Raw genomic sequence first — 54,039 nt, forward strand, 5'->3', positions numbered from 1 at the left:
GCGCGCCATTGACCTGATGCTTTGGACACCTCCGGAGATGGAAGACAAAGAAGCGCGCTACTATAGTTTTCACCGTCTTGGGCCATGGGTTGCGAGTTTTTCGCACGGTCTATGGGCCGTTATTTTTGCACTGAACGGTGTCGCCGTGATGGCGTATTACAACATCGCCGTGACGCTGTTATTCGCCGCGTACGGATACCTCTGGCCGCGCCGCCAAGGGCCTATGTGGTACATACACCTCCTGTATTTTGCTGAAATTCCCCTGCATGCGTTGCTTGGTACGCTGCACGCCGGGCTAGAAGCGATGTTTTGGCTTTTCCCGCTTGTGTCCGCCATTGTGTGCCTTGTTACACCGCAGTTCTCATGGGTGCGCAAAACGCTGATTTGCTCGGCACTCCTTGCTTGTGCCATTTCGATTGGTGTGCTCGCAATATTATCGCAGCCATGGGTGGTGATGTCCGACGCATCGGTTATTTTCCTCTTTGTCCTAAATACGATCAGCGTAAGTTCGGCATTGGTCTTTTATCTGGGTCTGAACCAGCATTTGGTTGAAACCGCAGAGGCGGGCATGAAACGCGAATACGAACGTGCGGAGAATTTGCTGCATAATATTTTGCCCTCTCCGATTGCGCTTCGTCTGAAAAACGGTGAACGCGTTATTGCCAATGATTATCGTGAGGTCTCGGTCATTTTTGCCGATATCGCGGATTTCACGGCTGCCAGCGCAAAACTTTCGCCCGGAGAACTGGTGCAGTCACTGAACCTGATTTTCACAGAATTTGACAGTTTGGCAGACAGCTATGGCGCCGAAAAAATCAAAACGATTGGTGATGCCTACATGGTTGTCGTGGGCGTTCCGGAAGACAAACGGAACCATGCAGAGATCGCCATAGAGCTTGCAACAGAAATGCTCACCGCCGCAGCGGCCATCAGTTCTCGCACGCATTTCGACGTCAACTTGAGAATTGGGGTCAACTCGGGGCCGGTTGTGGCCGGGGTGATCGGGAAACGTAAGTTCGCTTATGACCTTTGGGGCGATGCGGTGAACATGGCGTCGCGCATGGAAAGCCAAGGCGCGCCCGGTCAGATCATTGTCACAGAGAATACCGCAAAGCTTTTGACTGACCGTTTCACAGTGACCCCTGAAGGACTCCGCGACATCAAGGGCAAAGGTGAAATCCCGATCTTCAGTGTGCAGACCAACCCTTAGAAGGGCCACGGCTTTTGCGTTTCAGGGTTTGGATCGGCGTCAGCTTTCGCCTGTTGCAAGGTCGTACAATCAAAACATCCGGTCAGCTCGTGGCGCGGACATAGCCTCATGTATCGCGTACGCGCTCCCGCGCGGAGCCTCCGCAAGGTCAAATAATCGAAGACTTTGCCCAAATGGGCGATTTGCCCAAGCCGCCGCGGTTTTTTCAGCACCGTGTCTGAAGAGACGCCTTTAGTCCTGAACGCTTTTTCTGGCCCGCAAAGCGAGCCTTTCGCGGTTCAGGGTATAGAGGCCGGTTGCCACGATGATTACAGCGCCCAGCCATGTCCACCCGTCCGGCAACTGCCCGAACACGAAAAATCCGTAAAGAGTGCCCCAGAGCAGTAGGCTATATTGAACCGGGGCAACGACGACTGCCTGAGCGGCGTCCAACGCCATTATGACAAGTATCTCTGCAATTGCTGCGAAAACCGCCATTGCGGTCAACAGGACGAACTCCAACGGGCTTGAAGGCGTTTGCCAGATGAACAGCAAGGGCAGCGACAGAAGGCTCCACGACACGATCGCAGTATACGCCACTGTCGTTCGTGTTCTGTCCTCGCCCGCCAGTATGCGAGACAGCACTTGCCGTAGCGCAAAAGCGGTTGCCGCGACGATCAGCAACAGCGCCGCGGGATGGATGACCCCCAAACCCGGCCGGATCACGATCAAAGTTCCGATAAATCCGATGATGACCGCCGACCATCTACGGACACCCACCGGCTCTCGCAGGATTAGCGCACCCATGACAGTTACCATGAAAGGAGCAACAAACGTGATCGCAACAGCATCGGCAAGCGGGACATAGGCAACACCAAAAATGAAGAGCGTTGCCGAACAGGCCGCGAGAACACCGCGTCCGATCTGCAGTTTGGGGTTGGTAGAAGACAAAACTGACCTGCCCTGAATACCAATCAGGACGAGCACGCCCAAGAACAATCCAGTCTGGCGAAACCAAACGATCTGGATGGGATGCACAGTGTCGGTCAGGAACTTGCCCATCGTATCGACGCCAGAGAACAAAAACATGCCTAACGTCATTAACGCGATCCCGCGCAGACTATCAGTCCGCCGAGGCGATGACGGCTGTTCGCTCTGAGTGATCGGGGTAATAGCCATGTCTGTCCTGATTAGAACAGCCTTTGTTTCGGGGCTACTGAAATCTGGCCCTGCGCGGTACGGCGGCAGTGGATTCGGCTTTCACGCGCAATCGCGTCGAATTCGGGCACAAATGGCGTGCAGGCGACTGTATGGTGCTTGCGCTTTATGCTTAGCGCTTCATGCGCCTGAACGCCGCGCCGCTCGCAGCAATCAACGCGCCGCACAGGACAATCTTGGTGGTTGTTTCCATGGTCCCCTCAATCAACACGGTGTGGAGAACAGTTGCCACAACCGTGATCGCCGCCAGCGTGGCGTGGGTGTACCGCCATCGTCGCGGCGACCATCTTAGGCGGCGACGCCCCGCCGCGACGAGTGCCGCGCCCAGAACCGCCCATAGGGCCAGTGCGCCCCAAACCCCGAAAGGCGTAGGTGACCGAAAGAGCAGCACGTCGATCACATCCGGCGGGCTGGTAATCCAGAGCCCTGCAACATGCAAAAGTACCGCCGCGACAACCGTCACACCAATGGCCCTGTGCAGCAAACGCGCACGCGCACGCTCAAGACCAAGCGTGTCATACGCACCAACCATCACGGGCTGCAGAAACATCAACGCCAGCGCGATGACACCAGCCAGACCTGCCGCGATGTAGACAGGGTCGCGCCATGCCAGCAAAGGGCTGAAAGTCGCTGCAAGCACCGGCATCGTGACGATCAGTGCGACGGCCAGCCAGAAGAATCCCCGCCCGCGCGTCATGCGCCTATGCTGGGACGAGAACGAAATCGACGTGCAGGCTAGTGTCTCGCGCACTTTTCATGATCGGCCTCAGAAAGACCGTCTCGAACGCACCGCTGTCATAGGCAAGATGGCCATGCGGCTGACCGAAAGCGGGGACGATCTGCGGCATGTCCATGCGAAACACACCCTTGGCATCCGTCAGCGTTGCGCCGTGACTCTCGGGGTCGCGTTCATGCCCTTCAGTTGTGTGTGCCCAGATCTGGATACGCTGACCGGGCAGCGGGGCACCATCGCCTGCGCGTCGTACCGTTCCGGTCATGGTGAAACCGCCGCCGCCGATCCGCTCCACAATGGGCGCTCCGGGTCGGTAGTTGTTTGACCCGCCCCGCATGGTAGGCGTCGGGGCCAGACCCTGCGCGCGTGCGGGCACCGTCCAAGCGGTTGTGGCGGCTCCGGCGACCAGCGCCGATCCGGTGACCACCAGGGTCCGGCGGGTCATCAGCTTTGATTGGGTCATGATTTCTCTCCCGGTGGATCAAAAACAAAGGGGTACGCCAACCTGCGCCCCGTGCAATGAAAGGTATGGCCTTGCCGCAGCATACCAAGGGGATGGCTGCTGCGTCAGCGTTTTTCCGCGGTCACGACTTCGTGAGAGGCGCGAAAGCCAGCCCTTTATGCAAGATACAGATTATTTGCAGACCTGCGCAGATGCTCTCTGAGGTGGTCGATCATGACGCGCACCTTGCGTGGCAGGTACTGGCGGGTTGGGTAGAGCGCCCACGCCCCGGTCTCGAAAGTCATGGCGGTGCAGTCATGGTCTGGGAAAACATCGACTAGCCGCCCTGCCGCCAAATCCCCTGCGATCAGCCAGTCGGCCAACAGCGCCGGCCCAAGGCCGGCCACGGCGGCTTGGCGCATGGCCAGTGCATTGTCGATGATAAGGGTGCCATCTATCGTGACAGAAAATGCATCTGCCTGCTTTTGTCGAAACTGCCAGCGACTGCGGTACCCCGGCAGGGCAAACCGCAGACAGTCGTGTTCAGTCAAATCTGATGGTGCCGCGATCGGCTCATGACGATCAAGATAGGCGGGCGACGCGCAAACGCGGTAGCGGGTGTGCAGCAGGCGCGAAGCAACCAGATCGCCTTCAGGCGCCGGAGCAAATCGAATGGCAAGGTCAATGCCCTGAGCCGCCAGATCCAGCGTGGCATCCGTTGGCAGCAACTCGACCGAGACTTCAGGGTACTTCGCGCGAAACGCCGCAAGCGCAGGCATGATACACTCGTGACAAAAAGCAACAGAAGCGGTCATGCGTAATTTGCCGCGCGGTGACTGGTGCAGGGCGGTGGCCGTGTCATGCGCCTGCTCCAGACCCTCCAGAAGCGGGACAATGCTTTTGAGATACACATCGCCTTCTTCGGTCATGCGTAAAACGCGGGTGCTGCGCTGAAACAACCGCAGGCCCAAGCTGTTCTCGACGCCGGAAACGGTGCGGGAAACCGACGAAGGATCGACGTTGAGCACGCGGGCTGCGGCGGCAAAGCTGCCGTGCTGGGCCACCAGAACCACTGTTTGCAATGCCGCTATGTCCATTCGTGCAATTATTGCATGAATGGTGTGTATATCAACATCTTATTTGCAAATAATGCATGTGGCATCCCGGTCGGGTGATCAATTCGAAAAGGAACGGACATGACCGATCTGACAAACAAGACCATCATCGTCACCGGCGCAAGTCAGGGCATTGGTGCCGCCGCAGCCCGGCATCTCGCCGCCCGAGGAGCATCGGTTTTTCTTGCCGCACGCAATTCGGGAAAGTTACTTGCGCTGGGGCGGGACATTGCCGAACGGGGTGGCACGGCCCATCCCGTCACATGTGATGTCAGTCGTGCCTCCGAAGTGTCTGCATTGGTGGCAGAGGCTGTATCGATGACCGGTCGTCTGGATGCGTTCATCAATAATGCGGGTATCATCGCGCCCATCGCGCGACTGGAAGATACGCATGCCGAAACCTGGGGCCGTGCTGTCGACGTCAATCTCAAGGGTGTGTACCACGGCATCCGCTATGCCGCCCCGCCGATGATCGCGCAAGGCCAAGGGACGATCATCAATATCAGTTCGGGTGCGGCGACGAGCGCGCTCGAAGGGTGGAGCCACTACTGCGCAACCAAAGCTGCCGTGCTGTCGCTGACACGCGTGGCAGACAAAGAGTTGCGCGCCAAGGGCGTCCGCGTGATCGGGCTGAGCCCCGGCACCGTTGCAACAAATATGCAGCTTGAGATCAAAGCCTCGGGCATCAACCCGGTCAGCCAACTCGACCCGTCAGTGCATTTGCCGCCACACGACGTGGCCCGCGCCATCGCATGGTTGCTCGGGCCTGAGGCGGATGCGCATCTTGGGACGGACTTCTCTCTTAAAACGGCAGAGGGGCGCGCCGCGGTGGGGCTGGAGCCGGCGCGCTAGCCGGTCTCATCTTCGCCCGTCGAATTGCGCGACCGTGATGTCTGCCGCTTCAAGGGCACTGCGCACCGACTGCGCGATCTGAACGGCGGTTGGTGTGTCACCATGCAGGCAGATCGTATCTATGTCCGTCTCGATCCGTTTGCCGGAGGCCGTAATAATGGCCCCCGCCCGAACCATTTCCACCATACGTTTTCCGGCCAGATCAGGGTCATGGATCACCGCACCGTCGATGCTGCGATCCACCAGAGTTGCATCTTCGTTATACGCCCGGTCCGCGAAAATCTCGCCGGCATAAGCACAGCCCAAGCCGCGCACGGCCGTCTCCTGGGCCGTGGCGCAGAGAACCATCACAATGAGATCGGGGTCAACCGACAGCGCGGCTTCATAGCAATCGGCCGCAAGCGCTTCGTCTTCAGAGCACATATTGGCCAAGGCGCCGTGCAGTTTCAGGTGACGCACTTTCGCCCCGATAGAGCGGGCGACGCCGACCGAGGCGGCAACCTGATAGCGGATGGAGTTCTGTAACTGTCCACGCGGCACGGACATGCGCCGCCGCCCAAAACCCTGCAGGTCTGCAAAGCCGGGATGCGATCCGATGCCTACGCCATTTTCCAGCGCGATGCGCATGGTCTCGATCATCACGTCAGGGTCGCCCGCATGGGCACCACAGGCGATATTGGCGGAACTGACGGTTTTCAGCAGGCTCGCATCATCGCCCATCTTCCACGGGCCAAAGCTTTCGCCCATATCGGCATTCAGGTCTACGCGGGTCATGTCGGGTCTCCTTGCGGTCTATCAGGCAGCGAATGGATCAGCCGTGGCAGAAACAACACCGCCCACAAGCTGATAGCTCAAAAGGTCAGCGATATCGTGCGGATCGCGGACCAGCGGCTGAACACGCCCGCGCAGGCTCTTGATATCGGCGCGGGCGCGCAACTCGATTGCACGCGCCTCGTCCAGCGTGACAAAACAGAAAGTCAGCGGCGCGCCAACCGACGCCTGTGCGACGCGCGGCAGATCACTCGGGATCACTGTGCCGATCCGTGGGTACCCGCCGGTCGTCTGGCATTCGCACATCAGAACATAAGGCGCGCCGTCGCCGGTGATCTGGATATCCCCTTCGGAAATCACTTCCGATACAATGCTCAGACCACCTTCGGCGAAAAAGCCTTCGCCCTCGTTGGCCATACGTACGCCTTGCCGGTTGCCGCGCGCGTCTCGGGTGAAAGAAGTGCTTTCAAACCGTGCCCGCGTCTCTGGCGAAAAGTTGTCCGTCTGGATCGAGGCGACCACACGCAACTCGCCGCCCGACAGACGCGGCGCGGCGGGTGTCAGAAAATCGCCGCCGGGACCTGATGTGGCATCAATGGGCAGTTCGTCACCTGCCTGCAACAAGCCGCCGATCCCTGCATTCAGATGCACCGCACGCGCACCCATCGCAGGCTCGGTGTCGATGCCGCCCGCCACATGCAGATAGCCGTAGGTGCCCGCTGTCGCGCCACCGATGGTCAGCTTTGCGCCCGCAGGCCACGGGTGGCTTGCGTCCCAGATCAACGGGGTACCATCCATCGTGGCGGTCATCCGCGCACCGGTCAGGGCGATCACCGTGTCCACATCGGATTGAAAAGTGCCGCCCATGCCAACCATCTCTATCGCGGCCAGCGTTGCGGGCTGTCCGAGCAGGGCTGCACCTTCGTGCAACGCCAACGGGTCAGCGGCCCCGCCGCGCGTCAGACCGTACGCAAGATAACCCGACCGTCCCATGTCCTGAACCGACATGGCCGGCCCCGCCGACAGCACGGTGATACGACCGCTCATTCCAGAACCTCGCGTTCGGCACCGCCGTTGCCGCTGCTGTCTTGTGCGATGATCCGCTCCAGCTCTGCCCGTTCCACTGAAGGAAAGACCAACTCGTCGCCCGGTTTGAGGGCAAAGGGATCGTCCGTTTTCTGGCGAAATGTCTGAAATGCCGTCTGCCCGACGTGCCGCCAGCCCGTCGGTGTCGGCGCGGTAAAGATGATCAGTTGCCGGATCGCGGTTACCAGCGCGCCCGAGGGCACGCTCTTGGTCAACCCCTGCTGGCGCGGAATATCCCACACCGGGTCCAGCTCTCCCATATAGGGCTGTCCGGGGGCAAAACCGATGGTCAGCACGCGCACGCGGCTGGTCGACAGGGTGCGGACCGCTTCATCCGGATCAAGCCCGGCTGCCTGTGCGGCCTCTTCCAGTTGCGGGGCAAGATCGGTGCCGTAGACGGTGGGCACATGCCACAGCGTGCGTCCTTGCGGCAGCGGTGCCGCGTACCAGTCGCGGGTTGCCAGCAGCGCCTGCAACCGTTCCGTCAAGGTTGCCGGATCAACAGTCACCAGATCAACCACCAGGTAAACCGAAACCAGCGACATCGTCGTCTCGCGCACCTCCGGCCAGTCTGCCGTGTCCACCGCGGCGCGAAAGGCAAGCGCCGCCCGATTGGCCGGGCCTGCCATCTTGTCGGCAAAGCTGATCAGGATACCGGTCAGCCCGACGGTCTTGAGGCGCGGGAACTCACTCATGCAGAGGCTCCGGTCTGTACAGCCACCGCAGCAGCATCGGGGTCAGATACATCGGCAACTGCCAGCAGCCCACGAACACCATCAACGGGGCCAGCACGTCGGCAGGCAGCGCCACCAGAAACAGGGCGATGTTGCGGTTGCCCGCGCCGATCGCCATGGGCCCCGCAATGCCCGGTGCCATGCGTTCGTGCAGCAGTTTGTACGCGATGATCTGCACACCGTAGCTGAGCACAAAGGCGACGATCAGCCACATGAATACAGCGCCCGGTGCCGCGCGCAGGCTCGGATTGAGCGCCGCCATCAGGCCGATGACGATACCGGAGAAGGCCAGCACCGAAAGCCCGTCCAGCGCCTTGATCTGTGCGGATGTCGGTTTCGGGAACACGAGCGCGCGCAGGGCGAACCCCACGGCTGTCGCGCCCAGTATCACCACCAGCAGGCGAACTGCGGCGGCAATGATCGCTGTGGCGTCGCCCAGTTGCGGCATCAGGGCCAGCAGCGGAAGAACGGTCAGCGGAAAAAGCGCCGTCCCCATCACGAGGATCTGCATCATCCGCCCCGCATCCTGCCCCAACAGCAGCGCAAGGTTCGGCGACCCTGAAAGCGCAGGCGCCGCGGTCGCCAGAACGATTGCCATTGCTACAGGTGTCTGCGCAATCCCCGCCAGCCAGCACAGGCAAAGCAGCGCCAGCGGCAACGCGAGTTGCAGCACGACAACTGACGTGACGCCCCAGCGCAAGTCCGATACGGCGCCAACCGCTGCGCGATGTCCGATCCGCAGCGCCGTGATGGTTAGCAATCCGGCCACCATCTGCGGCAACCACGGTTGCAGGCTGGCGGCCAGCCCGGGCAGGGCGAGCCCCGCAACAAGGCCTGCGATCAGGACAAGACGCGCGTGATCTGAGATGCGCCATAGAAAGCCTCCAATCACGTCAGCCGGCGCTTTGCCGCAGATTGTCGGGCAGCCACGTGGCGATACCGGGGAACCAGATCAAGATGAACACCATCAGCACCATGATCAGGAACATCGGCAGTGCGGCTTTGGTGATATATCCCATCTCGTGTCGGGTCATGCCCTGCAGCACGAAAAGGTTAAATCCGATCGGTGGCGTGATTTGGGCCATTTCGACAACCACAACCACGAAGATACCGAACCAGATCAGGTCGATTCCCGCCTCACGCACCATCGGCTCGACGATTGCCATGGTCAGAACCACGGCAGAGATCCCGTCAAGGAACATGCCAAGAATGATATAGAATACAAGCAGCGCCATCAGCAGTTCGAACCGTCCCAGCTCCATCGCGGCAATACCATCGGCCAAGGCGCGTGGCAGTCCGGTGAACCCCATCGACAGTTTCAGAAACGCCGCCCCCGCGAGAATGAGCGCGATCATCGCAGAGGTGCGCATCGCCCCCATCAGACTTTCGCGGAAGGTGCCCGCATTCAGCGACCCTTGTGCCGCAGCCAGCACCAGCGCACCGATGACGCCGATGGCGGCAGCTTCTGTTGCTGTCGCATAGCCGCCATACATCGACCCAATCACAACGGTGATCAGCGCAAGCACCGGCAACAAGAACCGCGAATTCTGCAGCTTCTCAGTAAAGCTCATGCCGGTTTCGACGGTCGGGTTCCACGTCGACGATGTCTTCGAGACGACGGCCACATATGCCATGAACATCAGCGCAAGGATCAGGCCGGGAAAAACACCGGCAAAGAACAGCTTGGTGATGCTCTCGTTGACGGTCACGCCATAGACAATCAGCGCGATGGAGGGCGGGATCATCAGCCCAAGCGTTGCCGCACCAGCGAGCGTACCGATAACCATATTTTCAGGATATTTCCGAGCACGCAGTTCAGGGATGGCCATTTTGCCGACGGTGGTCAGCGTGGCGGCAGACGATCCTGATACCGCGGCAAAGATCGTGCAAGAGACGATGTTGGTATGCACCAGCCCGCCGGGCATCTTGGCAAGCCACGGGCTCAGGCCCTTGAACATGTCTTCGCTCAGCCGCGTGCGATAGAGTATTTCGCCCATCCAGATGAACAGGGGCAGGGCGGTCAGGGTCCAGCTGGAAGAAGACGCCCAGATGGTCGTGATCATCGTGTCACCCACAGGGCGGGTGGTGAACAACTCCATGCCAACCCAAGCCACACCCATCAGCGCAAGGCCGACCCAAACGCCGGTGCCCAAAAGCAGAAACAGAACGAAGAGAAAGAGGACGATTGCGTAAACTTCGGTCATGGCTCAGATCTCCGCATGATCGTCTACCGTGTCTCGGACGATGCGGTGATCGCCCTTGAAGATCACGTGAAACAGGTTGTCGGTCAGCGCAATGGCCATGAGTGCCCCGCCGACCACCATGACCGATTGCGGGATCCACAGAGCCGTTGCATCCTGCCCCTGACTGACTTCGTTGAATTTCCACGACCAGTAGACGAACCAGTAGGCGTAGTAGGTGAAATACCACGCCACGGCTGCACCGATGGCAAAGCACCAGATTTCAAGAAAGCGCTTTGTCCCCGCGGGGACAGCGTTGAGCAGGATCGAGACGCGGATATGTGCGCCGCGGTTCAGCGCGTTGGCAAAGGCCAGAAAGCTGGCTGCCGCCATCGCGTAACCGGCATAATCCGGCGCGCCGGGGAATATCTCGCCGGTCCAGCGCGCGACCATCTGTGCAACGATCAGCAACAGGATCGCGATCAGGCACAATGCAGCCAGTACGCCAGACGCGAGATAAAGAAAATCGAGTGTTTTTCGGATCGCGGTCATCATGTCCCCCGGTCAGACAAATACGGCCCCGCACAGGCGGGGCCGCTTGGTCGGTGTTTACTTCGACTTGAACTCGTCGACGAGCGCCTGACCCTCGGCGCCTGCAGCCTCCAGCCACTCGGCGGTCATGGTCTCTCCGATTTCACGCAACTCGGCCATAAGTGCATCGCCCGCCGGTTGCACGGTCATGCCGCCCTCGGCCAGCCCGTCCATCGTGAACTGCGTGTAGGCTTTTGACGCTTCGAGGCCACGCGCCTCGGCTTTGCCGGCGCAGGCGCGGATGGCGTCCTTGTTGGCGTCAGACACGTCCGCCCAGACATCCTGATTCACCATCACGTAGTTGCGCGGCAGCCATGCGTCCACTTCGTAGAAATGCGTCAGGCTTTCCCAAACCTTGCGGTCGTAGCCTGTGGCACCGGACGACACCATTGATTCCGCAACGCCAGTTGCAAAGGCCTGCGAAATTTCGGCGGCTTCCACGGTCACTGGCAGCATCCCTGTCAGTTCCGCCAGACGGCTGGTGGTGTTGTTGTAGGACCGGAACTTGATGCCTTCCATGTCGGCGACCGAGTTCACCTCTTTCTTGAAGTAGAGCCCCTGTGGTGGCCACGGCACAGCGTAAAGCAGCTCAAGGTTTTGCTCGTCGAGTAGCGCTTCGATCCGGGGCTTGGCAGCCTCATACAGCTTTTCGCTGTCGTCAAAGGACGGTGCAAGGAATGGCACGCTGTCAAAACCGAACACCGCGCTTTCATTCTGGTGACCAGACAGCAGACGTTCGCCGATCTGAACCTGACCGGTCTGGATCGCGCGTTTGATATCCGCACCGGCAAAGAGCGAACCGCCCGGGTGCACTTCGATGGTGATGTCGCCGTTTGTCCCCGCGGCGACGCACTCGGCAAATTCTACTCCGTTCTCGGAGTGGAAGTTCGACGCCGAATACGCCATCGGCATGTCCCATTTCTCTGCGGCAAAGGCTGGAGCACTTGCCCCGGCGATTACTGCCGCGGCAGCGGTACCTGCCAGAAGTTTGCGTTGAATTGTCATTGGTAGTCTCCCTACTGGTTGTCGTTTTTTCATGAGGCGAACCGCTGCGGCGCGTAGGCTGCAAGGTCCAGATTGGGCGGCTGTCCGGTGACCAGACCTGCCACCAACCGTCCGGTCTTTGGCCCACCGGTCAAGCCGATGTGATGGTGGCCAAAGGCGGTAAAGACCCGTGTTGTGCCAACCTGCCCGATAAGAGGCAGGCTGTCGCTGGGTGCGGGTCGGTGACCCAGCCATTCGATTTCCGCCGTGGCGGTCATATTTGGAAAGGCCGCGCGGGCCTGACGGCGCAACAAGGCAAACGGTGCTTTGGACGGACCGGCCTTAATGCCCCCAAACTCGACGACACCGGCGCAGCGTACACCTTGCGCCATGGGCGTTGCGACGAATTTGCCAGAGGCGATCATAACAGGGCGACTGGGGCCGTGTTCGGCGTTTTCAAAAACGATGTGGTATCCGCGCTCACTTTCAAGCGGTACATTAAGCCCCAGTTTGCGCATCAGCGGCTTGGACCAGACGCCTGTCGCCAGCACAACATCGTCGCAGTCGATGCGTCCGGCCGATGTCTCAACGCCGCTGATCACGCCGCCGGACAGGTCGAAGTCGCGCACGTCCGCTTGCCGGAACTGGCCGCCCAATTCCAGAAAAGCCTGCGCCAGCGCTTTGACGTAACTACCCGGGTCGCGGATAAACCCGTGCTGCTTGAGCGCGGCAATCAGCGTCACGTCACGCCCGATATTCGGCTCGTAATCGTGGACATCGGTGCCTTCGATCAGTGCGGGCTCAAAGCCCTGCTCACGGCGAAGTTCCCAGACATAGCGCTCTGCCTCAAAGGCGGCACGGTCGCGGTAGGCAAAACAGTAGTCAGACTGCGTTACCCAGTCTTCGAGCCCGATGTCGCGTGTCAGGGACAGGTGCTGGCTGACACTGTCGGTAACAATCGGGCCAAGGGCCTTGGCAATGCGGCGCGTCTGCGTGTCGTTGGCATTCGCGAGATATCGCCGTAACCACGGGGCGAGGCGCGGCAGGTACGACCAGCGCATGAACAAGGGAAAGTCGCGCGAGGCCAGCATGCCGGGTGCTTTTGCGATCAGACCGGGTGTTGTGACAGGTACCATCGCAACTGCTGCCAGCACACCTGCATTTCCGTGCGATGTGCCGGCGGCGGGGCCATCTCGATCCACAATGGTCACGTCGACACCTGCACGCCGCAGCCAGATGCCTGTCGAGACGCCCACGATCCCTGCACCGATGACCACGACGTTTTGTGTCATGGCAGCCAAATCCTATGATTAGCAGTTAGACGCACCTGTCCCCCGAGTGGTGATTCCCTTACGTCATACTGAACGACTTTTGGAATACGTCAACAAAATGTTGACAAATTGTCAGTATCAGGCAGTCTGCTCTCATGTCTGATAAAATCTTAGGCCCTGTTGTTTCGTCTGCCCATCTTGCCAGTGGGTCATTTGCCGAAGTATCCGAACTGGAGTTTGGCCTGACCCTTGCCAATAACGCGTTCCACCGCTGGATGGTGCGGTGCATCGCTATGGCCGGCTATCCCGAATTGGGTGCGCTGGATGTGTTGGTGCTGCATTCTGTCTATCACCGCGAGCGCCCGAAAAAACTGGCTGATATCTGCCTGGTACTCAACGTCGAGGACACCCACACCGTCAATTACGCGGTCAAAAAGCTGATCAAGGCCGGACTTGTGAAAGACGGCAGGCAGGGAAAGGAAAAAACGGTAGTTGCGACGCAAAAGGGGGCGGAGACCTGCGAACGTTACCGCGAAATCCGCGAAGCCTTGCTGCTGCGTGCGGTCAACGAACTGGGTTTGGAGCCCGAGCAGGTCAGTCGCGCCGCGGCCTTGTTACGGCTGATGTCCGGGCAGTATGATCAGGCCGCGCGGGCGGCTACGACCTATTGATTGATCGTGCACCGCGGGGCAGACAGAACGCATGACGCCCCAAACCGACGCCCGACTTGGTATCCTGATGCTGGACACGCGCTTTCCGCGCATTCCCGGTGATGTGGGGAATCCGGCCACGTGGGATTTTCCGGTGCGTTATCACATTGTACCCGGCGCGACGCCCGAAGCGATCGTGCATCAGGACCCGGCCAGATTTGTGGATGCTTTTGTAGATGCAGGGCGCGCGCTGGTGGCCGAAGGATGTACCGGCATCGCGACGACCTGCGGCTTTCTCAGCTTGTTGCGGTCTGATCTTGCGCGGCAGATCGGTGTGCCGGTTGCCTCGTCCGCGCTGGAGCAGGCGGGCCAGATCGTCGCCAGCCTGCCGCCGGACCAGACGCTTGGTATTCTGACCATATCCGGCAAGGCGCTGACCGAAGACCACCTGCGCGCCGCTGCTGTCCCGACACGCGCGGTGATCGGGGGCATGGATGGTACCGGTTTTGCCGAGAGTATTCTGGGCAACCGCGCCACGCTCGACGTATCGCGTGCCGAGGCGGAAATGGTGGGTGCCGCGCAATCGCTCCTGCGTCGAGCGCCGGAGATTGGCGCGCTGCTTTTGGAGTGTACAAACATGCCGCCCTATGCGCGCGCTGTCAGCGCGGCGACGGGGCTGCCCGTATACTCCATCTATACCTATCTGAACTGGTTCCACCAAAGCCTGAGCGCGCAGGCATTTTCCCGCTAGCCTGTGCGCAGCCAACCCTGATCGAAGGCAAGCTGCGACACGCCTGCAAGACGTGTCAGACGCGTCAGTTCCGCCTCGAACGCGGACTGGCGTCCTGTGCCCCAGCGCACGTCCCTTTCAGGCCAGAGCGCGCGCACGCGCAAGGTATCGGCATCGCGGAACGCCTTGACATCGACGCGCCCTACCAGCCGGTCGCCTTCAAGAATAGGAAAGACGTAGTAGCCGTACTTGCGTTTGGCCTCGGGCACGAAGATTTCAATTCTGTAGTCAAAGCCGAAGAGCCGTTGCGCGCGTTGTCTGTCACGCAGCGCCGGGTCAAACGGGCTTAGGATGCGCAGGCGGTTGGTGGGCGGCGTGTCCAGCGCGGGGTCTGCCGAAATACCGGGCCGCGCAAGGCAGCTGCGCACCCCGCCGTCGGCCTGAACGAACTCGATGGGTTGCAAACGGCCTGCGGCCAGTTCGCTGTCACACCACGCTTTCGCTTCCGCGATCGTGATATGATCCCAGAATGCAGCGAGTTCCGCGGGTGTGGCAAAGCCCAGACGGTCGAGCGCATTACTGCAGCACCAGTCAATCGTTTGCGCCTCATGCTCTGGGTCTGTCGGGTGGTGACACATCGCAGTGTCGAGCACCCGTTCTGTCAGGTCGTATTTCTTGCGAAAGCCCTCGCGCCCGACCACGCATAATGTGCCGGAACGCCACAGGTACTCCAGCGCGGTTTTCGACGGGTGCCAGTCCCACCAGCCGCCCGAGCCGCGCTTTTCGCCCTTGCCGACGTCTGCGGCACTCAGCGGGCCGCGTTCCCGGATTTCGTCCAGAACGTGCTGAAACTGCGCCTCGAAACCCTCGCGTCGGCCCGCGGCCCATGACTTGCGCAGGCTTTGCGCATCGCGCTGGCGGCGCAGATGCCACCATGGGTAAAATTCAATCGGGATGATCGCCGCATCGTGGGTCCAGTGTTCAAAGAGCGCGCGGTCTTTCTCGTGCAGGCGGCCCAAGGCAGCGGGGCGATAACGCGGGCGCCGCGAGAACAGGATCAGGTCATGCGCGCGGGCGACCGTATTGATGCTGTCAAGCTGGACGAAGCCGAGCCGGTGGATCAGGTCGTAGAGTGCCGACCCGGAGGCGTCGCCCTGCGGTGTTTCTGACAGGGCGTGGCGGTCGAGAAACAGGCGCCTTGCTGCGCGGTTTTCGAGCCTGAGAGTGTTCATCCTTTAGCGCCGGCGGCGCAGGGTGTCGCCAAAGGTGACCTTTGGAGCCAAAGTCTTGTGTACCGGCGCTGGCGGGGTGTCTGTTTCCGGCTCGGCCGACCGCGCAAGGATGATCCTTGCAGCCTCTTCCCCGATCTCGGCGCGGCATGCGTCCATGGTGGCGAGTTGACAGGGAAGCCCGTCCAGAAGCTCGACCCCGTTAAATCCGGCAAGGCCGATCTGCCCCGGCACGTCTATCCCTGCGTCCAGCAGGTGCAAAAGCCCCCCTGCGCCGATCATGTCGTTGGAATAATACAGGAAATCAAGATCGGGTGAACGTTCGAGCATCGCTTGCGTCATCTCGCGCCCTTTGGCGAGTGCCGATCCGCCGGAATAGAATTCGCGGTCTTCAATCTCTATTCCAGCTTTCGTCAGCCCCTCGGTAAATCCTTCGAAGCGTTTGCGCGCGCGGTGATCCAGAGGCATCTTGGTGCCCAAGAAACCGATCCGGCTGTACCCTTGTTTCAGGATCGCATTTGCCATCTTACGTCCGGCGCGCCGGTGCGAGATACCCACCATTGAATCTACCGGCGTGCCGTCAGTGTCCATGATCTCGACGACCGGGATGCCGGCGTTTTGCAGCATCGCGCGGGTGGCGTCCGAATGTTCAAGCCCCGCGATGATTACCCCCGACGGCCGCCACGATAGCATTTCGTAGAGCACCTGCTCTTCTTTTTCCGGCAGGTAGTCGGTGACACCGAACACCGGTTGCAGCGGCGTGTTATCCAGCACCCGGTTGATCCCTGTGAGGACTTCGGGAAACACCATGTTCGAAAGAGACGGGATGATGACCGCGACCAGATTTACCCGCTGCGACGCAAGCGAGCCTGCAATCTGGTTTGGCACGTAGCCGAGGTTTTTCGCCGCCGCGAGCACTTTTTCGCGGGTCGCTGCAGAGACATCACCGCGGTTGCGCAGGACACGGCTGACGGTCATTTCCGAGACGCCACAGGCCTCTGAAACATCTCTGAGGGTGAGCGGCCGCTGCTTGGGTCTGGTCAAGTGGGAATATCCTGTTCTTTTGGGATACGTTAGCGCACCAAAGCCCTAAGCTTCAAGCTCCCAGAACAGCTTGTTCGAAAGACGATGACACGCGCGCGTTGCTGGGCTAATCATCCTGCAGCGGTCCCGTGGCTCAACTGGATAGAGCAGCCCCCTCCTAAGGGGCAGGTTGCAGGTTCGAATCCTGCCGGGATCGCCATCGTCTGGCGGTTTGAGTGACACATGGCTCTCGGGTGTGTGAGAGGGATTGACCCCAGCGGGACTTCAACTTGCGTGCGCATGGGCTACTTATGTTAGACAAGGGGCGTCTGGCGCGGCCCAAGCTTTGAAAGGATAGTCATGCACAGCTTTGTCAGGAATGTCGTAATTGCGGCCGTCGTCGTGGCGACGACGGGCATGGCGGCTGCGACGCAATCCCGGGCGGATCCAACTTTCGGCGGCGCTGGCGACTGGGCGACGAACCATGTGGGTTCGGTGTCTTTGAACTGGAAGTCACACGACGGCAGCGCCAATGCCGCGCGGTTTGGCAATGGCGGGTTTTCTCCCAAAGCGGTGAAAAAGCCGAAAAACCGGCTGAAGGCGCACAAGATCAAACGCCTGAACCACCGCTTTGGTCACCGCAAGAAGCAGCACGCCGAGCGCAAATGGATTGCACGACCAGCCACGAAGGGCGCATTTGTGTATCGGGCACCCGCGCGGTCGCACGGGCTGCGACGCTGGTAGCGCCGTTTCAATCGCGCGGTTTGCGGGTAGACAGCCAGCGCCTGTCAGGGCGCAGCAGCGACGAGACGCGCGGGGTCAAACCGGTTTCGGCCCGTGACCGTGTGCGCAGCACCGGTTGTTCGGACCCGGGCGCACGGCTCTCGCGCAGCACGATGAACAGACCACTGCCAATGATGATCGCGGAGCCAAGAACGGTGTAAAGATCCGGGCGTTCGTCAAAGAACATCAGCCCGTAAAATGTGGCCCAAAGGATCTGTGAATACTGCATTGGGGCGACGATGACCGCCTCTGCGCTATTATACGCCGCGATCAGAAAGCGGCCTGCTGTCCATGCAAGCACTGCGATAATCCCGATCTTGCCCAGATCTTCGATCGGCATGGGTTGGTACACCAGAGGCAACAGGGCTGCCATTACGGCAAAGTTGGCCATCATCGGGTAAAGCATGATCACGACAGAGCGCTCTTCACGCCCGATCTTGCGCACGATGATCGAGGCAAACGAACCGCAAACCGCCGAGACCAATGCGGCAAGGTGACCCAGTTCAAGCTCTTGCTGGCCGGGGCGCAGCACAACGATAACACCGGTAAGCCCGACCAGAACCGCGATACCGCGCCGCAGCTTGACCTGTTCACCGAGGATCGGGATTGCCAGAAGAGTGATCAGCAGCGGTGCTGCGAAAAGGATTGCGTAGACCTGTGCGAGGGGCAGTGTTGAGAACGCGTAGAAGGCACAAAAGCCGGTGATAACAGCAGCGATCGTCCGGGCGGCCATCCACCACGGATGTACCGGAATGAGTGTGGCCGACGTCGTGTCGCGCAGCAGATGCAACATCGCCAGCGGGAAGGTCAGCAAAACGGTGAAAAAGACGATCTGGACGGGCGAGTACGAACCGCCCAGCACTTTGATGATGACGTCATGCCCGGCAAACACGCCAAAAGACAGCAGCGCAAAGAGCGCGCCTTTGATATTGGGGTTCATCTTGCTACGGAGCCTCGATCAACTGGTCGAATAAAATGAAAGCGCCCGCCGTTTGGCGGGCGTTTGCGCGACCTTTATGCCGATGAAGCCAGCCAAGCAAGAGTGCTGCGTGCATAGCAGCTTTGCTCAGAGGCTTGCGTCCAGAGCCGCGAGGATCGCGTCGCCCATTTCTGTGGTGCTGATCGGCGTGCCGCCTTCTTCGCCCATCAGGTCGGCTGTCCGCGCGCCGTCGGCAAGCACCTTTTCGATCGCAGCCTCAAGGCGTGCGGCCTCATCGCCCTGATCAAAGCTGTAGCGCAGGGCCATGGCAAAGCTGAGGATGCAAGCAATCGGGTTGGCCTTGCCTTGCCCTGTGATGTCAGGAGCCGACCCGTGGACCGGTTCGTAAAGCGCCTTGGGCCGGCCATTGGCCGCCGGTGCGCCAAGGCTTGCAGAGGGCAGCATGCCCAAAGAGCCCGTGAGCATGGCTGCGCAATCCGAAAGGATGTCACCAAAAAGGTTATCGGTGAGGATCACGTCAAACTGCTTGGGCGCGCGCACCAGCTGCATCGCGCCGTTGTCCGCGTACATGTGGCTGAGTTCGACGTCTGGATAATCTTCATCGTGGACTTTCTGAACAACTTCACGCCAGAGGATTCCGCTTTCCATCACGTTGGCCTTTTCCATCGAGCAGACCTTGTTGTTGCGACGCCGTGCCAGTTCAAAGGCAGAGCGGGCGACGCGGTCAATCTCGCTCTCGGTGTAGCGCTGGGTGTTGATGCCCACACGTTCGTTGCCTTCTTCGATGATGCCACGTGGTTCGCCAAAGTAGACGCCGGAGGTCAACTCGCGCACGATCATGATATCGAGACCCGCGACCACGTCTTTCTTGAGAGAGGAGAAGTCAGCCAACGCATCAAAGCACTGTGCCGGGCGGAGGTTGGAATACAGGTCCATCTCCTTGCGCAGGCGCAGCAGGCCGCGTTCGGGTTTCACGCTGAAATCGAGATCATCGTATTTCGGCCCGCCGACCGCGCCCAGCAGGACTGCATCAACTTCGAGCGCTTTGGCCATGGTGTCATCATGCAGCGGTGTTCCGTGGGCGTCGTAGGCCGATCCGCCGACGAGGTCTTCGCTGACGTCAAACGCCAGATCGCGCTTGTCCCCGAACCATGAGATCACCCGCCTGACCTCTTTCATGACCTCCGGGCCGATACCGTCACCGGGAAGGATCAAAAGGGAAGGGTTGGGCATGGCTAGTCTCCTGCGAAAATCTGTTGCCGCGGGGTAGCGCGGGGCAGGGGCAGGGTCAAGCGGCGGCTGCTATTTCGCCAGATCGACCCAGACAAGGCGATGCCTGCTTGCGGTCTGTGCGGCGGTGCCCGCGTCGCCTGCAGGCCAGTGAACTCCGCTTGCCACGACCTGCAGGTCTGCTGATGGCAGCACATAATCAACGCGCAGGTTCCCCGGTTCGGGGTCGTCCCAGTCAACCGTGTCCAGCGGATCGCCGCTTGCGGCGGCGCTGCCGTCGCTGCGGGGCGCGGGATCTTGCAGTCTTGGGTCGCTCAGTGCCCAGCGGATTGCAGCCTTCAGCCCTTCACCCGCCGCTGGATCATTGTTGGCGTCGCCGAGCAGGACAAACCTGATATCAGGGGCTGTATCGCCAAAGGCGCCATCAAGGAAATGGCGCCAAAACAGGATTTCATCGTGATTGCGTCGCCCGTTCCTGTCCTCTGGTCCGTCGAATACGGGGGGGCTCGCGTGAAAGGACAAAAGGGTCAAGCGGCCAAGCCGGGGCACATCCACAGGCACCACCCAGTGCCCCGTGGTCGACAGGCGCTGTGCGGCGCGTGCCTCGGGCGATGGAAAGGGGCCCGCGTTGGTTTCAGGCAGCAACGCTCCGGGCAGATCCTCCCACAGCAGTGCCGAGAAATCCTGCACGTCGTCGGTGAGGATCGGGTAGCGCGACAGGATCGCCATGCCGCCCTGGCCGGAGAACCGCCCGTAGCCCTGCGCGTCGCGCGGTTCCGCAGTGCGTCCGTTGCCATCCATGTCCAACCCCGTGGCCATGCCGGTATTGGGCCGACTGGCGAAATAATGCGGATAATCGAGCCCTGCGGCGCGCAATCGGGTCGTCAGCGCCTTTAACGCTTCGCCGGTGAGGTCGTAATCAATCCCTTGCAGCGCAACGATGTCCGGTGCTGTCTGCAGCAGCACCTCGATGACCGCGAGGATATCTTTGTCCTCGCCGCGGGTGATGTCTCGCAACAATACGCCGGGGCCGTCCCGGCTGAGCTCGGTATTGTAGGTAGCGATGCGGAGTGTCTCTGCCGTGCCCGTCAGAGGCGCAAGCGCCAGCAACAGGCCCCAGATCAGGCCGTTTGCAGCCCGTCCTCGCGTGCGGCGTTTGCATAGGCGCGCCGGCGCTTTTCCTCGATCAGAACAGCAACCCGATGCATAGCCATGCCGCGCATGATCATACTGGCAGGAAGAAAGGCCCATGCGGAAATCGTCCAGATCAGTGTTTGCGGGTTTTCCAGTGTGATCGGGTCTACCAGATCGGACGTTGCTTTGACTACCGCGGGAATGATGAAGGGCAGCAAAAAGCCCAGAGCGATGTTGACCCGGGCATCCCGTTTGAGACGGAACAGCACGTCACCGCCAGCGGTCGGATCAAAGAGTGGCAGGTTGACCCACACGTTGAAAGCACCGTTGCGAACAGGCCAGCCCCAGACGCGGATCAGCAGATAAAAGCCGAGAAGCGACAGCATTGAAATCAGATATGAGATGCCCGCTGCTGTGCGTACGTCGTGGATTGTATTGAGGCTCACATCATAGGGAAGCATCAGCACGATCAGGCGCACTGGCGAATACGGAAAGTCGATCGCGTTGCCGATAATCGTGCCCAGAGAAGTCAGTCCGTGTGTCAGCGACGTCGGTTCGGTTTTACCCTTGGCAATGGCCGTCAGCAGGAAGATTGTCAGAAAAAGTGAAATGAACCGCAGCCGGTTGAAAGGCGCGGCGTCACGGAATTCGACAATACTCGGGGCGTTGGAGTTGTATTCAACAAAGGTCAGGAATGCGGCCAGCAGCGCGATGAGAACCACGATTTGCGACTGGTCGGTTGCCACTTCGGGCAACAGCAAGGCTGGTGTGGCGATCAATAGTGCCACCAACAGACCGCGCATTACTGCGCCTGACATCCGTACAAACATCCGTTTCAATCCCTTCAAACTGGCCAGCCACGATACAATGCCGTGTCTTGTCCCAACTTGATGCCACCGGGGCGGTGGTCTGCCTCATTTCTGCCCCATTTGTGACATCATTCGTCATAGTTTCGCAAGTCTTGGAGTTAACAAGACGCAATCGGTTTGGCGTTTTGAGGGAAGAGGTGGTGCCATCTTGCATCAATTATGTGACCAAAATCAGGCACTTCGCAAGATGTTGTGGGCCAGGGCGGTGCACCCACAAGACACAGGTTAATGGGCAGTCGCACCCGGCGTGATTGTTTACAAATGTGTTGAATTGGTCTGCGAGACGCCGATCGGCATTTTATCGGGGCAACAAAAAACGGTGGGGCCAGCAATGCCCCCACCGTTTCAGGACGTCGTATCGCGTCGATCAGACCCAGGGGCGGGCTTGCGCAGCGGCCTTTTCGAAAGTGTCGATTGACGCGGCCTTTTCCATGGTCAGGCCAATGTCATCAAGACCGTTCATCAGGCAGTGCTTTTTGAAGCTGTCCACTTCAAAGCTGAAAACCTCACCGTCCGATGTGGTCACGGTCTGGGCGTCCAGATCGATTGTCATACGGGCGTTCGCGCCTTTTTCTGCATCCTTCATCAGGACGTCCACCTGCTCTTGTGGCAGAGCGATGGGCAAAATGCCGTTCTTGAAGCAGTTGTTGTGGAAAATATCCGCAAAGGACGGCGCGATGACGCAACGGATACCAAAATCCTTGATCGCCCATGGCGCATGTTCGCGTGACGAACCGCAGCCGAAGTTATCACCGGCCACGAGGATTTCGGCCTCGCGGTACTGCGGCTGGTTCAGCACGAACTCCGCAATTTCGTTGCCCTGCCGATCGTAGCGCATCTCGTCAAAGAGGTTCACGCCCAGACCTGAACGCTTGATCGTTTTCAGGAATTGTTTGGGAATGATCATATCGGTGTCGATATTGACCAACGGCATGGGCGCCGCGATCCCCGTGAGTGTATCGAATTTATCCATAGTTGGGTCTCCTGCCCTTTCGGGCGTTATTCGTTCCCTGTGCCCGCACCATATTTGCTGCCAGTTGAGCGCTGATGCGTCGGGCTAATGTTCAGGGACAAGCAGGTCGGATTACTTGTTCAACCGCTGTTCCAGTTTTTCCTTGATGGCGCCTTTGGCGGTGCGCAGGAAAATCGCCAGTGCGACCAGTCCTGCCCCGTTGAACAAAAGCTCGATGCCTAAGAGAATGCCCAGAAGTTGCGGTGCGATTTCAAAGAAGTTGGCGACGATATAGCCCGCAAGCAACACCGATAGCGCGCCCGAAATAAGCATCGGCCAGAACAGCGGTGTCTCGCGCATATTCCAGCCCGAGATCAGCCGCAGCACACCGTTGAAACCGATCAGGATCGTCGCCAGCGTCGCCAGAGACAGAATTCCTTCAAGCGGCTGGAAGGTCAGCGAAATACCCAGCAGCAGCATCAGAATACCAAGTCCAATGCCGAGGATTTTCGAGCTCCCTCCTTCACTACTGAAGCCAGCCCAGATTTGCACAGCGCCCATCAGCATGAACAAGACGCCTGCCACAACCGTAACCGCAAAGGAGGCGGCAATGGGATTAAGCAGGACGAAGATACCAAAAAGGATCGATAAAATACCAATAACAAGCCAGCGTACCCAAAGTTTCATATCAGTGCTCCAATTTAGAGAATCATTTGGTAAAGAACTTTCACCAAAGGTTACATCAACTCCCGCACGTCCGTCAGCTTTCCGGTGATCGCTGCAGCCGCTGCCATGCCGGGAGAGACAAGGTGCGTGCGCCCCTTGTATCCCTGCCGCCCTTCAAAGTTTCGGTTCGACGTAGACGCGCAGCGCTCGCCTTCGGCCAACTGGTCGGGGTTCATGGCCAGACACATGGAACAGCCCGCAAGCCGCCATTCAAACCCGGCCTCGCGGAAGATGTCGGCAAGGCCTTCCTCTTCGGCCTGAGCCCGCACAAGCCCCGAACCAGGTACGACCATCGCGCGCTTTACCTTGACCTTCTTGCCTTTGAGCACTTCGGCGGCGGCGCGCAGGTCTTCGATGCGACCGTTGGTGCAGGAGCCGATGAACACCGTGTCGATCTCGATCTCATTCAGCGGCGTGCCCGGGGTCAGCCCCATGTAGTCGAGGCTGCGCTGGGCGGCACCGACCTTGCCGCCTTCGAAGTCATCTGCCGATGGCACGGTCGCGGTGATCGGCAGCACATCTTCGGGTGAGGTGCCCCACGTCACCACGGGTGCGATATCTTCGCCCTTGATGGTGATCACCTTGTCCCATGCGGCGTCGTCGTCCGAGTAGAGCGTCTTCCACCACTCCATCGCGGCTTCCCATTGCGCACCTTTCGGCGCGTGCGGGCGACCCTTGCAATACTCGAATGTTTTCTCGTCCGGTGCGATAAGCCCGGCGCGCGCGCCGCCTTCGATGGCCATGTTGCAGACGGTCATGCGGCCTTCCATAGACAGGTCGCGGATCGCCTCGCCGCAGTATTCGATCACATAGCCGGTACCGCCTGCGGTGCCGGTCGCGCCGATGACCGAAAGTGTGATGTCCTTGGCCGTGACACCGGGGCGCAGTTTGCCGGTGATTTCGACCTTCATGTTCTTGGACTTCTTCTGGATCAGCGTTTGTGTGGCCAGAACGTGTTCGACCTCGGATGTGCCGATACCGTGCGCCAGCGCGCCAAAGGCGCCATGGGTTGCGGTGTGGCTGTCGCCGCAGACAACCGTCATGCCCGGAAGGGTCCAGCCCTGTTCCGGACCGACGATATGCACGATGCCCTGACGGATATCGGATACGGGATAGTAGTGAATGCCAAAGTCTTTGGCGTTCTTATCCAGTGCCGCGACCTGAATGGCGCTGTCCTCGGTCATGTTCGCCGGGTCTTCGCGGCCCGCCGTTGTCGGCACGTTGTGGTCCGGCACGGCAATGGTCTTGTCTGGTGCATGCACGTCGCGTCCGGCCATGCGCAGCCCTTCAAAGGCCTGCGGGCTGGTGACCTCGTGTACGAGATGGCGATCGATATAGAGAAGGCAGGTGCCGTCTTCGGCTTCGTGGGCGACATGGGCGTCCCATATCTTGTCGTAAAGAGTGCGGGCGGTCATTGGTCCTCTCCCGGTGTGTGAAAATTGTTGTCAGGTCTGGCGGTGGCGCCGGTTTATAGGCGTGCCAAGACGGTGCGGGTGGCACCGAAAAAGCGTTCGCGCAACCGGGCCCGGTCGTCGAGATCGATTCTGATGTGCGCGCAGTGTGACATGCGCGAAGTCTTAGCGGGTCCGCCGGTGCGAGGCAAGCTGCACCTCCGCCTTTGGCCGGAGGCTTGTTGTTGTCCGCCGGGCTCTGTGTAACTGTGGTGTCATGGAGACAATCGAGCAGAGTTTTCAACGGGTACTGATGTCCGGGGACGAGGTTTTGTTCCTCGTGCTTCGGTTCTTTCAGGAAATCGCAACGCCAGGGTGGCGGCAGAACCAGATAATCATCATCGCCGTTCTGGCGGTGGTTTCATGGGGGCTGCACCGTTACCTCGGTTCTGCCTTGGATCGGGCGGTGCGCGCGCGGGAAGGATGGCCGAAATGGCAGTTGCGCGCCATTGTGCAGATCAAGCGGCGGATGGGGCTGATAGCCTTTGCCGTAATCGCGGGTCTGCTTGCGCAGGTGATGCAGCAGGTGACATGGCCGTCGCGGTCCTATCTGATCGGGCTGGCAGCGACCCTTTCCTTTGCATGGGTGGCAATCAGTTTTGTTGTACGCCTGATCCGCAACCGTCCTGTACGGCGTCTTGCCGCTTGGGGTCTTTGGATATTTGTCACGCTCAACCTTATCGGGCTGGGCGACGAGACCTACGCCTTCCTTGACGGGATCGCGATAGATATCGGGGATTTCCATATCTCTTTGCTGGACCTGCTGGTCGCGGCACTGATCATCGTGGCCGTCTTTACCGCGGCACGTTTTGTCAGCGGTTTTACTGCCGCTCAGATCCGCCAGAACGAAGATATCAGCCCTTCCATGCAGGTTCTGACGGTTAAAGCGGTGCAGGTCGTCTTTTATGGCATTGCCTTTTTTGCAGGCATCAATGCGCTGGGGCTGGACCTGACGGGGCTTGCGGTGCTGTCGGGTGCGATTGGCGTCGGGCTTGGCTTTGGCTTGCAGAAAGTCGTATCGAACCTCGTGTCCGGCATCATCATCCTGCTGGACAAGTCGATCAAGCCCGGCGACGTGATCAGTCTGGGCGAGACCTTTGGTTGGATCAACAGCCTTGGCGCCCGCTATGTCAGCGTGGTGACGCGGGACGGGCGCGAGTATCTGATCCCGAACGAGGACCTCATCACCGGGCAGGTGGTCAACTGGTCGCATTCCGACGAATATGTGCGTCTCGATATCTTCTTTGGCACCTCCTACGGCTGCGACCCGCATGTGGTGCGACGCCTTGCCATAGAGGCGGCGACGGGCGTAGGGCGGGTGCTGGGGCATCCCAAGAAACCTGTCTGTCACATCGTCGGTTTCGGGGACAGTTCGGTGGATTACATCCTGCGCTTTTGGATCAGAGACCCCACAGGGGGTCTGACAAACATCCGCGGCGACGTCTATCTCGCGCTATGGGACGCGTTCAAGCTGAACGATATTTCCATTCCGTTTCCGCAGCGTGAGGTGCGGATGCTGGGCGACGACGCGTAGCGCTTGCCGCGCGCGTCGGGCGCGCTACCCTGCCTATCGCTCGTCCGATAGGGAAGGCGATAAGAGTGGCGAAAACAGAGGTGGTGGTGATCCTGGGTAGTGGGCCCAATGCACCGCAAGCGACATCTTGGCAACGCACGTGGTTCGACAGGCTTGTCGTCATCAATAACGCGTGGCGCGTTCGGCCCGATTGGGACGACCTGATCTTTCCCGAAGACTTTCCCCAGGCGCGCCGACCACAGGATATCACAGCGGACCAGCGTCTGATCGAGGCAGATCGTTTTGTGCCGGCGCAGAACGCTTACGGCGGATTCGTTTACGCGGGGGGTACGATGGCTTTCACTGCAGCATACTGGGTGCTGCACGCACTGCGCCCGCGCGTGATAGGATTTCTGGGCTGCGACATGGTCTATCCCAAGACGGGCGCCACGCATTTTTATGGCACCGGGACAGCTGACCCGCTGCGCGAAGACCTTACCTTGCGCGACCTCGGAGCCAAATCGGCGCGTCTGGCGGTGCTGGCTGAACAGCAGGGCTGTGCCTGTGTGAACCTTTCGAATGCGCCCGAAACTGCGCTGCTATTAGAGCGGTGTGCCCCGCATCAGCTGCGTCAGTGGACGCCTACCGCCGCGCCGCTGCCTCCGGCAGAGGTGGAAAGCGTGCTTTCGCGCGAAAATGACCTTGGCTATATGGTTCCCTCGGGCCGCTACTGGGAAGAGGCGGCGCGCTTTGATCCGGCAGCCCTTGCGGCGCTGGATGCAGATTGGCGCGCGCTTTGGGAAACAAAGGTGACATGACCGCGTTCTTTTGGGCGCGATATCAGGGGCAAAGGCATTGTTTCTCAAGCTGTCATTGAATTGTCACAAGGCTCTTGTTACTTTTTAGGTATCCCCAGCGCCGGGGGTCTGTCGGCGCGCCATAAGGAGGACAATGTCCTGTCAATACATGCTGATGCAGCAAATGCTGTGCATACCGGGGCTGCGGTGATGACCACTGCACCCGACACCGCCACCAGCGAAGAACTTCTGGCGGCCATTCTCAAATCCATCACAGACGACAAAGCCGAAGAAATCGTGCAGATTGATCTGCGTGGCAAAACAGAGATCGGCGATTATATGGTGATCTGTTCGGGCCGTTCGACCCGGCAGGTGGCTGCGATCTCCGAAAAGCTGGCTCAGACCGTTAAAGATGACTTAGGGCGAGTGGCCCGCGTTGAGGGCAAGGAAACCGGTGACTGGGTGTTGATCGACACCGGTGACGTGATCGTTCATGTTTTCCGTCCGGAAGTGCGCGAGTTCTACCAGTTGGAAAAGATGTGGCAGCCTATGGGCGGTCCGGAGGCGGCGGCGAACTGATCCGCGCCTGATACGAGGTATGCCATGCGTGTGCATGTGATTGCGGTTGGGCGCTTGCGCGCCGGACCGGAGAAGGATCTTGTCGACGATTACCTGACACGTTTCGACCGCACTGGACGCGCGCTTGGGCTGGGGCCCGCGCGGGTGGTGGAAGTGGACGATCGCAAGTCTGCCGGCAAAACGGCAGAGGGCGCACTGTTGCGTCGTGCAGTGCCGGAAGGTGCTGTGCTGGCGGTTCTCGACGAACGTGGGCAGCTTGAAAGCTCGCCTGATTTTGCAAATAGGTTGGCCCGGTGGCGGGATCAGGGGCGCGGTGACCTCGCCATTTTGATTGGTGGCGCGGATGGTCTGGACCCTGATTTGCGCGATGCCGCCGATTTCAGCCTGTCTTTTGGCAAGATGGTCTGGCCGCACATGCTGGCGCGGGTAATGGTGAGCGAGCAGCTATACCGTGCTGCTTCCATTCTGGCCCGCGCGCCCTATCACCGCGCTTAGCAAGGGGGCGCTGCCCCCGCCGCTGCGCGGCTCCCCCGGAGTTTTTCTGGCAAAGTGAAAAGAGCCTGTATCACGCAGGGCGTGCCAGAGCGCGCACAGGTTCAAAATGTGTCATGTCGTTGAAGATACAGAACTCCGGTGGTGCAAGCGGGATGACGGGTGTTTGTTTCGTGAGGCGTTTGGTCATCGTCTCCAGCGTCTGTTGCCAGAGTGCGGCGAGACTGTCCGGAATCCAGTCGACCGGATAGGCCAACGTCATATGGAAGGCGTAGGTATCATGCGTTGCATGACGAAAGCCGAAAGCCGTGGAAAGCGCGTCGCGCCAGTGGCGCAAAGCGGCGTCATCTGCGTCTGTTGCGCCTTGCAGTGCAAGGCCCCCGGGTGACACGTAGCTAACGCGCATGTTGATCGGTGGTGGCGGCGCAACATCTGACAGTCGGTTTGACACGGTTGATGTTACCGAAGAAATGGGCGCGCTGAGTGGCGTGTCCGGCGGCCAGGCGTCCGGGATGCGCCGGCTGTCGATCACACCGTCGAGGACCGTCATGTGAAGGCTGCTGACCGGTGTAAAGAGGAGCGCCTCGGCGCCCGGCAGCTGTTGCAACTGCTGCCGGATGGCCAGCACCGCTTTGTGTGACGGGTGTGACAGATCGAGCGGGCAGACCACGGTGTTGCCGGATTCCGGCAAAAACCGGCTACGGTTATAGCGCTGGCCCAAGCGGTGCGGTGGTGCTGGATTATGGGAGGCCAGAAAGCTTTTGAGGGTGTCGTCGAGGCTCATCACATACGTCCCCGGCAAACGCGCTTATGGCAGGCGGAACACGGTGGTGCCGCTGTTCCAGCCGCCGGGGTTGTCGCGGGCCTGAAGCTGTACCTGCGTTGTTCCCTCTGGGATGCGCACGCCTGACAGCGACCGCGTGAATGGCTGTTCGTTGACATGTGGATGCGCCAAGACGCGCATGCCCAATTCGTTGCCCCGCATGTCAAGCACGCGCCAGCCGTCGGCGTAGTGGTCCCACCCGGTATCTGGGTGTTTGATCGTGACGTCGAAACGCCATGTATCGCCGGCTGTGTTGCGCGCGGTGATATTGGTAATCTCAGGCTCTTCAGCGACGGCAGGTAGGGCCGCGAAAATCAGGGCAATCGCTGCAAATCTGAACATGGGGGCCTCTTGCAAGCTTGATGTTACCTATTTGATATTAGTCATCCAGCAGGATTTGGCGAGAGCGCGAGGCAAATTCTCGTCGCCAAATTACCGTGAACGTGGCTAGTGCCGCAGCCATGAGTGTGACAGGTCCGGCCAGCCATGCCGCAGCAGCAAGCGAGAAGTAGATTGACCGCAGGCCGCGGTTGAAGCTGCGGGCAGCGGCGATGTTAATCTCTGCTGCTTGCGCTGCGCGATGGGCCGCCTTGGGGTCATCAGCGTCGTTGGAGACAGCGGCCATGACCACAGAGCAGTAACCAAACAGCCGGTTGGCCCAGACAAATTTCAGAAACGCGTTGGTGAGTAAAAATGCCATGACCATGAGTTTAAGTTCCCACACGATGGTTGGTGCGTCGCCGAGGGCGATGTCTTCTGCGACGCCCGCCAGCCTTTCGGCGTTGCCGATCAGCGCCAGCGTGCCACCCAGAGCAATGACACAGGTCGACGCGAAAAACGCCGTGCCTTGCCGGAGCGTGCCAAGGATCTGGGCGTCAAAGATACGCGGTTGGCGGGTCACCATCTGTTGCATCCACTGGCGGCGGTAGCCAGCCATGAGCGTGGATGTGGATGGGTGTTTCGCCCCCGGATGCTCAATGCGCCATCCTATGCCGATCCACAGCACAAAGAGTAGGCAGAGTGCGGCGATATCCAGCGGGGGAAACAGAGCAAGGCGCAGAAGAAAGTCCATTTCTCTCGCATGGCAGGTCCATCATGTCTTGCCAATGGGCAAAATTGGTAATATTATTTTACCAAAGAGGAGATTCCCTGATGGAAATGCCCACGCCAAGCCCAGATGTGCTGGCACGCAAGGCGCGTGTTGTTCAGCGGCTTCAACAAGTCCTGCCGGAGGATGCGGTCATTCACGACGTGCGGGAGACGCGCGCATATGAATGCGACGCGCTGACGGCCTACAAGTGCCCACCGATGATTGCGGTCTTGCCGGCGAGCACAGGCGAAGTATCCGACGTGCTGCGTATTTGTCATGAAGAGGGCGTGCCGGTGGTGCCGCGCGGCGCGGGGACGTCATTGGCGGGGGGCGCTCTTCCAACGGCCGACAGCGTGATACTCGGGGTCGCGCGCATGAATGACGTTTTGGAAACCAATTACGAAGACCGGATAATCCGGGTGCAGACCGGAAGGACCAATCTGAGCGTAACAGGCGCAGTCGAGGCGGACGGGTTTTTCTACGCACCTGACCCGTCAAGTCAGTTGGCCTGTGCGATTGCCGGGAATATTGCGATGAATTCGGGCGGCGCGCATTGTCTGAAATACGGTGTAACAACGAACAACCTGTTGGGGGTCAAGATGGTCATGCCGGATGGCGAGATCGTTGAGATCGGCGGCGCCCATATGGATGCGGCGGGGCTCGATTTGCTTGGGTTGATTTGTGGATCCGAGGGGCAGCTTGGCGTCGTAACCGAAGCGACGTTGCGCATTCTTCCCAAGCCCGAAGGGGCGCGCCCGGTTTTGATGGGCTTTGACGACAACGAGGTGGCGGGCGCCTGCGTCAGCGACATTATCAAGGCGGGTGTTTTGCCGGTGGCGATCGAATTCATGGATCGTCCATGCATTGAGGCTACAGAGGCCTTTGCCAAGGCTGGGTATCCAATGTGCGAAGCGCTGCTGATCGTGGAGGTCGAAGGCTCGGACGCCGAGATCGATCACCAGTTGGGTCTGATTACCGAAATCGCGCGCAGACATAACCCTGTGGAGTTGCGCGAAAGCACTTCTGCAGAGGAAAGTGCGGCAATCTGGTTGGGTCGCAAATCCGCGTTTGGTGCGATGGGGCAGATCAATGACTACATGTGTCTTGACGGAACCATTCCGGTATCAAGCCTGCCGTTCGTGCTCAGACGGATTTCGGAAATGTCGGATGAATTCGGGCTCAAGGTTGGTAACGTGTTCCACGCAGGCGACGGCAATATGCATCCATTGATCCTGTTTGACGCCAACAAGCCGGGTGATTTGGAGCGGTGCGAAGCGTTTGGCGCCGAAATCCTCAAGCTGTGCGTCGAGGCAGGTGGGTGTCTGACGGGTGAGCATGGTGTCGGAATAGAAAAGCGCGACCTGATGAATTATCAGTATGCGCCTGAGGATCTTGAGGCCCAGATGGCTGTGAAGGACGTTTTTGACCCTTCCTGGATACTGAACCCGGCCAAGGTGTTCCCGCTTGAAACCTCTATGTCGCGGCGTAGCCCGCAGTTGGCCGCGCAATAGGAGGCCAGCCTCTCCCTCTCGCTATCGGGAGAGACCCCCGGAGTTTATTCAGCAAAGTGAAAGAGCATGTTGAGACCTGAAACGGAAAACGACCTTTCCGAAGCGATCCGCGCGGCAAATGGGCCGTTGAGTGTTTGTGGCGGAAATACGCGTGGTATTGTGCCGGAAGGCAAGATGCTATCGGCCGCCGCTATGAGTGGGATCACACTTTACGAACCGGGCGCTCTGACGCTGGTGGCGCGCGCCGGGACACCGGTTGCGCAAATAGATGATGCATTGGCTGCTGAAGGGCAAAGGTTGGCCTTTGAGCCGATGGACCATCGAGAACTGCTTGGCACGGAAGGTACCCCGACCATCGGTGGTGTGATGGCAGCCAACGTCAGCGGGCCGCGGCGTATTCAGGGAGGTGCGGCACGGGATTATGCGCTTGGGGTGCGGTTCGTGGATGGATCGGGAACAATTCTCAAGAACGGTGGACGGGTGATGAAGAACGTCACCGGCTATGATCTAGTAAAATTGCTGGCAGGGTCGTTCGGTACGCTGGGGGTGTTGACAGAAGTTGCGCTGAAGGTTTTGCCGGTGCCGGAAACGTCAGGAACGCTTGTGGTTCATGGATTGGACGACGCGTCAGCAATTGATGCAATGTCTCGGGCGATGGGATCACCATTTGAAGTAACCGGCGCGGCTTATGGTGCTGGCATTTCGGGTGACGCGGCGGTTTGCGTCCTGCGCGTAGAAGGTTTTGAATCCTCGGTCGCCTATCGCCTTGAACAACTCAAGACGCTGCTGGCGCCGATGAGTGGGGATTTAGAGATCTTGGCAGCGTCTGCATCCGAGGCGCTGTGGCAGAAATTGCGAAACGTGGGGCCGTTTGCGGGTGCCGAAGGCGACACCTGGCGGATATCCTGTGTGCCTTCTGCCGCGCCGGGCCTTGTTGCAGCTGCGGCGGCTACGCGGCACTACTATGACTGGGCCGGGGGGCTGATCTGGGTAAATACGCCTTCGGGCACAGATCTGCGCGCCCGGTTGGGCGCATTTGATGGCCATGCGACACTGCTGCGCGGGGACCGTGCGCAAGGTGTCTTTCATCCGCAAGCCACGGGGGTCGAAAAGTTAAGCGCCGGATTGCGGGCGAAATTCGATCCGCGCGGCATCCTGAACAACGGGCTTATGTCACCCGCCCAAGGGGAGGTGGCGTAATGCAGACGACGTTCTCTGAGACACAACTGAAGGATCCCGCGATCCAGCGCAGCAACGAGATTTTGCGTGCCTGTGTGCATTGCGGTTTTTGTACCGCAACCTGCCCGACATATCAGGTGCTGGGAGATGAACTCGACAGCCCGCGCGGGCGGATTTACTTGATCAAGGACATGCTGGAGAACGACCGCGATCCGGACGCAAAAACGGTAAAGCATATCGACCGGTGCTTGTCGTGCCTTGCATGTATGACCACCTGCCCTTCCGGTGTTCACTATATGCATCTGGTCGACCACGCGCGCGAATACATCGAAGAACGGTACCAAAGGCCTTGGAGTGATCGCGCTTTGCGTTGGGTCCTCGCACGTATTCTTCCCTACCCGATGCGTTTCCGGGTCGCATTGCTAGGCGCTAAAATCGGCAAGCCATTTGCGCGCTTTGTGCCGGATGTGCGGCTGCGGGCGATGCTGGAGATGGCCCCGGATGTGATACCGCCGGTCAGTCGCAACGATGACCCGCAAACCTTTGCTCCGGCACAGCCGAAGAAAAAGCGTGTGGCTCTCATGACCGGCTGCGCGCAAAAGGCGCTCAATACCGATATCAATGACGCGACGATCAGACTGTTGACTAGACTTGGGTGCGAGGTCGTGGTGGCTGAGGGCGCGGGGTGTTGCGGGGCGCTCACCCATCACATGGGCAAGACTGCTGAGAGCCATGCAACGGCTGCGAAAAACATTCGGGCGTGGGTGCGCGAGATGGATGGCGAGGGATTGGATGCAATCGTCATTAATACCTCTGGCTGCGGGACCACGGTAAAGGATTACGGCCACATGTTCCGCAATGATGCGCTGGCAGACGATGCGGCACGGGTTTCTGCGCTTGCGCGTGACGTCTCTGAGGTATTGGTTGATTTGATGGACATACCCAAAGGCGTGGCAGGCGCGCCGCGCCCGGCCCGCGACGCTATCGCCGGTACAGAGGCGGTATCGCAAAACGATTCGCCGCCCGAGGGGATGGTTGTTGCCTATCACGCTGCCTGTTCGCTACAACACGGGCAACAGATCAAAACGTATCCCAAAGAGCTGTTAAAATGCGTTGGTTTTCAGGTGGTTGAGCCATCTGATCCACATCTTTGCTGCGGCTCTGCAGGCACGTACAACCTGATGCAACCTGAAATTTCGGGGCAGTTGAAGGCCCGCAAAGTACGTACGCTGGAGGCTAAAAACCCTGATGTAATCGCTGCCGGCAACATCGGATGTATGATGCAGATTGGATCGGGCACCAAAATCCCGATCGTGCATAGCGTGGAATTGATCGACTGGGCTACTGGCGGGCCAAAACCTCCCGCTCTGGTGGCAGGATTCAACCCTGAGTCTGAAATCCCGTGTCTTCGTTAACCAATTGGTGATGGACCGTTAACCAAATGGCACCCAATTAGGCGCTTAACGCCGTATTTCTGCCGTATCCCTTCGTTAAACAATACCCAGTTTAGAAAGGATGCATTGTGCGAATTTGGGTGATGTTAATTGGTGTAGTTTTGCTGGCGACCGGTGGTGCCATTGCGCAGGATGGTGCGCTTCGCAAACTTGAGACGGGAAATGATGCGAACCCATGGGAGGCGGTTGGCCGTCTCGACATTGGCGGCGCGGGATTCTGCACGGGCGCGCTGATCGCGCCCGATCTTGTACTGACGGCGGCGCATTGCCTCTTTGACAAGCGAACGGGCGCGCGCATTAACCACGAAACGGTCGAGTTTCTGGCGGGATGGCGTAATGGCCGTGCCTCTGCCTATCGCGGCGTGCGCCGTGCCGTGGTTCATCCTGAATATGATTATAGCGAAAACGTCTCTTCGGATCGGGTCCGAAGTGACGTTGCTCTTCTCGAACTTGACCGGCCGATCCGCAATACAACGATCAAGCCCTTTCTGACTGCGTCCAGCCCTGTGACAGGTGATCGCGTCGGCGTTGTGAGCTATGCACGTGACCGCTCCGAAGCACCGTCTTTGCAAGAGGTCTGCCAGGTCATCGGGATGCGTGAAGGTGTTCTTGTCACCTCTTGTTCTGTCGATTTCGGATCTTCGGGCGCGCCGATTTTCTCCTTTGCTGACGGGGAGGCGCACATTGTCTCGGTTGTTTCAGCCAAAGCTGAGATGTCCGGAGAGAACGTGTCGTTGGGCACCGAATTAAGCGACCCTCTCGAATATCTGCGCGCGGAACTGGATCGCGGCGCGGGTTTTTATGTCAATGCAGTACCGACTGCTTCTCGGGTCGTCGTTGGCGAAGAGCGCCGTAACACCGGTGCGAAATTCATCAAGCCCAAGGAGTAACAATGCGCCTGCGTCATGTCATTGCAACTGTTCTGGCTCTAAGCCCTCTTATCGGTAGTGCTGCCGCCCAGCAGGCGACCAGCAGCTTGCGTGGTATGGCGGTGGAAAACGATGCGCTGGCATGGCAATCGGTTGGACGGTTGGATGCCGAGGCTGCTGGTTTCTGCACCGCCACGCTTATTTCGCCCGAGTTCATTCTCACAGCAGCCCATTGCGTTTACAATACACGCACGGGTCGTTTGATCGCACCGTCTGATTTCACCTTCAGAGCGGGGCTGCTCAATGGCCGCGTGGCCGCGGAGCGCGCAATTTCGCAGGTTGAGCCGCACCCGAAATACCAACCGCGCGGTGGATCGGCCCAGCAGAACATTCGCCATGACGTTGCTTTGTTGCGGTTGGCGGAACCGATCCCTTCGAACGATCTTGACCCTTTCGTGTTGCACCCGCGCAAGGTTTCCAGTGGCCCGGTCAGCGTCGTATCCTACGGTCGCAACCGTGAAACGCTGCCATCTCGTCAGGATGTGTGCCAAGTGATCGCGACGCGCCATGACATCATGCTAATGGATTGCGATGTCACTTTCGGCTCATCAGGAGCGCCCGTGTTCAGCCACATCAATGGCAGGGGACAGATAGTCTCTGTCATTTCCGGCATGGGTGCGATGGACGGGCGGCGGGTCACCTACGGGATGACGCTGCCTGATATTGTTGCGGAACTAAAACAGCAGATGTGGGCCAACAAAGCCAAACCTGTCGCTTCGATCAAACGAATTCAGGTCGGTACAGGAGGTGCCAAATCCTCTGGTGGCGGTGCTAAATTCGTCCGCGCTGGCGGGTCTTGAAACCCGAAAATACATCCCCACATTGACGGTATCAGGGCGCCGATGATCGGGCCCTGAAATCTTAAGACAGCGGGTGCGTCCATACCGGAGCGCCCGACATTTATCGCTCAATGAAGAGGATGAACCATGCGTAGTTTTGACTTTGCACCCCTGTACCGTGCCACTGTCGGCTTTGACCAAATCGCTGACCTGATGGACCGTGTACTGACGACTGAAGGTTCTCAGCCGTCCTATCCCCCTTATAATATCGAAAAGCTAGATGACGACGCGTATCGCATTTCTATCGCTGTCGCCGGCTTTTCCGACGCTGATCTTGGCGTCGAAGTGCGCGAAAACGCGCTGATCGTTTCGGCCCGCAAAGCCGACGACAAGGAAGAGCGCTCTTACCTGCATCGCGGTATCGCGACGCGCGCGTTCGAACGTCGTTTTCATCTGGCAGACCACGTGCACGTAACCGGTGCGGCCCATGCCGACGGGATGCTGCACATTGATCTGAAGCGTGAGGTGCCTGAGGCGCTGAAACCGCGTCAAATCGAAATCAGCTCGACCAAGCAGATTGAAAAAGACGTCGTTGACGCCAAAGCTGTAAACTAAACCGATAATCACGTTTTGTGCCGGGCCCGGACCGCAAGGTTCGGGCCTTTTGCGTGTCAGGTCACCCGTCGAATTTTACATCGGCCCAGACCGGCAGGTGATCGGATGCTATTCGCGCCAGTGCTGTGTTGTGCACACCGTGATCACGAATGGAGACCTTGCGGCCGTGGGCGATCCTGTCCAGTTCTCCTACTGGGCGAATGGCGTGAAAACTGCGCCCCGGTCGCAGCACTGTAAAATCGTGCATCAAGGGTTCGAAACCCTGCGTTGTGGACCACTCGTTGAAATCGCCCAGAATGGCGCTCTTGGAGAATTCGCCGTCAAGATGATTGATGATTGCGAGCATCTGGCGCTGCCGCCAATAGCGCAGCAGGGCCAAATGCGTCCCAACAACGGTCAGGCCTTCGACGCGCGCCATAACTGCGCCGCGCGGTTCCAGACCCGGCAGATCGACATGGCGCAGGTCGCTGACGGAAAGGCCTTTGCGCACGAGGATCGCGTTACCGTGCCATCCGAGGCTGACATCATTTTCAGCCAGGTCGACGACGGTGTAATCTGTCTCTTGCCGGATCAGGAAACGCGGCAGCGCGGTGGGCCTGCTGCCCAGCCGTTTGTCTACCTCTTGCAGGGCAACGATGTCGGCGTCCACCTCAAGCAGAACCCGCAGGATGCGCGCGGGGTCACGTCGGCGATCCAGACCGACGGCCTTGTGCACATTGTAGCTCGCGAGGCGCAGCTTGGTCATAAGATAGGCGCTGCCAGTCGGGCCAGTGGTGCCGCAACGCGCAGATACAACGGTTGCTTGTACAAGGGTGTTTCGAACTCGATGCAGTCAGCCAGATCGGTCGTGAGCATATCGGACACCTTGTGAGCAAAACCTGTGTGGTGGAAGATTGCCATGGTCTCGAAGTTGAGCCGGAATGACCGATAGTCAAAATTCATGGTGCCGACTGCGGCGACTTCGTCGTCGACCAAGACTACCTTTTGATGCATGAACCCGGGCTGATACCGGAAAATGCGCACGCCGGCTTCTCTCACCTCGTCAAAATAATCATAAGCCGCGAGCCACGTCAGGTAGTGGTCAGCCCTTTCTGGCATGATGATCCTTACATCACAGCCGCGCAAAGCTGCATTGGTCAGCGCGCCGAGTGTCAGAGAATCCGGCACAAAATATGGCGAGGCGATCCAGATGCGTGATCTGGCCTGACTAATGGCAGAGGCAAAGAACAAGGCCCCGGTGTCCAGATCATCGTTCGGACCTGCCGAGATAATCACGCCTGTCATATCTGATGGTTGTGCAGGGGGGTGCCATTCCAGCTCGTCGCTGAGCAGCTCTTCGCAGGCCCAGTGCCAGTCTTCGACAAAGGCCAGTTGCAATTGCGAAATGATTGGCCCCTTCATATGCAGATGCGTGTCACGCCATCGGTCGAATTCGGCGCCCCCATCGACATAGGTTTGTGACATGTTCAGGCCACCGACAAAGCCTTCTACGCCGTCAATGAGCACAGTCTTTCGGTGATTGCGAAAATTGATGTTCAGCTTTGAACTCGGTCCACTCCCGCCGCGCGGGTCAAGAACTTTGACACCTGCATCATTCAGTCGGGTGATCCACTTGCGTGATAGTTTGTAGCTGCCTGCCCCGTCATAGAGCAACCTGACCGAAACACCGCGCCCTACCGCCGCAATCAGATGGTCTGCCAACGCATTTCCTACGGCGTCGTGGTAGAAGGTGTAGGATTGAACACATACATACCGCTCGGCCCGGTCAATCGCTGCAAATATTGCCGGGAAACCCTCTTCGCCGTTTAATAGTAACCGCGCGTCGTTACCGCCAAGTGCTGGCATCTCGGCCAGTTGTTCGAACACCGACAGGCGCTTGGCTGGGTCAGCGCGTGGTGGAAACAGATCACGCGACGCGGCGAGCCTTTGCACCACGTCGTGGGTTTTCTTTCGGGTTTGATTATAGCGACGCAGTTTGTGTGTCCCGAAAACCAGAAATGCGGGTACGGCAAACCACGGCGCTGCGATAAGAAAGACGGCCCAGCCGGCCGCGCCCTGAGGGGTTCGCGCGGCGTCAACGGCGCGCCAAACGCAATAAACCACGATTGCGATGACGACGAAGGGCAGTACCGAGTAAAGTAGGGTAAGCATACGCTACTTTTTTATTACAAACCAAAGGGCTTGGCGATAGGGTCGCGTAAGGAAGGGGCGCTATGGCGCAGGCAGCAATTGCATGGCGCTCGATTTGATTGCGTCAAAAGCCTGAAGTTCGACACCACCTCTGGACAGAACGCGCATTCCGACAAAGAGCGACAAAAGCCCCTTAGCCGTTTTCTCAGGGTCGGTTGACAGCGCAATATGTCCAGACGCTTGGCCTGCAACGATCATATCGCGAAAGAAGGTTTCGATCTGCTCAATCGACTGGCGGATCAAGGCATTCACCGTATCGGAGTGATTGGGCATATCCTGAGCCGTATTGATCACAAAACAACCCAGATGCTCGGGATCAGCCTTGGCTGTGTCTATCAGGCCCTGAAACAACGCGTCAATCGCTGCTTTGGGATTGTCCCACTGACGCAACTCGGCAAGACGTGCAGCGCGATTTTGCTGGTCGTAGCGTGCCAGCGCCCGATCAAACAACTCCTTCTTCGAGCCGAAAGCGTTATAAAGGCTGCCTTTGTTGATCTGCATGGCTTGGGTCAAGTCGGACATCGAGGTTGCCTCGAATCCTTTCTTGGCAAAAACTGACGTGGCTTTGTCGAGGGCCGTATCCATATCGAATGCTTTTTCCCATGGCATTATGAATGCTCCTCTCGTGCCGTTAGCATAATATATATAGGAATTTATACCGATCGTTCAAGAAAATCAGAGGGCAGTCTTGACTGATCGGTTTAAGCTACCTAACTGAGTGTATACCGAATGGTTTAAACAATATGTGACTATTGATAAGGAGAACTCTGATGACCGAATTTACGACACATACAGTTGAAACAGCCCCTGACGGCGCAAAAAAAATGCTCGAAGGTGTTCAGGGCAAGTACGGGTTCATTCCAAATCTGATGGCGACAATGGCCGAGGCCCCCGCATTGGTCGAAGCCTACATCGCCCTGGCTGGTATCTTTGGGAAAACTGACTTGTCCGAAACAGAACGCCAAGTCATCGCAATGACGAATAATCGCCTGAACGGGTGCACCTATTGTATGGCGGCTCACACCACGATCTCGAAAGGTGCTGGCGTCCCTCAGGACGTGATCGACGCGCTGCGGCATAACACGCCTATTGCGGACACCAAGCTGGAAGCGCTGCGTCAGTTTGCAATTGTTGTGAATGAAACCCGCGGTTGGCCGACGAAAGATCAAGTGCAGGCGCTGATCGACGCCGGCTACACGAAACAGACAGTCCTCGAAGTCGTACTCGGCACCGCCTACAAGGTGCTGTCAAACTACACAAACCATATAGCGGAAACCGAAGTTGACGATGCCTTTGCACCCAATGTGTGGAGAGAGGATGACGCGGCCGCCGCCTGATCTGCCGGGCCAAGTTTAAACAGATAACGGGGCGCATATTGCGTCCCGTTAATTTGCCAGCAAAATGCGCGCGGCGGTTTGCTGCATAACCTCGACATACCGCTGCTGCGACCAGTTGGCCTCTTGGTGCAATTGCTCCCACCCATGCACAGATAACAGGGTTGCCAGCAAGTCAGTCGCTTCGTCTGGTGACAGCGCATCTGTCAGCCTACCCTGATTTTCCAGTGCCGTGATCACAGCGGCACAGCCGTGTCGCACGGCGGCCATTCGATCTTGCCACGCGGCGCGAGCTTCGGCGTCACTGTGCTGCAGGGCGAGCAGGGCCTTGGCAACGCCGTATATCTGCGGAATGTAATCAGCCCAGACAGAGACCCATTCGCGCAACCTTTCGACACCATCCGCAGCAGCACGGCTTGGCGCAAGTCGGGCATCGATCTGATGCGTTTCATCAAGGTGCCGAACCGCTGCGACCAGCAGATCAGCGCGGTTGGGAAAGTGCAGGTACAGAGCCTGACGGCTTATTCCTGATGCCTTTGCAATGTCGGACATGCGAACGGCAGGGGCAGACCCGGATTCAAGCAATGAGATGGTTGCGGAGAGGATGCGGGCGCGGGTTGTTTGATTTTCTCTTGACATGGCGTCAAGTAGCCCTTAATTGACACCATGTCAACTTTACACCGTGTCAAGAAGGAGATTTGAAATGAAGATAGTTGTAATTGGCGCCACGGGCGTTCTCGGTAGCCGCATCACAAATGAATTGCTGGCTGCTGGCCACGAGGTCACGGCCTTCGCCCGCCGGTCATCGGCATTCACCGGATGGGACGGCCGCCCGGTGCGCGTAGATGGGGACGCGCTGGACCCCGAAGCAGTACGCGCAGTTGTGAAAGATCAAGATGCGGTTGTCGTCGCTCTTGGCTCAGGTATGTCCCGCAAGAGCAAAATCCGCTCGCAAGGAACACTCAATGTGATCCGCGCCATGCAGGTCCATGGCGTACAGCGCCTGATCTGCCAGTCCACGCTTGGCGCGCGGGACAGTTGGAGTACACTGAACTTCTTTTGGAAGCATATCATGTTTGGCGGATTGCTCCGCCCCATGTTCAAAGACCATGAGCTTCAGGAGCAAATGGTCGAAGCCAGTGGTCTTGACTGGACGATCGTGCGCCCTTCCGCTTTCGACAAGAGCCCGCGCACGGGGCAATACATCGAAGACGTGCAGAACGATCGCCGCGGGCTGCGTCTGAAGATCACTTTGGGTGATATTGCCGGGTTTGTCGCCCGCCAGATTGAAGACAAACGGTATCTGCACCGGGCAGTCGGTATTTCTACCTAGGCGCGGTTTCCGGAAAATTACGGAAAGCAGCAGCAATGAGGTCGTGCATGTAATCCCGCGCGACCTCAGGCTTGATCATCGCGATTTGCGGGCGACAGGCCAGTGAGACCAGCCCATGGACCGATGCCCACAGCAGCAAAAAAAACTGCCGGTGCTGCGGGTCAGACGGGTCACCATCACCGGCGCGGATCAGCATTTCGAGCAACCCTTCTTGCAACTCGGCCGTTTTGACGTCGAGTTGCAAGTCGCTGTCGCGCTCAAAGAGCATATACCAGCGTCGGGGTTCTGAATTCGCGAAATCAAAATAGGCCTCGCCGATCGCGATTACCCGAGCACGGGCATCGGCCGGGGCGTCGGCCATTGCCTGACGCAGAGCAGTAGCCAGACGTTCTGCGCAGCGCGAGTTTACCGCCCGAACGACCCCATCCAGATCACCGAAAGCGTTGTATAAAGAGCCAACCGAAATTCCCAGCTCCTTGGCCAATCCACGCGCGTTGAGCGCACCGCCCCCGTGTTCAAGGACGATGCGCTCTGCCACCGTGGTAGCGCGTTCGCGAATGTCGGCCAGATTTCGGTCGCGACGAGATGGTTTTGTCTGTGCAGTCATTCTTTTTTCATGTGGGACCAGTGGCTGTTTGTCAAATTCAGAAGCGCTGCGCGCCATTCTCGGTGAAGCGGTATATTTGGTCGGAAAGATCGTGACCCGACATAAACCGTGCGATCGAACTGAAGGTCGCGGTTTCGATTTTCGAGCCGTGGTCTTTGGTTGTAAGAGCCGCGGAGGACGCAGGGGCCAACATTCGCTTTAGGCCACCGATGCGCACATGTTGCGGCTCAAAATGCGCAGCGATGTTTGCTTTGATCTGGTCGCGGTTTTCGATGTCGTAAAGGCTTGCCATCAGCACATCGAGGGTATGCTCTGTACAATTTTGAAAACGCGGATCGGCCGGATTGGCCAAGACAGAATAGGAACTGTTGTGCAACGCGTTGTAAGTTGGGCTGGCAATGGTGCCGAGCAGCTTCTGTTGCAAACGTGGGTCAGGGACGATGACGCCCGCATCCAGTTTATAAGCGCCAGCAAAGAAATCGGCTGGGCTATCCTGAACCAGACGGCTCGATGTGTCGTCGTCAGCTTGCTGGTAGAGGTTGTAGACGCGGTAACCGGTCGAGGTCGATCCGTCCTCATGCGACAGGCGAGAGTAAACCCAATAGGCGACATGGGTATAATTTATTCCGTCGGGCAGCGTGTCTGGATCGCGCCCGATACGACCCACAATTGCTACGCGCGCACCCCTCGCCACGAGATCCTTTTGTAACTTGTTGGAGTAGGTGGCGATTTGATCCTTTGGCAGTTGTGCTGGTGCGTTCTCTGTGCTGCCGGCCCACGAAAGGGACGGCAGCAACAGCGAAAGGCACACGGAAATCAGAGTAAGAAAGCGTTTCATGTTCGATCTCCTGGCCCGGTTTTAGTCGAGGGTGGGCGCCGCGTTGGGCATCACGGTAATGTTGATTGTCTGTTGTGGACGGGTGCCTTCGACCATGTCTGCACCCAACTCGATCGTGCTGGTGCCCACCTCTTCAAGCGCCATACCCGTCACCGCCATGGCGGAGCCGACAGCCACGATCGGAACAGAGGCGACCGTTGCGGCGCCAGTCACGACGGCGGAACCCGCGTGACTTGCCGCTTCACCGCTGTGGTATGCAGCTTCTGCGGAATGCTGACCACTTGGACCTGCGGTTGCAGTTGTTGCAGTCAAAGCAGTTGCGGCAACAGCGGCTGTTGCGAGGAAAGTACGAATAGACATTGTGGTTCTCCTTTTCATGAACGATGTTCATATTACTTGGGAACCACGCCCTCTTCTGTCAATGAATTTTATGAACAATGTTCAAAAAAAGATTGAAAAAATTTCAACCACCTGAAATAAATAGAAAAATTATGCGTTAGAGGCGAAGAATTTTCGCGTGAAGTTGAAACTTCCGGTCGTACGCACCAACGAAACAGACGGTTTGGAGCGTGATCCAAGCTCCAACGTCTGGCGTCTGAGTGCTTCCGTCGCCAGTTGCGACTGGGCAGGCAGGCTGCGTCCCTCAATTGGTGCTCCAATACAGACCCGATATGGTTGGCGGTCTTTGTTGAGCGTTTCGTGGAACAGGGTTATGTCACGCAAGGACGGATGTATCAGATCGAACAAATAAAACAGCGCCGAGTTGCGGGCCTCAATCCGGACAGGGATCACGGGCACGTCGAATTTACGCGCAATCATGGCGGCTGATGGCATCCAGTCGCGTTCGTGTAGGCGCAGACCACGCCGTTTTGCAAGGCGCCCTGAGGGGAAAATGACGCCAAGACGACCGTCGTGCATAGCAACGGCTGTCTCCTGCAAAGTCATGCGAGTTTTGGCGTGGCTGCGTTTGTGTTTTCGCCATTCGACAGGGACAATGATGTCGCTCATCTGCGGCAGAACACGCAGGATGTCGCTGTTGGCGTAAAAAAACATGTCGGGCCGAACCTGGCGCAATGCCTGGTACAGAAAGATGCCATCGGCGATGCCGGTCGGATGGTTCGCAACGATCAACGCCGGGCCATGCGACGGGATGTTGTGCAGGCCATGCACTTCCATGTTGCGTGCCAGCATAGATGCCATGATCTTCATGATCTGATCACTGCTTCGCCCATGCAGTTGACGCGCCAGATGGAGCGTTTTGTCATAGCTAAGCAGGTGCTCCGCGACCTTGCGGGCCAGTTGCGCCTCGGTGCGTGGCTCGAAAAGCCACTCCGCGCGTTCTTCAATCAAAGGGTCTATGCGGTGCTTCATGCTGTGCGAGTACGCTCTCTGCATGAAGCTTCGATGACACATAGGTGAAAGTTGTGTGTCGAACGAAAAAAGGGCCGCTCGTCAGCGGCCCTTCTCTGATGGTGATTTAAACGTCAGACTGACATGCAGATGTATTTCATTTCGAGGAAATCCTCGATGCCGTGATGAGAGCCTTCGCGACCGAGGCCCGATTGCTTGACGCCACCGAACGGCCCCACTTCGGTAGAGATAATCCCGGTGTTGACGCCAACGATGCCGTATTCCAGTGCTTCGGCCACCTTGTAAACGCGGCTGAGATCTTTGGCATAGAAGTAAGAAGCCAGACCAAAGATCGTGTCATTAGCCATCGCGATCACGTCGTCTTCGTCGTCGAACTTGAACAAAGGTGCAAGCGGCCCAAAGGTCTCTTCCTGCGCGACTTTCATATCTTGCGTCACACCGGTTACGATCGTCGGGGCAAGGAAGTTGCCATCCAACTTGTTCTCGGCATCGCCCAGAATGATCTCGCCACCTTTGGAGATTGCGTCTTCAATGTGCTCGACAACCTTGTCGCCCGCTTCTGAATTAATCAGTGGTCCAAGGTCTGTACCTTCTTCAAGACCATCGCCCACCTTCATCTGTTCTACGCGCGCTTTCAGCTTTTCCGCAAAGGTATCGTATACGCCTGATTGCACGTAGATGCGGTTGGCGCAGACGCAGGTCTGCCCATTGTTGCGGAACTTGCACAGGATCGCGCCATCGACCGCTGCGTCAAGGTCCGCATCATCAAAGACGATGAAAGGTGCGTTGCCGCCCAGTTCCATCGAGCATTTCATGACCTGATCTGCGGCTTGCTTGAGCAGAATGCGCCCCACTTCGGTCGAACCGGTAAAGGTCAGCTTGCGCACGGCTGGATTTTCGCAGAACTCCTTGCCGATCTCAGACGAGGATGAAGAAGTCACCACGTTGAGCACACCCGCCGGCACGCCCGCGCGTTCCGCCAGCACGGCCATCACGATCGCGCTGAGCGGTGTTTCTTTTGCCGGACGCGCGACGAAAGAACAGCCAACCGCAAGTGCCGGTGCAACTTTGCGTGCAATCATCGCATTGGGGAAGTTCCACGGTGTGATCGACGCTGCCACACCGATCGGCTGCTTCAGAACTGTGATGCGCTTGTCGCGTTGGTGGCCGGGAATGGTTTCGCCGTAGACCCGTTTGGCTTCTTCGCCCATGAATTCGATGAACGACGCACCGTAGCCAATCTCACCCTTTGCTTCTGCCAGCGGTTTGCCCTGTTCAGCGGTAAGGATCACGCCAAGATCGTCGACGTTTTCCATCATCAGGTCGTACCACTTGCGCATAACGGCAGCACGTTCTTTACCCGTCCATTGCGCCCATTCCTTTTGCGCTTTCTCTGCCTGAGCAATTGCGCCGGCAACCTGCGCCCGGCTCAAATCCGCGACTTGTGCAATGACATCGCCACGGGCGGGGTTCGTGACATCAAAGGTGCCATTGTCGCCATCTACCCACTGGCCGCCGATGTAGGCACGCGTTTCCAAAAGCGTTGGATCGTTCAACAGAGATTTGAGGTCGGTGTTTAAATTATCTTTCATTTCGACTCCTTTGCGAAATTGCTTGTAGCTCTCAAAGCAACTCTGGGTATGATTGTCCAGTTCCCACTGCAGGGTTGATACAAATGAAGTCTTTGGACGATGCATATGCAAATGCGCCATACATAGAGGGTGCCGAGGACTTTCCACCACGGTGGGAGAAAGCAGCGGCGCAGATGCGGGAAAGCTTGGGTAGCCGTGCCGAACTGGCATTACCGTATGGTCCTTCCGCTCGACAGGTGTTTGATTTCTTTAACGCCGAGGGTGATGCGCGGGGCACGGTAATTTTTGTGCACGGCGGGTATTGGAAGGCTTTTGATCGCAGCTCATGGTCGCATCTTGCCAGAGGCGCACTTCTAAACAAATGGTCGGTGGCCATGCCGGGATACGATCTTTGCCCGCAGGTGCGCATTTCTGACATCACGCGTCAGATCGCGCAGGCCGTAACCTGCATTGCCGCCAAGACGACAGGCCCGATCGGACTGACTGGTCATTCGGCGGGGGGGCAGCTTGTTGCGCGTATGTCTGACCCAGCAGTCCTACCTGACGACATTCGTCAGCGCATCGTCCGCATCGCGCCAATTTCACCAGTGGCAGACCTGATGCCCCTGCTGCAAACCACGATGAACGAGCAATTGCAGCTGGACCCTGCAGAGGCGCAGGCCGAAACCGTTACCAACAAACCGCAACCCGAAGGTGTTGTTGTGAAGATTTGGGTCGGTGCTGAGGAACGGCCGGTCTTTCTTGAGCAGGCAACAGCACTATCCGAGGCGTGGAACGTGCCTCAGGTCGTGGTGCCCGAAAAACACCATTTCGACATCATAGACGCGCTGGAACAGCCAACCAGCGACATCGTTCAATTCCTGACGACGTAATTGAGCTTGATCGAAAGACTGCGTTGGGCGTAGACCACGGCTAGGTGGCAGATGATGGCGTCGTCTGCCGGGATGCCTGCTTTGTCCTGAACGCCGGGGCCTTTCTTGTTCACAGGAGGGTCTGACATGACCAACACTTTTCACAATCGACCTCAGATGTATCGCTACCACAATGGCGAAAAGGCGCCTCTGCCCTTTGCAGTGGCTGAATATGAAGCGCGTATTGCGGACCTGCGCGAACGCATGGCAGCAAGCGAAGCTGCTGCGGCTGTCTTCACGTCCATGCACAACATCGCCTATTACTCAGGGTTTTTGTACTGTGCGTTTGGCCGCCCCTACGCGCTGGTTGTTACTCGGACTGATTGCGTGACGATCAGCGCCGGAATCGACGCAGGCCAACCATGGCGCCGCAGCTTTTGCGACAACATCACCTATACAGATTGGCAGCGTGACAATTTTTGGCGCGCAGTCGCGAGCGTGACAGGAACCAACAAGATCATCGGTTATGAAGGGGATCATCTTTCCCTGATGCAGCGTGACAAGATGGAAGATTTCCTGAAACCGCTCTCCATCGTCGACCTGTGCGAAACAACGATGCAGCAGCGGATGAATAAATCGCAGGCAGAAATTGAATTGATCCGCAATGGTGCGCAGGTCGCAGACGTGGGCGGATACGCTATTCGAGAGGCGATCAAATTAGGTGCGCGCGAAATCGATGTCGCAATGGCAGGGCGAGACGCGATGGAGTACGAAATCGCCAAGCGTTTCCCGGACGCGGAGTATCGCGACACTTGGGTCTGGTTTCAGTCCGGCATGAACACAGACGGCGCGCACAACCCGGTCACGTCACGTGAATTGCAGCATGGCGACATTCTGAGCCTGAATACTTTCCCGATGATTTCGGGGTATTACACCGCGCTGGAGCGCACTCTTTTCCTGGGTGATGTTGATGCTGAAAGCCTGAAGCTTTGGGAGGCCAACGTCGCCGCGCACGAATTTGGCATGAGCCTGTTAAAGCCCGGCGCCCGCTGTTGCGACATCGCTTTGCAGATCAATGATTTTCTGCAGGAGCGTGACCTGCTTGACTATCGGACATTTGGTTACGGGCATTCTTTTGGTGTTCTCAGCCACTACTACGGCCGCGAGGCAGGGCTTGAATTGCGCGAGGATATCGAAACGGTACTGCAACCCGGCATGGTCGTGTCGATGGAACCGATGCTGACGGTTGCCGAAGGGAAACCGGGCGCCGGCGGGTATCGAGAGCATGACATTTTGGTCATTACCGATGATAGCCACGAAAACATCACTGGGTTTCCCTACGGACCGGAACACAACGTCATCTGAAAAGAGACCAGCTAAAACGCCGAAAGCAAAGGTTATCGGCCCTCTTAGGGTTCGATGGCAAAGGGGATGGCGGCTGCAAAATGCCGCCCCCCGGTTCGGGCATCGCGCCAGTCTTCAAGGGGCGGTGCGAGAAACGGCAGCGAATTTAACGGTTTCGGGTGCAACTTCGTTCGTCGATGATTATATCAACATCGAATAGGCGAACGAAGGGGACTGTTTTGGCTATACTGCGCATTGCAATCGTAGCATTGATTTTTCAGACGGTGATCTTTGCCTCACTGTGGCTTTATGCCCGCGCAAAACGGCGTGAAGTTCTCGAATCTGAATGGGCGGTCAAAGAGAACGCCGTTCCCCGCGAAGCCTATATCAAAGCCGGGCTCACAGCCTATGAAACGCCGTTGAAACGCAAGCTGATCTGGGGTGCTTATGTGATCCCGAGCGCGCTGATCATCCTGCTGCTTTTTGTAACGTCAACCGACTGAGGCTTGCTGATGTTTTACATAAAATGGTTTTTGATCCTGAGTTTCTGGCTGCTGGTCGGGGCGTTTTTTCATTATACGCTGCCGCAGGTAGATATCGCCCGCATCACAGATACCTATGAAAAGCGCGAGGTGCCCGGCGCCAACAGTCTGTTCTGGTCACGTGGCGATGCTGGCAGCGGCACCGATCCCAGCGGGCGCGATGTATTTTTCATCCAGTCGCGACTCGTCAACGACAAGGTCATGGTCTACCGCAACGAAGACACCGGCTGGGGGTGGCCTCCGTATTTCAAGTTTGACACGTCAAACCTGCAAGCAGAGGCAGTTGATCTGAGGTCAACGGCGACCGACCCGCAGTATGTCGCTATCCGCCATTATGGCTGGCGTGCCGAGTTTTTGTCGATTTTTCCAAATGCGGTTTCAGTCTGGCCAGTGGACGGTCCGGATGCCAGCAAGCCTTTGCCGTGGCGAAATATCCTGATCCTCTCTGTCGTTGCTGCAATCTGGTACGCGATCTGGGTCCGGTGGCGCAGATTTCGCGCAGCGCGCATAGATCCCACACTGGAAGATTTGCAAGACAGTTGGGAGGCCACCGAAGATGCCGTCGCCGAGCGCGGCAGCCGTCTGCGCCGCTGGTGGTCAGGGCGAAAGCACCGCTAAGGGCCTGTACAGGCCCTTAACTCAGTCAGCCCTTGATACCATTGGTCCGATATTCCGCCCCCCAAGGACATGGACGTGCAGGTGGGGCACCTCTTGCACGCCGTGCGCCCCTGCGTTCGAAATCATGCGGAACCCCTCACCCGCAGTGAGCGTCACGCCTTCCAACCTGCAGACTTCGCCGACCGCGCGGACGTAATCGACGATTTCGGTGTCGGAGGCCTCGGCCGCGAAGTGATCGAAGCTGACGTACGCGCCTTTCGGAATAACCAGCACATGCGTCGGCGCCTTTGGGTACAAATCGCGGAATGCGAGGCTATGCTCAGTTTCCAGAACAGTGGTATTCGGGATCTCGCCCCGCAGAATCTTGGCAAAGATGTTTTGGTCGTCGTAGGTGTAGCTCATCGCAAGGCCTCAGGTCTCAATCGGCAAACAGATGCTTAGTGTTCGCGATATCCCACGCGGTCGCAACCGGTAGCGACATAAATTCAGCCAAAGCCTTGGCATTTTCACTTACGTCTGCCTTTTCCCGCATCCTTGTGAGGTTGCCGAAGTCTGCGTCTCTGATGCGGTCACTCTCGAAAACGATGTCATTGCGCATGGTGGGCAGCAGCCGCTCCATCGTTTCGCTCGACGTTTGCTCTCCGGCCAGACCCACGCGCAGCGCGTGGCCGACAAGGTACGCGTCCGAGAAATTGCACTCGATCTCCAGAATACGGGTTTTCGAGCGATCGGTGGCGAAATCCTGCAAAAGCTCGATGTTGCCCGGGTCCATGCAGACAATCATCCGGTCGGTTTCAAAATAGTCGAACAGCATCCGCATCAGCGCCCGCCGGTGCCGCGTACGCTTGCCAATGGTGGCCTGAATGCCGCCCAGATCGGGCAGCGCCGCGTCCTCTTCGTTGAAAACGTATTCGACGGCAGGAACGTTCGACACCTGCCTGATTTGCTCTAGCAGGCGTTTGGCAACATGCCATTTCTTGCACACGATGATCATCAACTCGCGCTCGCGACCAAGGGTCGATTCCGTTTCCCAGAACCGGGTGGCAAAGCGGCGCCCGATCCGGCCACGCCCGGTCAGGAACTTGAACAAGCCTGGGCCTTCTCCGGATATCTGAAACTCGACATCGGATGCGGCGTATAGATGCCCAAGGCGTCGTTTCAGATCCGAAGCTTCCGGGCTGATCTTGCGTGCGAAAAGGTAGTCCTGACTGACAAGCATGTCGTAGTGATCATTGTAAAACGTGACGGGCATGCCGTAGTCCGTAAACATCAAGAATGTCAGCGTGCGGCTTTTGATTTCATCTTGGGGGATCAGGTGTGGCACGATCGTTTGAAAAAACGTCTCGTCCGGAATCCAGGTCGTGGAAAAGAACCGCATCACGTCGCGACGTGTGCGAATGAATTCCAGCACCTTTTCCACGGTTTGACGCCTCAGGCACCACCATTGGCTTCCGATCCGGATTTGCAGATCCCGTGGCAAATCCCGTTTGATCCCCAGTTTCTGCTGAAGCGCCATCGCACCGTAAAACAGTTTTTTGTATTTTCGCTCGTTGAAGTAGTGGCGGTAGATGAGCCGCTCTTCCTTCATGCCGGTCTTGATCCAGTCGCTTTCGAAATAGTCGAAGGTCTCGATGAAATCTGCATCGTTTTCATCAAGAAACCGGTGCGCATATTCCGCCGTCTTGATCGCCATGCAGTCGCCGGAGAGCATGTAGAAGTGGGTGGCTCGGGGGTAGGCTGCTACGGCGGCCTCAACCGCGTTGATCGTGGCCTGCACCAGCGACCATTCCCCCCAGCCGCACCGCACACGTTTTTTGGCAAAGGTCACATTTGCGTTGCCGCTAAGCGCCGATTTGATTTTTTCGAAATCGTCCGCGCTTGCGCTGGCGTCGAAGTGAATGGTCATGTAATCGCCAGCCGCCGTCAGGCGCGCCGCCTGCCTAATGATGGCATCGGGGTCCTTGTGACACAGAAGAATATAGGCGATTTTTGACACGGGTTGTTTAAGCGACTGCTGTTATTCTTTGCCTGTGCTATCTTGATAAGCGTGAAGGTCGATTGAATAAACCGAATTTATTTGCTTTTTTACATCCAAGGCGCAAAGGGAACGAACCCGAGAGGCCGAGCAGGAGACGAAAAAGATGGGTTTCCCCGGAACCTGGATGACGGAAAGCCAAAGCGTGGTGTACCGCGTCGTGCCCAAATGCGCCTGCTCAACGATTGGTCAGATCATGTACTATTCTGATCACGGGCGTTTTTTTGATGGCGATATACATGACGCAAAAGAGGGGCTTCACAAGTGGGCGCTGGACGCAAGTCAGGGGCCGATCAGTGACAATGTCCAATCGCACCATTCCTTCGCATTCACATGCGTGAGAAACCCGTATACGCGCATCTTAAGCTCGTTCTTCGACAAGATCTGCGGAATTCAGCGAAACGGCAATCGTTATCGCGGCAACCTTGTCCCTCAACTCGTGCAGAAATACGGGATAGATGTGGGCGGCCCGGATGGTCAGGCAGAGTTCGACCAAATCGCCTCCTTCCGTCGGTTCTTGCTGTTTGCACGGGACACGATCCGTTTTCGCAAGCCCATGGACCCCGACATCCATTGGTCAGCAATGTCGGGTCATGTTTCTACATTCATTGTGAACGGCGGACGCTACGACAAAATTTTTTGGACCGAAGACTTTAACGCAGGCATGCAGGACGTTCTGGATGCAATTGAGACGCCGCATAATGTGGCTCTTGATGATGTTCCTCGTTTTAACGAAAGCGAGGGCCACGGCCCCAAACGTCTGCATCCGGTCAAAGACTATTTCGACGATCTGTCGATGCATCTGGTCTACGAGATCTACAAGCGAGACTTTGAAGTCTTCAAATACGACTTCGAAGACCCGAGCAACAAGATGCCAGTATCCGAGATAGACTTGGATGAAGTACACGCCAAACTGGGCGATTAATCGCGTTCGCCTGTGAACGGGCCCAACATGCTGGTGCGGTAGTCCACCTGAAAGATGTGATTATAAAGCTGGGCAACCCACTGTTTGCCTTCCATCGTCTGTTCCAGATGGACAAGTGCGGGCCCGATCAGCGGTTGAACTTGTGACCAGAAAAAGTCGGGAAACTTTTCCATCAGGTCAACTGCGCTGTCGTACCCCAATTTCTCTGCCATGCCGGTTTCGGCAAACTCCAGATACAGCGCCCCGATCTTGCGGTGATAGAATGGATCCGCCATCTGGCCGATCAAATCTGCGGCGCGCACCAGTGCAGGTTCGTTCGTAGTAGATTGGTAGTGCCCATCGCTGGGTACGGGAAACCGGGTGAAATCGATTGCTTGCGCGATTCGTTCCTCGTCAATCAACGCCGATCCGCGAAAACGGCTGCGCGCGTACATCATCCCGCGGTCCACATGATAGGGTGCAAGAAAGGCATCAGACGCGCCGCGTGGGGGGGCGATTGTGTTGCCTTTGTCGTCAATGACGACAAGCCCGTCCTGATCCCCCTCGCAAATGTCACGCAGGTATCCAATGTCGTGTACCAAAAGCGAAATGATGTAGTGTAACCAGTCTTCGGGCTGGACTGCCTCTTTTACCAGCCTGCCACGCATGATCTGCTGGCCCACCAGTGTGACCATGATCGTATGTTCCGCGTTGTGGTAAAGCGCGTCGGAATTGGCCAGACGCTCGAGGATCATTTTCGCACTGCCATTGATGTAGGCGGCGTATTCCGGGTGCCTGCCAGAAAAGTACTCCAGAAATGTCTCGGAGAGGTGACTGCCGAAAGACGCGGCAAGGGTAGCGGTCGGGTTGAACATTCAGGTCTCGAATAATGTCTGATCGCGAGGATCAGTATACACGTTTTTTGACAATGTGGGTATTTCCGTTTGGACAAGCCTGTGCGACCGACTTGCGTGGCGCGCAACGGTGGCCTACATCACGCCAATGGCACAGGTGAAATCGTCTTCCAAGTCTGACCCAAACTACAAAGTCGTCGCGGAAAACCGTCGCGCGCGGTTCGATTACGCGATTGAAGAAGACGTCGAATGCGGCATCGTACTGGAAGGTTCTGAAGTGAAGTCGCTGCGTAACGGCGGGGCAAATATCGCCGAAAGTTACGCCGCCGTGGAGGATGGCGAACTGTGGTTGGTGAACAGTTACATCGCGCCCTACAGCCAGGCGAAAACATTTCAACACGAGGAACGTCGCCGGCGCAAGTTGCTTGCCAGCCGCAAGCAACTCGCTGATTTTTGGAATGCGACCCAACGCAAAGGCATGACGCTGGTGCCGCTTGTACTCTATTTCAACCATCGCGGTATGGCCAAGATCAAGATCGGGGTCGCCAAAGGCAAAAAGGTACACGACAAACGCGAAACCGCAGCCAAGCGCGACTGGTCACGGCAAAAATCGCGGTTGCTCAAAGATCACGGCTAAGCGCCTTTCGGCGGCTCTTTTTTCCAACTGGTCGCAGCGCCGCCCTTGCAAGCCTTGTGCAGCAGCGTTAGGCAGAAGCGTTTTTGCAGCGAAAGGACGGGCTCGTGGCGGAAGATCCAAAAACACTGGTTTCGACAGATTGGCTGGCCCAGCATCTTGGTGATCCTGATCTGCGTGTACTGGATGCCTCATGGTACTTGCCCGAAGCAGAGCGCAACGCGCGGCAGGAATACGAAGACGGACACATCCCCGGCGCGCGGTTCTTTGACATCGACGAGATATCGGACAAGTCATCAGATTTACCGCATATGGCGCCACCGGTAGAAAAATTCATGTCCCGGATGC

At 58.1% G+C, this 54,039-nt stretch carries 61 protein-coding genes and 1 tRNA gene (2 of these 62 only partly in view); 25 read left to right on the top strand and 37 right to left on the bottom strand.

Annotation, left to right across the window (positions count from 1 at the left end; all coding sequences use genetic code 11):
- Positions 1–1,210: the 3' portion of an adenylate/guanylate cyclase domain-containing protein gene (locus AC2D8V_RS01085; protein WP_484731665.1), read on the top strand. Its footprint begins 17 nt before the window's first position; only the last 1,210 of its 1,227 coding nucleotides appear in the window; the start codon falls outside the window, past its left edge; the stop codon is at positions 1,208–1,210.
- A 231-nt stretch (positions 1,211–1,441) separates the two neighbouring features.
- Here the strand turns inward: AC2D8V_RS01085 and AC2D8V_RS01090 are convergent, their stop codons facing one another.
- The 4 genes from AC2D8V_RS01090 to AC2D8V_RS01105 all read right to left on the bottom strand — a co-directional run bounded on the left by AC2D8V_RS01090 (position 1,442) and on the right by AC2D8V_RS01105 (position 4,679).
- Positions 1,442–2,368: a DMT family transporter gene (locus AC2D8V_RS01090; protein ID WP_484731666.1), complete on the bottom strand. Its 927-nt coding sequence runs from the start codon at positions 2,366–2,368 to the stop codon at positions 1,442–1,444.
- Positions 2,369–2,519: 151 nt separating this feature from the next.
- Positions 2,520–3,104: a ferric reductase-like transmembrane domain-containing protein gene (locus AC2D8V_RS01095; protein WP_484731667.1), complete on the bottom strand. Its 585-nt coding sequence runs from the start codon at positions 3,102–3,104 to the stop codon at positions 2,520–2,522.
- Positions 3,105–3,108: 4 nt separating this feature from the next.
- Positions 3,109–3,603: a twin-arginine translocation pathway signal gene (locus tag AC2D8V_RS01100; protein ID WP_484731668.1), complete on the bottom strand. Its 495-nt coding sequence runs from the start codon at positions 3,601–3,603 to the stop codon at positions 3,109–3,111.
- Positions 3,604–3,758: 155 nt separating this feature from the next.
- Positions 3,759–4,679, bottom strand: coding sequence for a LysR family transcriptional regulator (locus AC2D8V_RS01105; RefSeq protein WP_484731669.1), 921 nt, complete (start codon positions 4,677–4,679; stop codon positions 3,759–3,761).
- A gap of 99 nt (positions 4,680–4,778) precedes the next feature.
- On the opposite strand from AC2D8V_RS01105, the gene AC2D8V_RS01110 reads away from it, so the two are divergent.
- Positions 4,779–5,549, top strand: coding sequence for an SDR family oxidoreductase (locus AC2D8V_RS01110; protein WP_484731670.1), 771 nt, complete (start codon positions 4,779–4,781; stop codon positions 5,547–5,549).
- Between the two features lie 6 nt (positions 5,550–5,555).
- Here the strand turns inward: AC2D8V_RS01110 and AC2D8V_RS01115 are convergent, their stop codons facing one another.
- The 8 genes from AC2D8V_RS01115 to AC2D8V_RS01150 are packed head-to-tail and all read right to left on the bottom strand — an operon-like array spanning position 5,556 to position 13,187.
- Positions 5,556–6,323, bottom strand: coding sequence for a LamB/YcsF family protein (locus tag AC2D8V_RS01115; protein ID WP_484731671.1), 768 nt, complete (start codon positions 6,321–6,323; stop codon positions 5,556–5,558).
- 21 nt (positions 6,324–6,344) lie between these two features.
- Positions 6,345–7,367: a 5-oxoprolinase subunit C family protein gene (locus tag AC2D8V_RS01120; RefSeq protein ID WP_484731672.1), complete on the bottom strand. Its 1,023-nt coding sequence runs from the start codon at positions 7,365–7,367 to the stop codon at positions 6,345–6,347.
- Positions 7,364–8,101, bottom strand: coding sequence for a 5-oxoprolinase subunit B family protein (locus tag AC2D8V_RS01125; RefSeq protein ID WP_484731673.1), 738 nt, complete (start codon positions 8,099–8,101; stop codon positions 7,364–7,366). Before AC2D8V_RS01125 ends, AC2D8V_RS01120 begins: the two co-directional genes overlap by 4 nt.
- Positions 8,094–9,032: a hypothetical protein gene (locus AC2D8V_RS01130; RefSeq protein ID WP_484731674.1), complete on the bottom strand. Its 939-nt coding sequence runs from the start codon at positions 9,030–9,032 to the stop codon at positions 8,094–8,096. The genes AC2D8V_RS01125 and AC2D8V_RS01130 overlap by 8 nt, the downstream gene beginning before the upstream one ends.
- 1 nt (position 9,033) lies before the next feature.
- A complete protein-coding gene (locus AC2D8V_RS01135) occupies positions 9,034–10,344 on the bottom strand; it encodes a TRAP transporter large permease (RefSeq protein ID WP_484731675.1) in 1,311 nt (436 codons plus the stop codon).
- Positions 10,345–10,347: 3 nt separating this feature from the next.
- Positions 10,348–10,872, bottom strand: a complete 525-nt coding sequence (locus AC2D8V_RS01140) for a TRAP transporter small permease (protein ID WP_484731676.1) — start codon at positions 10,870–10,872, stop codon at positions 10,348–10,350.
- Between the two features lie 57 nt (positions 10,873–10,929).
- Positions 10,930–11,916 (bottom strand): TRAP transporter substrate-binding protein, encoded by a 987-nt coding sequence (locus AC2D8V_RS01145; protein WP_484731677.1) that lies wholly within the window; start codon positions 11,914–11,916, stop codon positions 10,930–10,932.
- A gap of 29 nt (positions 11,917–11,945) precedes the next feature.
- The gene (locus AC2D8V_RS01150) at positions 11,946–13,187 is read right to left on the bottom strand and encodes an NAD(P)/FAD-dependent oxidoreductase (RefSeq protein ID WP_484731678.1); all 1,242 of its coding nucleotides are present in this window, start codon (positions 13,185–13,187) and stop codon (positions 11,946–11,948) included.
- A gap of 134 nt (positions 13,188–13,321) precedes the next feature.
- Here AC2D8V_RS01150 and AC2D8V_RS01155 point away from each other — a divergent pair, with 134 nt between their 5' ends.
- Both AC2D8V_RS01155 and AC2D8V_RS01160 read left to right on the top strand, forming a co-directional pair.
- Positions 13,322–13,837 carry a winged helix DNA-binding protein gene (locus AC2D8V_RS01155; protein WP_484731679.1) on the top strand — a complete coding sequence of 172 codons (516 nt, stop codon included), beginning with the start codon at positions 13,322–13,324 and terminating at the stop codon, positions 13,835–13,837.
- Between the two features lie 31 nt (positions 13,838–13,868).
- The gene (locus AC2D8V_RS01160; RefSeq protein WP_484731680.1) at positions 13,869–14,567 is read left to right on the top strand and encodes an aspartate/glutamate racemase family protein; all 699 of its coding nucleotides are present in this window, start codon (positions 13,869–13,871) and stop codon (positions 14,565–14,567) included.
- Here AC2D8V_RS01160 and AC2D8V_RS01165 read toward each other — a convergent pair.
- Together AC2D8V_RS01165 and AC2D8V_RS01170 are read right to left on the bottom strand one after the other, a co-directional pair.
- Entirely contained in the window at positions 14,564–15,778 is a 1,215-nt protein-coding gene (locus tag AC2D8V_RS01165; protein ID WP_484731681.1) for a winged helix-turn-helix domain-containing protein, read from the bottom strand. The two genes, AC2D8V_RS01160 and AC2D8V_RS01165, sit on opposite strands and share 4 nt — an antisense overlap.
- A 3-nt stretch (positions 15,779–15,781) precedes the next feature.
- The gene (locus tag AC2D8V_RS01170; RefSeq protein ID WP_484731682.1) at positions 15,782–16,819 is read right to left on the bottom strand and encodes a LacI family DNA-binding transcriptional regulator; all 1,038 of its coding nucleotides are present in this window, start codon (positions 16,817–16,819) and stop codon (positions 15,782–15,784) included.
- A 122-nt stretch (positions 16,820–16,941) separates the two neighbouring features.
- Between AC2D8V_RS01170 and AC2D8V_RS01175 the strand changes: the two genes are divergently transcribed.
- Positions 16,942–17,018 (top strand) — tRNA-Arg (locus AC2D8V_RS01175).
- A 140-nt stretch (positions 17,019–17,158) separates the two neighbouring features.
- Entirely contained in the window at positions 17,159–17,542 is a 384-nt protein-coding gene (locus tag AC2D8V_RS01180; RefSeq protein WP_484731683.1) for a hypothetical protein, read from the top strand.
- 7 nt (positions 17,543–17,549) lie between these two features.
- Here AC2D8V_RS01180 and AC2D8V_RS01185 read toward each other — a convergent pair whose 3' ends face one another.
- The 7 genes from AC2D8V_RS01185 to leuC form a co-directional block, all read right to left on the bottom strand.
- Positions 17,550–18,521: a DMT family transporter gene (locus AC2D8V_RS01185; RefSeq protein ID WP_484731684.1), complete on the bottom strand. Its 972-nt coding sequence runs from the start codon at positions 18,519–18,521 to the stop codon at positions 17,550–17,552.
- 126 nt (positions 18,522–18,647) lie between these two features.
- Entirely contained in the window at positions 18,648–19,754 is a 1,107-nt protein-coding gene (gene leuB / locus AC2D8V_RS01190) for a 3-isopropylmalate dehydrogenase (protein ID WP_484731685.1), read from the bottom strand.
- 69 nt (positions 19,755–19,823) lie between these two features.
- Positions 19,824–20,861, bottom strand: coding sequence for an endonuclease/exonuclease/phosphatase family protein (locus AC2D8V_RS01195; protein WP_484731686.1), 1,038 nt, complete (start codon positions 20,859–20,861; stop codon positions 19,824–19,826).
- A gap of 11 nt (positions 20,862–20,872) precedes the next feature.
- On the bottom strand, positions 20,873–21,715 hold the full coding sequence (locus tag AC2D8V_RS01200) for a hypothetical protein (protein WP_484731687.1): 843 nt from the start codon (positions 21,713–21,715) through the stop codon (positions 20,873–20,875).
- Positions 21,716–22,121: 406 nt separating this feature from the next.
- A complete protein-coding gene (leuD, locus tag AC2D8V_RS01205) occupies positions 22,122–22,727 on the bottom strand; it encodes a 3-isopropylmalate dehydratase small subunit (RefSeq protein ID WP_484731688.1) in 606 nt (201 codons plus the stop codon).
- A 111-nt stretch (positions 22,728–22,838) separates the two neighbouring features.
- Positions 22,839–23,393, bottom strand: coding sequence for an HdeD family acid-resistance protein (locus AC2D8V_RS01210; protein WP_484731689.1), 555 nt, complete (start codon positions 23,391–23,393; stop codon positions 22,839–22,841).
- 50 nt (positions 23,394–23,443) lie between these two features.
- Positions 23,444–24,847: a 3-isopropylmalate dehydratase large subunit gene (gene leuC, locus AC2D8V_RS01215; RefSeq protein ID WP_484731690.1), complete on the bottom strand. Its 1,404-nt coding sequence runs from the start codon at positions 24,845–24,847 to the stop codon at positions 23,444–23,446.
- A 253-nt stretch (positions 24,848–25,100) separates the two neighbouring features.
- Here leuC and AC2D8V_RS01220 point away from each other — a divergent pair, with 253 nt between their 5' ends.
- The 4 genes from AC2D8V_RS01220 (at position 25,101) to rlmH (ending at position 28,267) form a co-directional block, all read left to right on the top strand.
- Positions 25,101–26,417: a mechanosensitive ion channel family protein gene (locus tag AC2D8V_RS01220; protein WP_484731691.1), complete on the top strand. Its 1,317-nt coding sequence runs from the start codon at positions 25,101–25,103 to the stop codon at positions 26,415–26,417.
- 65 nt (positions 26,418–26,482) lie between these two features.
- Entirely contained in the window at positions 26,483–27,214 is a 732-nt protein-coding gene (locus tag AC2D8V_RS01225) for a hypothetical protein (RefSeq protein ID WP_484731692.1), read from the top strand.
- A 189-nt stretch (positions 27,215–27,403) separates the two neighbouring features.
- Positions 27,404–27,772: a ribosome silencing factor gene (gene rsfS / locus AC2D8V_RS01230; RefSeq protein WP_484731693.1), complete on the top strand. Its 369-nt coding sequence runs from the start codon at positions 27,404–27,406 to the stop codon at positions 27,770–27,772.
- 24 nt (positions 27,773–27,796) lie between these two features.
- Positions 27,797–28,267: a 23S rRNA (pseudouridine(1915)-N(3))-methyltransferase RlmH gene (gene rlmH / locus AC2D8V_RS01235; protein WP_484731694.1), complete on the top strand. Its 471-nt coding sequence runs from the start codon at positions 27,797–27,799 to the stop codon at positions 28,265–28,267.
- 70 nt (positions 28,268–28,337) lie between these two features.
- Here rlmH and AC2D8V_RS01240 read toward each other — a convergent pair whose 3' ends face one another.
- From AC2D8V_RS01240 to AC2D8V_RS01250, 3 genes are read right to left on the bottom strand one after another with little or no spacing between them, the layout of a single operon-like run.
- Positions 28,338–29,048, bottom strand: coding sequence for a DUF1868 domain-containing protein (locus AC2D8V_RS01240; protein WP_484731695.1), 711 nt, complete (start codon positions 29,046–29,048; stop codon positions 28,338–28,340).
- A 24-nt stretch (positions 29,049–29,072) separates the two neighbouring features.
- Entirely contained in the window at positions 29,073–29,429 is a 357-nt protein-coding gene (locus tag AC2D8V_RS01245; RefSeq protein ID WP_484731696.1) for a hypothetical protein, read from the bottom strand.
- A gap of 37 nt (positions 29,430–29,466) precedes the next feature.
- The gene (locus AC2D8V_RS01250) at positions 29,467–30,159 is read right to left on the bottom strand and encodes a DUF599 domain-containing protein (protein WP_484731697.1); all 693 of its coding nucleotides are present in this window, start codon (positions 30,157–30,159) and stop codon (positions 29,467–29,469) included.
- Positions 30,160–30,239: 80 nt separating this feature from the next.
- Here AC2D8V_RS01250 and AC2D8V_RS01255 point away from each other — a divergent pair, with 80 nt between their 5' ends.
- The 6 genes from AC2D8V_RS01255 (at position 30,240) to AC2D8V_RS01280 (ending at position 36,644) form a co-directional block, all read left to right on the top strand.
- Entirely contained in the window at positions 30,240–31,688 is a 1,449-nt protein-coding gene (locus tag AC2D8V_RS01255; RefSeq protein ID WP_484731698.1) for an FAD-linked oxidase C-terminal domain-containing protein, read from the top strand.
- A 66-nt stretch (positions 31,689–31,754) separates the two neighbouring features.
- Positions 31,755–32,888: an FAD-binding protein gene (locus AC2D8V_RS01260; protein ID WP_484731699.1), complete on the top strand. Its 1,134-nt coding sequence runs from the start codon at positions 31,755–31,757 to the stop codon at positions 32,886–32,888.
- Positions 32,888–34,282 (top strand): glycolate oxidase subunit GlcF, encoded by a 1,395-nt coding sequence (glcF, locus tag AC2D8V_RS01265; RefSeq protein ID WP_484731700.1) that lies wholly within the window; start codon positions 32,888–32,890, stop codon positions 34,280–34,282. The genes AC2D8V_RS01260 and glcF overlap by 1 nt, the downstream gene beginning before the upstream one ends.
- A 122-nt stretch (positions 34,283–34,404) precedes the next feature.
- Entirely contained in the window at positions 34,405–35,211 is an 807-nt protein-coding gene (locus AC2D8V_RS01270; protein WP_484732638.1) for a trypsin-like serine peptidase, read from the top strand.
- Positions 35,212–35,213: 2 nt separating this feature from the next.
- A complete protein-coding gene (locus AC2D8V_RS01275) occupies positions 35,214–36,050 on the top strand; it encodes a trypsin-like serine peptidase (protein WP_484731701.1) in 837 nt (278 codons plus the stop codon).
- Positions 36,051–36,176: 126 nt separating this feature from the next.
- Positions 36,177–36,644, top strand: a complete 468-nt coding sequence (locus AC2D8V_RS01280; protein WP_484731702.1) for an Hsp20 family protein — start codon at positions 36,177–36,179, stop codon at positions 36,642–36,644.
- Positions 36,645–36,705: 61 nt separating this feature from the next.
- Here the strand turns inward: AC2D8V_RS01280 and AC2D8V_RS01285 are convergent, their stop codons facing one another.
- The 3 genes from AC2D8V_RS01285 to AC2D8V_RS01295 are packed head-to-tail and all read right to left on the bottom strand — an operon-like array spanning position 36,706 to position 39,443.
- A complete protein-coding gene (locus AC2D8V_RS01285; protein WP_484731703.1) occupies positions 36,706–37,389 on the bottom strand; it encodes an endonuclease/exonuclease/phosphatase family protein in 684 nt (227 codons plus the stop codon).
- On the bottom strand, positions 37,386–38,795 hold the full coding sequence (gene cls / locus AC2D8V_RS01290) for a cardiolipin synthase (RefSeq protein ID WP_484731704.1): 1,410 nt from the start codon (positions 38,793–38,795) through the stop codon (positions 37,386–37,388). Before cls ends, AC2D8V_RS01285 begins: the two co-directional genes overlap by 4 nt.
- Positions 38,796–38,855: 60 nt before the next feature.
- Entirely contained in the window at positions 38,856–39,443 is a 588-nt protein-coding gene (locus AC2D8V_RS01295) for a TetR/AcrR family transcriptional regulator (protein ID WP_484731705.1), read from the bottom strand.
- A gap of 161 nt (positions 39,444–39,604) precedes the next feature.
- Between AC2D8V_RS01295 and AC2D8V_RS01300 the strand changes: the two genes are divergently transcribed.
- Positions 39,605–40,171 carry a carboxymuconolactone decarboxylase family protein gene (locus AC2D8V_RS01300; RefSeq protein WP_484731706.1) on the top strand — a complete coding sequence of 189 codons (567 nt, stop codon included), beginning with the start codon at positions 39,605–39,607 and terminating at the stop codon, positions 40,169–40,171.
- A gap of 48 nt (positions 40,172–40,219) precedes the next feature.
- On the opposite strand, the gene AC2D8V_RS01305 is transcribed toward AC2D8V_RS01300, so the two are convergent.
- Positions 40,220–40,807 (bottom strand): TetR/AcrR family transcriptional regulator, encoded by a 588-nt coding sequence (locus AC2D8V_RS01305; RefSeq protein WP_484731707.1) that lies wholly within the window; start codon positions 40,805–40,807, stop codon positions 40,220–40,222.
- A gap of 64 nt (positions 40,808–40,871) precedes the next feature.
- Here AC2D8V_RS01305 and AC2D8V_RS01310 point away from each other — a divergent pair, with 64 nt between their 5' ends.
- Positions 40,872–41,501 carry an NAD(P)-dependent oxidoreductase gene (locus AC2D8V_RS01310; RefSeq protein ID WP_484731708.1) on the top strand — a complete coding sequence of 210 codons (630 nt, stop codon included), beginning with the start codon at positions 40,872–40,874 and terminating at the stop codon, positions 41,499–41,501.
- On the opposite strand, the gene AC2D8V_RS01315 is transcribed toward AC2D8V_RS01310, so the two are convergent.
- The 5 genes from AC2D8V_RS01315 to AC2D8V_RS01335 form a co-directional block, all read right to left on the bottom strand.
- Entirely contained in the window at positions 41,494–42,108 is a 615-nt protein-coding gene (locus AC2D8V_RS01315; protein WP_484731709.1) for a TetR/AcrR family transcriptional regulator, read from the bottom strand. The two genes, AC2D8V_RS01310 and AC2D8V_RS01315, sit on opposite strands and share 8 nt — an antisense overlap.
- 37 nt (positions 42,109–42,145) lie before the next feature.
- On the bottom strand, positions 42,146–42,946 hold the full coding sequence (locus tag AC2D8V_RS01320; protein WP_484731710.1) for a DUF2145 domain-containing protein: 801 nt from the start codon (positions 42,944–42,946) through the stop codon (positions 42,146–42,148).
- Positions 42,947–42,967: 21 nt separating this feature from the next.
- Positions 42,968–43,306: a hypothetical protein gene (locus tag AC2D8V_RS01325; RefSeq protein WP_484731711.1), complete on the bottom strand. Its 339-nt coding sequence runs from the start codon at positions 43,304–43,306 to the stop codon at positions 42,968–42,970.
- Between the two features lie 129 nt (positions 43,307–43,435).
- Positions 43,436–44,317 (bottom strand): 1-acyl-sn-glycerol-3-phosphate acyltransferase, encoded by an 882-nt coding sequence (locus AC2D8V_RS01330; protein WP_484731712.1) that lies wholly within the window; start codon positions 44,315–44,317, stop codon positions 43,436–43,438.
- A 113-nt stretch (positions 44,318–44,430) separates the two neighbouring features.
- Positions 44,431–45,909: an NAD-dependent succinate-semialdehyde dehydrogenase gene (locus tag AC2D8V_RS01335; protein ID WP_484731713.1), complete on the bottom strand. Its 1,479-nt coding sequence runs from the start codon at positions 45,907–45,909 to the stop codon at positions 44,431–44,433.
- An 83-nt stretch (positions 45,910–45,992) separates the two neighbouring features.
- Between AC2D8V_RS01335 and AC2D8V_RS01340 the strand changes: the two genes are divergently transcribed.
- Positions 45,993–46,781, top strand: coding sequence for an alpha/beta hydrolase (locus AC2D8V_RS01340; protein ID WP_484731714.1), 789 nt, complete (start codon positions 45,993–45,995; stop codon positions 46,779–46,781).
- Here AC2D8V_RS01340 and AC2D8V_RS01345 read toward each other — a convergent pair.
- On the bottom strand, positions 46,763–46,909 hold the full coding sequence (locus tag AC2D8V_RS01345) for a hypothetical protein (protein WP_484731715.1): 147 nt from the start codon (positions 46,907–46,909) through the stop codon (positions 46,763–46,765). The genes AC2D8V_RS01340 and AC2D8V_RS01345 overlap by 19 nt on opposite strands.
- Here AC2D8V_RS01345 and AC2D8V_RS01350 point away from each other — a divergent pair.
- From AC2D8V_RS01350 to AC2D8V_RS01360, 3 genes are all read left to right on the top strand, one after another.
- The gene (locus tag AC2D8V_RS01350; RefSeq protein ID WP_484731716.1) at positions 46,908–48,125 is read left to right on the top strand and encodes a M24 family metallopeptidase; all 1,218 of its coding nucleotides are present in this window, start codon (positions 46,908–46,910) and stop codon (positions 48,123–48,125) included. The two genes, AC2D8V_RS01345 and AC2D8V_RS01350, sit on opposite strands and share 2 nt — an antisense overlap.
- 218 nt (positions 48,126–48,343) lie before the next feature.
- The gene (locus AC2D8V_RS01355) at positions 48,344–48,607 is read left to right on the top strand and encodes a hypothetical protein (protein WP_484731717.1); all 264 of its coding nucleotides are present in this window, start codon (positions 48,344–48,346) and stop codon (positions 48,605–48,607) included.
- Positions 48,608–48,616: 9 nt separating this feature from the next.
- Complete coding sequence (locus AC2D8V_RS01360) at positions 48,617–49,264, top strand: DUF1523 family protein (protein WP_484731718.1); 648 nt, start codon at positions 48,617–48,619, stop codon at positions 49,262–49,264.
- Positions 49,265–49,285: 21 nt separating this feature from the next.
- On the opposite strand, the gene AC2D8V_RS01365 is transcribed toward AC2D8V_RS01360, so the two are convergent.
- Together AC2D8V_RS01365 and AC2D8V_RS01370 are read right to left on the bottom strand one after the other, a co-directional pair.
- On the bottom strand, positions 49,286–49,666 hold the full coding sequence (locus AC2D8V_RS01365) for an HIT domain-containing protein (RefSeq protein ID WP_484731719.1): 381 nt from the start codon (positions 49,664–49,666) through the stop codon (positions 49,286–49,288).
- A gap of 16 nt (positions 49,667–49,682) precedes the next feature.
- On the bottom strand, positions 49,683–51,260 hold the full coding sequence (locus AC2D8V_RS01370) for a DUF5928 domain-containing protein (RefSeq protein WP_484731720.1): 1,578 nt from the start codon (positions 51,258–51,260) through the stop codon (positions 49,683–49,685).
- Between the two features lie 145 nt (positions 51,261–51,405).
- Between AC2D8V_RS01370 and AC2D8V_RS01375 the strand changes: the two genes are divergently transcribed.
- Positions 51,406–52,224, top strand: coding sequence for a sulfotransferase family protein (locus AC2D8V_RS01375; RefSeq protein ID WP_484731721.1), 819 nt, complete (start codon positions 51,406–51,408; stop codon positions 52,222–52,224).
- Here AC2D8V_RS01375 and AC2D8V_RS01380 read toward each other — a convergent pair.
- Positions 52,221–53,078, bottom strand: a complete 858-nt coding sequence (locus AC2D8V_RS01380) for a hypothetical protein (protein ID WP_484731722.1) — start codon at positions 53,076–53,078, stop codon at positions 52,221–52,223. The two genes, AC2D8V_RS01375 and AC2D8V_RS01380, sit on opposite strands and share 4 nt — an antisense overlap.
- Before the next feature lie 127 nt (positions 53,079–53,205).
- Here AC2D8V_RS01380 and smpB point away from each other — a divergent pair, with 127 nt between their 5' ends.
- Positions 53,206–53,694, top strand: coding sequence for an SsrA-binding protein SmpB (smpB, locus tag AC2D8V_RS01385; RefSeq protein WP_484731723.1), 489 nt, complete (start codon positions 53,206–53,208; stop codon positions 53,692–53,694).
- A gap of 104 nt (positions 53,695–53,798) precedes the next feature.
- On the top strand, positions 53,799–54,039 hold the start of the coding sequence (gene sseA, locus AC2D8V_RS01390) for a 3-mercaptopyruvate sulfurtransferase (protein WP_484731724.1). The gene runs 614 nt beyond the window's last position; only the first 241 of its 855 coding nucleotides appear in the window; its start codon is at positions 53,799–53,801; its stop codon lies off the right edge, out of view.

Source organism: Roseobacter sp. YIN89 (genome assembly GCF_057219365.1).

What these genes read in the sequence shown, in the direction of transcription:
- AC2D8V_RS01090 (WP_484731666.1), bottom strand. Translation starts at nt 2,368, where the DNA reads ATGGCTATTACCCCGATCACTCAGAGCGAACAGCCGTCATCGCCTCGG.
- AC2D8V_RS01095 (WP_484731667.1), bottom strand. Translation starts at nt 3,104, where the DNA reads ATGACGCGCGGGCGGGGATTCTTCTGGCTGGCCGTCGCACTGATCGTC.
- AC2D8V_RS01100 (WP_484731668.1), bottom strand. Translation starts at nt 3,603, where the DNA reads ATGACCCAATCAAAGCTGATGACCCGCCGGACCCTGGTGGTCACCGGA.
- AC2D8V_RS01105 (WP_484731669.1), bottom strand. Translation starts at nt 4,679, where the DNA reads ATGGACATAGCGGCATTGCAAACAGTGGTTCTGGTGGCCCAGCACGGC.
- AC2D8V_RS01110 (WP_484731670.1), top strand. Translation starts at nt 4,779, where the DNA reads ATGACCGATCTGACAAACAAGACCATCATCGTCACCGGCGCAAGTCAG.
- AC2D8V_RS01115 (WP_484731671.1), bottom strand. Translation starts at nt 6,323, where the DNA reads ATGACCCGCGTAGACCTGAATGCCGATATGGGCGAAAGCTTTGGCCCG.
- AC2D8V_RS01120 (WP_484731672.1), bottom strand. Translation starts at nt 7,367, where the DNA reads ATGAGCGGTCGTATCACCGTGCTGTCGGCGGGGCCGGCCATGTCGGTT.
- AC2D8V_RS01125 (WP_484731673.1), bottom strand. Translation starts at nt 8,101, where the DNA reads ATGAGTGAGTTCCCGCGCCTCAAGACCGTCGGGCTGACCGGTATCCTG.
- AC2D8V_RS01135 (WP_484731675.1), bottom strand. Translation starts at nt 10,344, where the DNA reads ATGACCGAAGTTTACGCAATCGTCCTCTTTCTCTTCGTTCTGTTTCTG.
- AC2D8V_RS01140 (WP_484731676.1), bottom strand. Translation starts at nt 10,872, where the DNA reads ATGACCGCGATCCGAAAAACACTCGATTTTCTTTATCTCGCGTCTGGC.
- AC2D8V_RS01145 (WP_484731677.1), bottom strand. Translation starts at nt 11,916, where the DNA reads ATGACAATTCAACGCAAACTTCTGGCAGGTACCGCTGCCGCGGCAGTA.
- AC2D8V_RS01150 (WP_484731678.1), bottom strand. Translation starts at nt 13,187, where the DNA reads ATGACACAAAACGTCGTGGTCATCGGTGCAGGGATCGTGGGCGTCTCG.
- AC2D8V_RS01155 (WP_484731679.1), top strand. Translation starts at nt 13,322, where the DNA reads ATGTCTGATAAAATCTTAGGCCCTGTTGTTTCGTCTGCCCATCTTGCC.
- AC2D8V_RS01160 (WP_484731680.1), top strand. Translation starts at nt 13,869, where the DNA reads ATGACGCCCCAAACCGACGCCCGACTTGGTATCCTGATGCTGGACACG.
- AC2D8V_RS01165 (WP_484731681.1), bottom strand. Translation starts at nt 15,778, where the DNA reads ATGAACACTCTCAGGCTCGAAAACCGCGCAGCAAGGCGCCTGTTTCTC.
- AC2D8V_RS01180 (WP_484731683.1), top strand. Translation starts at nt 17,159, where the DNA reads ATGCACAGCTTTGTCAGGAATGTCGTAATTGCGGCCGTCGTCGTGGCG.
- AC2D8V_RS01185 (WP_484731684.1), bottom strand. Translation starts at nt 18,521, where the DNA reads ATGAACCCCAATATCAAAGGCGCGCTCTTTGCGCTGCTGTCTTTTGGC.
- leuB (WP_484731685.1), bottom strand. Translation starts at nt 19,754, where the DNA reads ATGCCCAACCCTTCCCTTTTGATCCTTCCCGGTGACGGTATCGGCCCG.
- AC2D8V_RS01200 (WP_484731687.1), bottom strand. Translation starts at nt 21,715, where the DNA reads ATGTTTGTACGGATGTCAGGCGCAGTAATGCGCGGTCTGTTGGTGGCA.
- leuD (WP_484731688.1), bottom strand. Translation starts at nt 22,727, where the DNA reads ATGGATAAATTCGATACACTCACGGGGATCGCGGCGCCCATGCCGTTG.
- AC2D8V_RS01210 (WP_484731689.1), bottom strand. Translation starts at nt 23,393, where the DNA reads ATGAAACTTTGGGTACGCTGGCTTGTTATTGGTATTTTATCGATCCTT.
- leuC (WP_484731690.1), bottom strand. Translation starts at nt 24,847, where the DNA reads ATGACCGCCCGCACTCTTTACGACAAGATATGGGACGCCCATGTCGCC.
- AC2D8V_RS01220 (WP_484731691.1), top strand. Translation starts at nt 25,101, where the DNA reads ATGGAGACAATCGAGCAGAGTTTTCAACGGGTACTGATGTCCGGGGAC.
- rsfS (WP_484731693.1), top strand. Translation starts at nt 27,404, where the DNA reads ATGACCACTGCACCCGACACCGCCACCAGCGAAGAACTTCTGGCGGCC.
- rlmH (WP_484731694.1), top strand. Translation starts at nt 27,797, where the DNA reads ATGCGTGTGCATGTGATTGCGGTTGGGCGCTTGCGCGCCGGACCGGAG.
- AC2D8V_RS01240 (WP_484731695.1), bottom strand. Translation starts at nt 29,048, where the DNA reads ATGAGCCTCGACGACACCCTCAAAAGCTTTCTGGCCTCCCATAATCCA.
- AC2D8V_RS01245 (WP_484731696.1), bottom strand. Translation starts at nt 29,429, where the DNA reads ATGTTCAGATTTGCAGCGATTGCCCTGATTTTCGCGGCCCTACCTGCC.
- AC2D8V_RS01250 (WP_484731697.1), bottom strand. Translation starts at nt 30,159, where the DNA reads ATGGACTTTCTTCTGCGCCTTGCTCTGTTTCCCCCGCTGGATATCGCC.
- AC2D8V_RS01255 (WP_484731698.1), top strand. Translation starts at nt 30,240, where the DNA reads ATGGAAATGCCCACGCCAAGCCCAGATGTGCTGGCACGCAAGGCGCGT.
- AC2D8V_RS01260 (WP_484731699.1), top strand. Translation starts at nt 31,755, where the DNA reads ATGTTGAGACCTGAAACGGAAAACGACCTTTCCGAAGCGATCCGCGCG.
- glcF (WP_484731700.1), top strand. Translation starts at nt 32,888, where the DNA reads ATGCAGACGACGTTCTCTGAGACACAACTGAAGGATCCCGCGATCCAG.
- AC2D8V_RS01270 (WP_484732638.1), top strand. Translation starts at nt 34,405, where the DNA reads ATGTTAATTGGTGTAGTTTTGCTGGCGACCGGTGGTGCCATTGCGCAG.
- AC2D8V_RS01275 (WP_484731701.1), top strand. Translation starts at nt 35,214, where the DNA reads ATGCGCCTGCGTCATGTCATTGCAACTGTTCTGGCTCTAAGCCCTCTT.
- AC2D8V_RS01280 (WP_484731702.1), top strand. Translation starts at nt 36,177, where the DNA reads ATGCGTAGTTTTGACTTTGCACCCCTGTACCGTGCCACTGTCGGCTTT.
- AC2D8V_RS01285 (WP_484731703.1), bottom strand. Translation starts at nt 37,389, where the DNA reads ATGACCAAGCTGCGCCTCGCGAGCTACAATGTGCACAAGGCCGTCGGT.
- cls (WP_484731704.1), bottom strand. Translation starts at nt 38,795, where the DNA reads ATGCTTACCCTACTTTACTCGGTACTGCCCTTCGTCGTCATCGCAATC.
- AC2D8V_RS01295 (WP_484731705.1), bottom strand. Translation starts at nt 39,443, where the DNA reads ATGCCATGGGAAAAAGCATTCGATATGGATACGGCCCTCGACAAAGCC.
- AC2D8V_RS01300 (WP_484731706.1), top strand. Translation starts at nt 39,605, where the DNA reads ATGACCGAATTTACGACACATACAGTTGAAACAGCCCCTGACGGCGCA.
- AC2D8V_RS01305 (WP_484731707.1), bottom strand. Translation starts at nt 40,807, where the DNA reads ATGTCAAGAGAAAATCAAACAACCCGCGCCCGCATCCTCTCCGCAACC.
- AC2D8V_RS01310 (WP_484731708.1), top strand. Translation starts at nt 40,872, where the DNA reads ATGAAGATAGTTGTAATTGGCGCCACGGGCGTTCTCGGTAGCCGCATC.
- AC2D8V_RS01315 (WP_484731709.1), bottom strand. Translation starts at nt 42,108, where the DNA reads ATGACTGCACAGACAAAACCATCTCGTCGCGACCGAAATCTGGCCGAC.
- AC2D8V_RS01320 (WP_484731710.1), bottom strand. Translation starts at nt 42,946, where the DNA reads ATGAAACGCTTTCTTACTCTGATTTCCGTGTGCCTTTCGCTGTTGCTG.
- AC2D8V_RS01325 (WP_484731711.1), bottom strand. Translation starts at nt 43,306, where the DNA reads ATGTCTATTCGTACTTTCCTCGCAACAGCCGCTGTTGCCGCAACTGCT.
- AC2D8V_RS01330 (WP_484731712.1), bottom strand. Translation starts at nt 44,317, where the DNA reads ATGAAGCACCGCATAGACCCTTTGATTGAAGAACGCGCGGAGTGGCTT.
- AC2D8V_RS01335 (WP_484731713.1), bottom strand. Translation starts at nt 45,909, where the DNA reads ATGAAAGATAATTTAAACACCGACCTCAAATCTCTGTTGAACGATCCA.
- AC2D8V_RS01340 (WP_484731714.1), top strand. Translation starts at nt 45,993, where the DNA reads ATGAAGTCTTTGGACGATGCATATGCAAATGCGCCATACATAGAGGGT.
- AC2D8V_RS01350 (WP_484731716.1), top strand. Translation starts at nt 46,908, where the DNA reads ATGACCAACACTTTTCACAATCGACCTCAGATGTATCGCTACCACAAT.
- AC2D8V_RS01345 (WP_484731715.1), bottom strand. Translation starts at nt 46,909, where the DNA reads ATGTCAGACCCTCCTGTGAACAAGAAAGGCCCCGGCGTTCAGGACAAA.
- AC2D8V_RS01360 (WP_484731718.1), top strand. Translation starts at nt 48,617, where the DNA reads ATGTTTTACATAAAATGGTTTTTGATCCTGAGTTTCTGGCTGCTGGTC.
- AC2D8V_RS01365 (WP_484731719.1), bottom strand. Translation starts at nt 49,666, where the DNA reads ATGAGCTACACCTACGACGACCAAAACATCTTTGCCAAGATTCTGCGG.
- AC2D8V_RS01375 (WP_484731721.1), top strand. Translation starts at nt 51,406, where the DNA reads ATGGGTTTCCCCGGAACCTGGATGACGGAAAGCCAAAGCGTGGTGTAC.
- AC2D8V_RS01380 (WP_484731722.1), bottom strand. Translation starts at nt 53,078, where the DNA reads ATGTTCAACCCGACCGCTACCCTTGCCGCGTCTTTCGGCAGTCACCTC.
- smpB (WP_484731723.1), top strand. Translation starts at nt 53,206, where the DNA reads ATGGCACAGGTGAAATCGTCTTCCAAGTCTGACCCAAACTACAAAGTC.